The sequence below is a fragment of the Halorubrum sp. Atlit-26R genome (assembly GCF_003666015.1).
Classification (GTDB): domain Archaea; phylum Halobacteriota; class Halobacteria; order Halobacteriales; family Haloferacaceae; genus Halorubrum.
The window spans coordinates 220350-276690 of record NZ_QPLT01000003.1; the positions used below are offsets into that span (position 1 = coordinate 220350).

A 56341-nucleotide genomic window follows, 5' to 3' on the forward strand; every position below is an offset into this window, starting at 1 on the left:
TTGCCGCGCTGGCGCTGCTCGCGGCCGTCGGCGGGGCCTTCGCGATCGGCGGGGCGGCGGCGGTACCGGACGCGCGGATCACCGTCGGCGAGGTCGGGGCGTCGCCGAGCGACCCGACCGTGGGCGAGCGGACGGCCCTGAACGTCACGGTCTCGAACTCCGGAGGTAGCGACGCGGCGGCGAACGTCACCGAGGTCCGCGTCCGGAACGCCGACGGCGACGTGCTCGACAGCGTCTCCGGCGTCGGCGCCCTCTCGGCTGGCGACTCCCTCGACGCGACGCTGTGGACGGCGTTCGAGGAGCCGGGCGCGAAGCGGCTCACCGTCGAGGCGGTGGCGAACCAGTCGACGAGCGGCGAGTTCGTGACCGTCAGCCGCGAGGCGGTGATCGAGGTGCGCCCGACCCAGGTCGCGCTCGACCTCCGGACTCGCGCGCTCGACCCCGAGGACCTCCGGACCGACGACGGGAGCGAGACGTCGGCCGGCGACCTCGGCGTCGGCGGCATCCAGGGCATCTTCGGCGGCGGCGGCGGGCTCGACACCGGCGACGGCGGCGGACAGGGCGAGTCGCCGCCGATCGCCGACTCGCCCGTCGAGGTGACGGTGGTCAACACCGGCACCACGACCGCCGACCGCGTCAGCCTCCGAGCGGTCGGGACCGCGGTCGACGGCGGCGACGGCGCGGACGGGTCCGGCGACGGCGGCGACACCGCCTCCGACGAGACCGTCGACGTCGGCCCGTTCGTCGTCGAGGACGTCGCGCCCGGCGAGGAGCGGCGGGTGATCGTCGACCTCGGGCCGCTCGACCGGCGGTCGGACGTGACGGTCACCGCGGCGTTCCGCGCCGACACGGACCAGCGGAACGAGCGCGGCGCCGACCGCGCCGCGGAGTCGACGGTGACGTACCCGGTCCGCGAGGCGACGCCGACCGTAACGGACGCGACGGTGCGGGAGACCGCGGACGGCGCGGTCGTCGTCGACGCGAACCTCGGCAACGCGGGGAGCGGCGAGATGACGGGCGCGGTGGTCTCGGTCGGCGACGCGCCCGGCGTCGAGCCGACGCCGGCGGGCGGCGAGTACTTCGTCGGGACGCTCGGCGCGAGCGACTTCGTCGGGTTCGACCTGCCGACCGCGGTGAACGCCTCGGTCGCCGACGAGATCCCGATCCGCGTCGCCTACACCGAGCGCGGCGTCCGGTACACGGAGACGCTGACGGTGGCGGCGCCCGAACCCGACGACGACGGGGAGGCTGGGGGCACGCTCGGCCGGATCGGCGTCGGCGGCGTGGGCGCCGCGGGCGCGGTCGCGAGCGGGATCGCGCTCGTCGGCCTCGCCGGCGCGGTCGGCCTCGCGGTCAGGACCGGACGGATCGGCGGGTCGACGGGGCGGCGACGCGACGGGTCGGCGCCGTGAGCGGCGACGCAGTCCCCGACGTCGAGGCCCGCGACGTCGAGGCTCCCGATGTCGAGGCCCGCGACATCGAGGCCGCTCCCGACCGCACGCGCGATACTGCGGCGGGCGGCGACTACGCCGTCGAGCTCCGGGACGTCGTCAAGCGCTACCCGAGCGGCGGCGGCGAGCCGGTCGTCGCGCTCGACGACGTCGACTTCGCGGTCCGGCCCGGCGAGTTCGTCGCCGTGGTGGGTCCCAGCGGCTCGGGGAAGTCGACGCTGCTGAACGTCCTCGGGCTGCTCGACGACCCGACCGCGGGCCAGCGGCTGCTCGACGGCGTCGACGTGACGAACCTCTCCGTCGCGGAGCGGACGCGGGCGCGCAAGGAGTCGATCGGGTTCGTCTTCCAGGACTTCCACCTGCTGCCGACGCTGACCGCGGTCGAGAACGTCGCGATGCCGACCGCGTTCGACGCCGGCGACGCGAGCGGCCAGGCCGCCGACCTGCTCGCCCGGTTCGGGCTCGGCGATCGGCTCGACCACGAGCCGAGCGAGCTCTCCGGCGGGCAGAAACAGCGCGTCGCCATCGCCCGCGCGCTGATCAACGAGCCGGCCGTGCTGCTCGCGGACGAGCCGACGGGGAACCTCGACACGGAGACCGGCGAGTCGATCCTCGCGGAGTTCGAGCGCGTGAAGTCGGAGGGCGTCGCCGTCATCGCGGTCACCCACGACCCGCTGGTCGAGGAGTACGCGGACCGCGTCGTCGACCTCACCGACGGCGTGATGACCGGCGGACTGCCGACCGACGGGCCGCCGGAGGGCGAGACGGGGGACGACCGATGAGCGACGGCGACGGACGAGAGGCGAGCGGGCTCGGCGGGTGGCTCCGGGGCTGGCGCCCCGCGGTGTCGATGGCGTCGCGGAACCTGCGCCGGAACCGGGTACGGACGGTGCTGGCGGTGCTGGGCGTCTGTATCGGCGTGCTCGCGGTCGCGGCGCTCGGCATCTTCGGGAACGTGCTTGCGCTGGGCGCCGACGACGCCATCGGCGACATCGGCACGCAGGTCGTCGTCTCGCCGAACAACGACGCGGGCGTGGAGTCGCTGTCGGACGCGGACGTCGCCTCGATCCGGCGCGCGGTCGGCGAGCCCGCCGTCGTCCCGCTGTACTCCGACAGCGCCACGGTCGCGCGGCAGGGTGACCAGACGTTCGCGACGGTGTACGGGATCGAGGAGCCGGCACTGGCGTACGAGGCCGCCGAGGGCCGGCTCCCCGAGCGCCACCGGCAGGGCGCGATCCTCGGCGCGGGGATCGCGGAGGACCTCGGCGCCGGCGCGGGCGACACCGTCGAGATCGCGGGCTCGCAGGTGCGGGTGATCGCGGTGCTGGTCGAGAGCCAGACGTTCAGCCCGGTGGCGCCCGACGACGCCGTCTTCCTCCCGGAGTCGGCGTTCTCGGCCGACGGCTACGCGCAGGCGCTCGTCGTCTCCGACTCGGGCGCCGAGGCGCGCGCCGCGGCCGACGCGATCCGCGAGGCGGTGAACGCGCGACAGGACCGGGTGGAGCTGTTCGAGTTGGCCGCGCTCGTCGACGAGATCAACGAGTTCTTCGACCTGCTCTCGACGTTCCTGCTCGGGCTCGGCGCCATCTCCCTCGTCGTCGCCGGCGTCTCGATCCTCAACGTGATGCTGATGAGCACCGTCGAGCGCCGGCAGGAGATCGGCGTGATGCGCGCGGTCGGCGTCGCGCGCCGCGACGTCCTCCGCGTCCTGCTCGCGGAGGCCGGGCTGATCGGCGCGGCCGGCGCCGCGGCCGGCACGCTGCTCACCGTCCTGCTCGTCGCCGGCCTCGTCGTCGCGACGCCCGCCGTCGACGCCGCGCTCGTGCTCGACCCGACGAACGGCTACTACCTCCTGCTCGCGCTCGTGTTCGGCGTCGGCGTGGGGATCGTCAGCGGCGCGTACCCCGCGTGGAAGGCGGCCAACGAGCGCCCGGTCGAGGCGCTGCGGAACTGAGGCGGAAGGAATCGGACCGGTAGTACTCTCGTCTCAGTTATAAACAGACCGGCGCGCCAGCGAGCGCCCGGAGGGCGCGAGCCGACCGCGAGGGAGTCGGTGGCCCGGAGCGAAGCGGAGGGCCACCGACGAGGCTGGGGAGGCGTGAGGTGCGGTGCGGAGCGGTGCGGGGTGGGGACTCAAAGGGGCAGTCGCGAGGCGGTCGCAGGCGACGTAAGCACCGCAACGAGGGAGCGAACGAAGTGAGCGACCGAGTGAGGAGCGCAGCGAGCGTGCGCCCGCCTCGCGACTGGGGCTTTGGAGGTGTCCGCCGCCGATCTACAGTCGGTTATTTATAAGCGAGCGACTGGGGCTTTGGTGGTGTCCGCCGCCGATCTACAGTCGATTATTTATAAGCGAGCGACTGGGCTTTGGAGGTGTCCGCCGCCGATCTACAGTCGGTTATTTATAAGTGAGCGACTGGGCTTTGGCAGTGTCCGCCGTCGATTCACTGTCAGCTATTTATAAAAGACGATAGCCCAGCCAAACGCCTATGTATCGCCGCGACGCGGTCCTGTCTATGTCCCCCAAGCGGCGGGCCGTCATCCTCCTCGGCGCGGGCGCGGTCGGGTTCGGCGGCATCTGGTACCGTGAACTGACGGACTGCGAGGAGCTCGCCTGCTTCGCGTTCGAGTACCGGGGCGCGGACGACGTGGCGAGCGGACTGATCATCGAACACACCGGCGGGACGGAGCGGCTCCGCGCGGGAGACGTGTTCGTCACCAACGTCAGCACCGATTACGAGGCGGGCGAGTCCGACACCCTCGCGTGGGCCGAGTTGGACGACGACCTCGGGCCGGACGACGCGATCGACGGGGAAGCGGTACGGATTCCGATCCGGTTCCCGGACGTCGTGACGGTCCGCTGGCGTCGCGACGGTGACGAGGAGGTCGTCGGGGCGTGGGTGTACGACGACGACGAGCGGTGACTCTCTCTCGTCGAGTTCGTCGACCACCCTCGCTGTGGCCCGGCTGACTCCCGAGCCCCGAAACGGATTTTGCGCGCGGCGACGCACCTGCCGGGCATGGTCCTCGAAAGTGTGCGCGCCTCCCCGCACATCGTCGGAGAGTCGACGGCGAGGGAGCTCCTCGCGCTGACGGTGGTCGGCCTCCTCCTGCTCGCCTCCCTCGGGTTCGCGCTCGGTCTGGACGTCGGGCTCTCCCTGTGGTGGATCGCGCTGGCGCTCGGGATCGCCGTCGCGGCGGGATTCGGGAGTGCGGGTCTGGTCCCGGCCGTCGGCTCGCTGTGGCTCGTCGGACTCTGGTGGTTCGCGCTCCCGCCGCTCGTCGGCTCCCTCACCGGTCGCTGGGCGGAGTCAACCCGGTACAACCACCCGCGAATGCTGGGATACGGGTACGAGTCAGCGCGCGCGGAGTTGCTCGGCGGGATCGAGTACGGGTTTAAATATGGGCTGCTGTTCGCGGTCGTGATCGGCTTGGTCGGGTACGCGGTCGGGATGATCAGTAGTCGACTCTCGATGCGAACGAACGAGTCTCGATAAGCGCAGTCGCTCGTTTATACATCGTTGACTGTAGATCGGTGCCGAACACCTCCAAAGCCCCAGCCGCTCGACTGTACGTGATCTCTCGCTCTGCGGTGACCGCCTCCAAAGCCCCAGCCGGGAGGTCGGCGCACGCTCGCTGCGCTCCTCGGTCGCTCACTCCGTTCGCTCCCTGCGGTGCTTACGTCGCCTGCGCCGACCTCCCGGCTGCCCCTTTGAGTCCCACCCACCACCGCACAGCACCGCACCTCACGCCTCCCCAACCTCGCCGCTCGCTCCCTGCGGTCGCTCGCGGCGTCCCTCGCGCGTGCGACTCGCAGCCTGACGGCTGCTCGTCGGCACGCGCCACCGCAGTTCTATTTATAAGAAGTCGCCGCGCTGTCGAAAAGACCTATTTAAACGCCGCGGCCCTGGAGCTTCTCTTCTTCTTCCATGTCCTCGTTGGACTGGCCCTTCATCCCCTTGCCCGTGCCGCTCGCGATCCGGGCGAGCTCGTCGGGGTCGTCCCAGTTGTTGACGGCCTCGACGATGGCGGTGCCCATCGCCTCGGGGTCCTCCGCGCCGAAGATGCCGGAGCCGACGAAGATGCCGTCGCAGCCGTGGTACATCATCAAGGCGGCGTCGGCGGGCGTCGCGATGCCGCCGGCCGCGAAGTTGACGACCGGGAGCCGCTCGGCCTCGGCGGTCTCGTGGACGAGGTCGCGCGGGGCGCCGTGTTCGCGGGCCCACTTCTCGCGCTCCTCGTAGTTGAGACCGGTGAGCGTCCGGATCTGGTTCTTGATGGTGCGCTGGTGTTTGACGGCCTGGTTCACGTCGCCCGTGCCGGCCTCGCCCTTCGTCCGGATCATCGCCGCGCCCTCGCGGATGCGGCGGAGCGCCTCGGGGAGGTTCCGGGCGCCGCAGACGAACGGCGAGGTGAAGTCGCGCTTGTCGGTGTGGTACTCGTCGTCGGCGGGCGTCAGCACCTCCGACTCGTCGATCATGTCGACGCCGAGCGACTCTAAGATCTCCGCCTCCTTCCGGTGGCCGATCCGCGATTTCCCCATCACCGGGATCGACACCTCGTCGATGACCTCGGGGACGCGCTCGGGGTCGGGCATCCGCGCGACGCCGCCGCGCTTGCGGATGTCCGCCGGGACGTGTTCGAGCACCATCACGGCGACCGCGCCGGCGTCCTCCGCGATGCGGGCCTGTTCGCGGTTGACGACGTCCATGATCACGCCGCCCTTCTGCATCTGCGCGAAGCCGCGCTTGACCAGCTCGGTCCCCCGCTTCAGCTCCTCCAGATCGGTGGCCTCAGCCATATCGGATCGATGGGTCGCCGGCCACTTAACGGGTCGCTTTCGGGCGGATGGACCGGGCGAAACCCGCGTTCGCGGCCCGTCCGCTCGCCGCGCGCGGCGCCACCGCAACCGCGAAGTCCCCCGCCGTCCAAGCCGCTGGCGTGACCACCGGAGCCATCCTCGCGGGCGGCCGCTCGACGCGCTTCGGCGACGCCGACAAGGCCGTCGCGCCGATCGCCGGCGTCCCGATGATCCGCCGCGTCGCGGACCGGCTCGCGGGGACCGACGACCCGGTCCCGCCCGGCGCCGACCGCGCGAGCGGCGGTGACCCGGTCGTCGACGAACTCGTCGTCAACTGCCGCCCCGACCAACGGAATGCGATCACGGAGGCCCTGTCGGGTCTCCCGCTCCCCGTCCGCTGGGCGCTCGACGAGGAACCGGACCTCGGACCGCTCGCCGGGATCCGGAACGCCTGTCGGGCGGCGACCGACCCGTACGCCGCCGTCGTCGCCTGCGACATGCCGTTCGTCGATCCGTCGTTCCTCGCCTCCCTGCGCGAGCAGGCGGCGGAGCCGGGGGTCGAGGCCGCGGTCCCGCGGCTCGACGACCGCTGGTACCAGACGACGCAGGCCGTCTACGCGACCGAGCCGGCCGCGGCCGCCTGCGACCGCGCGCTCGACCGCGGCGACCGGAAGGTGCTCGCGATGGTGGACCGACTGGAGGAAGTCGTCCTCGACGACGAAGCGATCCGGTCGCTGACGACCGAGCGCACCTTCACGAACGTCAACACGCAGTCCGAACTCGACGAGGCCGAGCGGGCGGTCGCCGCCGCCGTCGACGCGGAGTGAGAGCCGGCGACAGGCAGCGAACCGTCGATCAGCTCTTTAGAACCTCGTACGCCTCGTTGAGCCGCTTGAACCCCTCCTCGTCGCCGTCCTCGCCGTCCGGGTGGAGCCGCTTCGCGCGCTCGCGGTACCGCCGGCGGACCGCCTCGCTGTCGGCCGTCCGATCGAGCCCGAGCGTCTCGTACGCCTCCCGCTCGCTCATCCGGTCGGCCGCCGGCGCGCGGTCGCGGGGGTCTCTGCCCCCGGTTCCACCGGGACCTCCCGGTCCGCTCGCTCCGCCCCTCCCGCGGCCCCCAGCTCGCCGTCCCTCAGCCGCGCCTCGACCGCCGTCGGTGCCGGCGGCGCGGTACGCGCGCTCCCGGTTGGCCTCGGCGCGAGCGCGCTGTCTGGCCCGTTCGCGCTCCGTCGGCCCCGCCTGCTCGGCCGACCGCCGCGCTTGGTCGTGGAGGCGCCCGCTGGCGTGGTACCAGAGGAAGTAGGAGACGGCGCCGAACGGCACCGCGAGCGCCAGCGCGATCGGGTGGAGGACGACCCCGCCGATCAGGAGCAGCGCCGTCATGCCGACGAACGCTCCGGCGAGCCCCACGACGATCGTTCGGTTCGTCACGGCCGTATTCGGAGGCGGAGGACCGTAAGGCTCTCGCCGCCGGCGAGGGCGCCCCCGCGTCGCCCTACTGCTCTCCGCACCGTTTATGCCCGCGGCCGCCCGGGTACGGGGTATGGAACCGGCGGACCGAGAGACGGCGACCGGGCTGCCGCCCGGGATCGCGGCCGCCCGCGAGGAGCTCACGCCGATGCTCTCGCAGTACGCCGACCTGTGTGCCGCCCACGAGGACGCGCTCGTCTTGTTCCAGGTCGGCGACTTCTACGAGGCGTTCTGCGAGGCGGCCGAGACCGTCGCCCGCGTCTGCGAGGTGACGCTGACGGAGCGGTCCGACTCGACCGGCGACTACCCGATGGCCGGGATCCCCATCGACAACGCCGCGCCCTACCTCGAATCGCTGCTCGACGCGGGCTACCGCGTCGCGCTCGGCGATCAGGTCGAGGACGCCGAGCAGGCGTCCGGCCTCGTCGACCGCGCGGTCACCGAGGTGATCACGCCCGGCACTGTCGTCGAGGACGACCTCCTCGAATCGGGAACGACGAACTACGTCGCGGCGGTCGCGGCCGAGGCCGACGGGGGCGACGAGGGGTCCGACGCCCTTCCCGGGACCGTTGGCCTCGCCGCCGTCGACGTCTCGACCGGCGAGTGCCTCGTCACGTCGGGCGACCGGGACGCGGTCGCGGGCGAGCTGGACCGGATCGCGCCGGCGGAGCTCATCTCGGGCCCCGACGCGCCCGAGTTCGACCCCGCCGACGCCGAGCGCGGCTGGACGACCCACGACTACGACGCGGGCGCCTTCGACCGCCGGACCGCGACCGAGCGGCTGGAGCCGTACCTCCCGGCGCCCGACCGCCGCTTCGAGTCCGACGCGGAGCTGCGGGCGGCCGGCGCCGTGCTCGCGTACGCCGAGTACACGCAGGGCGACGACGGACCGCTCGCGTACGTCACCAGAATCCGACGGTACGACCCCCGCGACCGGCTCCGGCTCGACGCCGCCGCCCAGCGCAGCCTGGAGCTGTTCGAGAACCGCGGGCTGGGCGCGAGCGACACGCTGTTCGACGTCCTCGACGAGACGAACTGCGCGCTCGGCCGCCGCTGCTTGGAGCGCTGGCTCCGGCGCCCGCTCGTCGGCGCCGACGCGATCCGGAGCCGCCACGACGCGGTCGGCGAGCTCGCGGACCGGAGCCTCGCCCGAGAGGGGGTCGCCGACGCGCTCGCGACCGCCTACGACCTCGAACGCCTGGTGAGCCGCGTCTCGCGGGGGCGGGCGGACGCCCGCGACCTGCGCTCGCTCCATCAGACGCTCGCGGTCGTGCCCGAACTGAAGGCGACGCTGGCGGGCACCGAGGGAGCAGATGGGGCGGCCGGCGACGACGACGCGGACGCGTCGCTCCCCCGCACCGACCACCTCAGCGACCTCCGCGACCGGCTCAACGAGCTGACCGCGGTCCGCGAGCTGATCGACGGCGCGATCGCGACCGACCCGCCGCAGGAGATCACCGAGGGCGGGGTGATCCGCGAGGGGTTCGACGACGACCTCGACGACCTGCGCACCACCGAGCGCGAGGGTCGCGAGTGGGTCGCGGAGTTGGAGGCGAGCGAGCGCGAGCGCACCGGGATCGACTCGCTGTCGGTCGGTCACAACCAGGTCCACGGCTACTACATCGAGGTGACCGACGCGAACCTCGACCGAGTCCCCGACGACTACCGGCGCCGACAGACGCTGAAGAACAGCGAGCGCTACGTCACCCCGGAGCTGAAGGAGCGGGAGGAGGAGATCGTCGGCGCCGCCGAGCGCGCGGACGCCATGGAGTACGAGCTGTTCGTCGACGTCCGGGAGCGCGTCGCGAGCGAGACCGAGCGGATTCAGGACCTCGCCGACGCGCTCGCCGAGCTCGACGCGCTGACCTCGCTCGCCGCGGTCGCGGTCGAACGCGACTACGTCAGGCCCGAACTGCGCGAGGACGCCGCGCACGCGGGCGACGGCGAATCCGCCACCGCCGGGGACCCCGCCGCCGGCATCGAGATCGAGGGCGGCAGACACCCGGTCGTCGAGCGGGCCGAGGAGTCGTTCGTCCCGAACGACGCCGACCTCCCGCGCGGCTCGGTCGCCGTGATCACGGGGCCGAACATGAGCGGGAAGTCGACGTACATGCGGTCGGTCGCGCTCGCGGTCGTGCTCGCGCAGACCGGGTCGTTCGTCCCTGCCCAGGCCGCCTCGCTCCCCGTCTTCGACCGGCTGTTCACCCGCGTCGGCGCCTCCGACGACATCGCCGGCGGCCAGTCGACGTTCATGCGCGAGATGAGCGAGCTGACGGAGATACTCCACGACGCGGGCGCCGACTCGCTCGTCCTCCTCGACGAGGTCGGCCGCGGCACCGCCACCACCGACGGGCGGGCCATCGCCCGTGCGGCCGCCGAGTTCCTCCACGACGAGCTCGGCGCGACCGCCCTCTTCGCCACGCACTACCACGGTCTCACGGACCTCGCCGACGAGCGCGAGCGCGTCTTCAACCTCCACTTCACCGCCACTCGCGAGGACGGCGACGTGACCTTCCTCCACCGGGTCGTCCCCGGCGCCTCCTCCTCCTCGTACGGCGTCGAGGTCGCTGAGCTCGCCGGCGTCCCCGGTCCGGTCGTCGACCGCGCCCGCGACCTCGTCGCCGCGGAGGAGGCGGACCGCGAGCGGTCGGCGAGCGGGGCCGAGGCCAGTCAGGAGGAGGTGACGGACGGAGAAGAGCCGGACGACGCGGACCGCGACGGCGACGCGTCCCTGGAGGAGTTCCCCGCGGAAGAGGCGTCGGACGAGCGGGACCGGGACGGGCCGGAGGCGGGCGACGGCTCGAGCGAGACGGCTCCGCCGACGAACGACGCCGAAGGGGAAGCCGCCGGCGCGCCCCCGGGCCTCGCAGCGGCGCTCCGCGACCTCGACCTCGCCCGGATGACGCCGATCGAGGCGCTGAACGCCCTCCACAACCTCCAGTCGAAGGTCGATGATGACGGGTGAGCGAGAGGCCGGTCGCGGTGCGCCCGATGCCGACGATTCAGCCGACGGCGAGAGTCGCGTCCGGCGGCTCGACCGGGAGACGGTCGACCGGATCGCGGCCGGCGAGGTCGTCACGCGGCCCGCGCGGGTCGTCGGCGAACTCGTCGACAACGCGCTCGACGCCGGCGCCTCCCGGATCGAGGTCGCCGTCGACGGCGACGGCACCGACCGGATCCGCGTCGCGGACGACGGCCGCGGGATGGGCCGCGCGGACGCGGCCCGTGCCGTCGAGCGGCACGCGACGAGCAAGTTAGCGCCCGACGGCGACCCGGTCGGGGTCGAGTCGCTCGGCTTCCGCGGCGAGGCGCTCGCGGCGATCGCGGAGGCCGCCCGGCTCGAACTCGTGACGAGCCCCGGCGACGGGGTCGGCACGCGCATCGTCGTCGACGGGACCGCGGGAGACGCAGAACGCGCGGAGCGGCCCCGCGGCGGGCAGCACGTCGACGTCGAGCCCGCGGGCCGCGCCCGGGGGACGACGGTCGTCGTCGAGGACCTCTTCGAGACGCGACCGGCCCGCCGGGAGTCGCTCGCGGGCGCGAGCGCGGAGTTCGCGCGGGTCTCCTCGCTCGTCGCCGACTACGCGCTGGCGAACCCGTCGGTCGCGTTCTCGCTCGACCACGACGGGTCGGCGACGCTGTCGACGCCCGGGACCGACCGCACGGACGCCCTCCTCGGCGTGTACGACCGCGACACCGCGAGCCGGTCGACGACCGTCGACGCGAGCGTCGACGTGGGGTCGAGTTCGGTCGACGTCGCCGGCGCGCTGGCGTACCCGTCCGTGACCCGCTCGACCCGCGACCACGTCCGCGTCTCCGTGAACGGGCGCCCGGTCCGGAACGACCGGCTCGCGGCCGCGGTGCGCGAGGGGTACGGCCGGCTCCTTCCCGACGGGCGGGAGCCGGTCGCCGCGGTCGACGTCTCGCTGCCGCCGGACCGCGTCGACCCGAACGTCCACCCGGCGAAGCGGGAGGTGGGGCTCCGCGACGCCGACGCGGTCGCGGACGCGGTCTCGTCGGTCGTCGAGGACGCGCTCACGGGCGCGGACCTCCGGCGGAGCGCGGACGTCGCGACCGGGCTCGACGCCGCGCTCGAACCGGTCGGCGCGGGTGACGGCTCGCGCCCCGGTACCTTCGACGACGCCGAGCCGATCGGCGTCTTCCGCGACCTCTACGTCCTCGTCGAGGCCGATAACGAACTGCTCGTGATCGACGGGCACGCCGCCCACGAGCGGGTGAACTACGAGCGGCTGGCGAGGGCGTTCGACGGCGACCCCGTGCCGACCGCGGCGCTCGACCCGCCCGCCACCGTCTCGCTGTCGACCGACGAGGCGGCGGCCGCGCGGGCGCACGCCGACGACCTCGCCGCGCTCGGCTTCGAGACCGAGGCGTTCGGCGGCGGCACGCGCCGCCTGCGGACCGTCCCCGGGCCGTTCGGTCGGACCGCGGACGCGGACGCCTTCCGCGACGCGCTCGCGGCGGTCTCGGGCGCGGAGGGGGGTCGCGGCGCCTCGCGGGACGCGCGCGACGACCTGCTCGCCGACCTCGCGTGTCACCCGTCGCTGAAGCGCGGCGACTTCTCGGAACTCGGCGACGAGGACCTCCGGGCCCTGCTCGACCGCCTCGGCGAGTGCGACCGCCCGTACGCCTGCCCGCACGGCCGGCCGACCGTTCTCTCCGTCGACGAGGCGACGTTCGCGGCCGGATTCGGTCGGGATCGGTGAGTCGAGGACCGGGGCCGTAGAGCCGGGAACCGGTGCGCTCGACGGCGAGACCGATAAGGGGCCCCGACCGGTATCTATTAACACGATGAGGACGGGGGTACTCGCATGGGAGAGCGGACCGAAGTGACGCGGGGATCCCTGCCGCGAGAGCGGTCTGCGGGCCGCTTCTCGGGGCCCGACGGCCTCCGCGACGTCGTCGAGCGGATCCTCGCGTGGCTTCGGGAGCGACGCGGGTCCGGCCTGAAGGGCGTCTCGACGGCGACGACCATGCGGAACGTCGTCGACGCGGACGCGCTCGCCGAGGAGACGCCGCCGAAGTGGACGGTCTGCCACGACGTGGTCACCTACGGCGCGGACTCGCTCACTGACGTGCTCGTCTTCAGGCACGACCCCAGCAGACAGGACCTCGTGGTGATGCCGGAGCGCAACACCGATCCGGAGGGAGAGGTCAGCTTCTACCACGCCGACCGCACGAGGGGCGCGCGCCACCTGTTGTCGATCGGCGCGGACTCGCTCACGGTGGCGCTGAGCTACGTGTTAGAGCGCATCGAGCGGTTCGAGCGGCTGTTCACCGGACGCGGGAGGGAACTCCCGAGCGGCTACACCGGCCCGTCGGAGCGATAACGAGCCGCCGCGTCGATCCGAGTCAGACGGACCGGTCTCGCGGCCGCCCGTCGCCGTTCTCGCCGGACCGTTCGACGCGCTCGACCGTCTCGTCCGCTTCGGCCGTCTCGGGCGGGTAGGAGACGGTCCGCTGCGGGTACGGGATCGAGATGCCGGCGTCGGCGAAGCGGTCTTGGATCTCCTCGACCGCGGTCGCCTTCGAGCGCCACCGAGCCTGCGGGGTCGGGGGATCGATCCAGAACCGGAGGTCGAGGAGGATCGCGGAGTCGCCGAACCCGGACGGGATCGCGTACGGCTCGGGGTTGTTCGCGATCGTGTCGATCCCGGCGAGGACGTCCTCGGCGATCCCGGCCGCCTCGTCGGGGTCGTCGTCGTAGCCGATCCCCACCTCCATGTGGATACGGAGGCGGCCCTCGCGGCTCCGGTTCGTGATCGCCTGGTTGGCGACGAGGTCGTTCGGCACCACGACGTACTCCCCGTCGAAGTTGCGCATGTGGGTGTTCATGATCGTGATGTCGGTGACGAACCCCTCCTCGTCGCCGATCTCCACCCAGTCGCCGATCTCGAACGGCCGCGAGAACATCAGCACGAAGCCGGCGAGGAGCGACCCGAGCGTCTGCCGGGCCGCCATCCCGAGGACGATCCCGAGGAAGCCCGCGCCGACGAGGAGGCCGCCGAGGTTCACGCCCCAGACGCCGAGGACGGTGATGCCGGCGAGCACGAGCAGGCCGACCTGCGCGAGCCGGGTGAGGAGCTGTTCCTGGTGGGCGGTGATCCGGTCGCTGTCGGCCGACAGGTCGGCGACGTACGCCTCGATCACGTCGCTGACGACGTAGGCGCCGCCGAGCAACACCGCCGAGACGACGACCTGCGCGCCGACCGTAAGGGCGTTCTCCGCGACCGGCGACACCGCGACCACGACGTCGAACCGCCCCCACAGCGTCAGCACGGCGACGCCGGCGAGCGCGAACAGCCCCAACTGGAGGACGCCGACCGCGAGCCGCAGGAGGAACGACGACGGGACGCCGTCTCGGAGCGTCTCGATCGCTCCCTCGGTCGACTCCGCTAAGCGTTCGTCGACGAGCCGCTCGACCCAGCCCGCGGCGGTCCGCTCGCCGGCGCGGACGGCCTTCGGTAACAGTAGCCACCCGACCGCGAGCGTGCCGAGGGCGATGGCGGCGGTGACCGCCAGTCGCCCCTCCGTGCTCGAGACGTCGCTCAACACCGCCCCGACACGGGCGCCGAGTCCGCTGATCACGGTCGTTGGTTCGCCGCCGACCGGATAACGGATCCGACGCGAGTCTCAGCCGAGAGAATCGGGGCGGCCGCTCCCGGGAATCTGGCCGCGGAGGTGAAGCGGTCCGTCACCGACCCCGGCGGAGTTCCTCTATCAGCTGTTCGATGAGCGCCGACTGCCGGTCGAGGCGCTCGGACTGCGCCTCGACGGTGCGCCGCAGCGCGGCGACCTCGCTCGCGAGGTCGGCGTCCTCGACGCCGGCGCTCTCGAACGGCGATCCGTCGAACGCGTCGTCTCCGGGAACGGGACCGTCGGCGTTGGCGTCGGCGTCGCCGATTGGGCCCCCCGTCGCCGAGTCGGCGCCGGTCGCGTCCGCCGCGAGCGCCTCGGCGTCGACCGCGGACGCGGACTCGTCTCCGGCCGCCCGTTCGATCCCATCGGCGGCCGACGCGGACTCCGTCGCGGTCGCGTCGTCGAGGGGGTCCGCCGTCGCTTCGTCGACGCTCGCGTCCGTTGCGAGGGGGTCCGCACCCAGCGGATCGTCGGCGGCGGCTTCCGACGACCCGGCGATCGACTCGGCAGTTGACTCGGCCGACTGCGACGCCGCGGCGCCCGGGTCGGCGGCGTCGTCGGCCGCGGAGCCGGGACCGGACTCGGCGGTCGGATCGGCGGCGGTCGCGCCGTCCAGTTCCGTTTCGGGCCCGTCGGCGTCGGCCTCCGCGTCGGCGGCGGGGGACGCCGAGAGGGGATCGGGCCCCTCGCCGAAGTCGGTCGTTCCGCTCGCCTCCGCGTCCGGCGCCGACTCCTCGGCCTCGGCGGCGGCGACGCGGAACTCCTCTAAGCTCTCGACGCCGTGGAACGAGCACACCGCGTCGGCGAGCGTCTCCCGGACCGCGCGGGCGGACTCGTTGGGGGCCTTGAACCGCTCCGAGCGGCCGTCGTGGACGAGGACGACCGCGGTGGCGACGGTCCCCTCCTCGAAGTCGAGACCGGTGAGGTCCTCGTAGTGGAACTCCTCGAACTCGGGGTCCCAGACGGCCGAGCCGACGTGTTTGACCAGCCGCTCGCTGGTGACGATGAGGGTGAGCTCGGAGAAGCGGAAGGTGCGCACGACCGTCTCCCCGGTGGCGGTGACGCCGCTCGCCGAGAGGACTCCCGCGAGAATCGGGTGGAGGACGTCGTCGACGCGCTTGGCGGGGACCGAGAGCGTCTCGTCGCCGTCGAGGCCGTACCCGAGGGTGATCTTCGCCTTGCGGCGGCCCGTCGAGACCTCGATCCGCTCGACGTCGTGGCCGTACTCGTCGACGGACTCGTCGGACAGCAGCCCGTCGCCGCGGAAGACGAGGGTCCGGGTGGGCGTGACCGCGAGTCGATCGTCGCCGCCCAGCGGCACCTCGGCGACGACGTCCTCGTCGCCGACGGTCGCCGCGAGCAGTTCGGGGAGGCTCATACGCCCGGGATACGCCGCGCCCGGCATAAATCCGCTGGGTCGGCCGCGAGCGCGCGGCGAAACCGGTCGCGACGCTGCGGCTTCCGCGACACGGAACCGCTTCGGAAGCGGCCGCCCGCGGCGATCTGCGATCGGTTCACAACCTCCCGACGGATGGGAAGGTTAAAGAGTCTCATCGCGGTACGAAAAGGTGAGGCCGGGTGGCTTAGCTGGACATAGCGCCGCACTCATAGGGTTCGGAGATTCGGTGCGGTGACGCCTTGGAAGCGTCCGCGTCCTTCCCGTGGCTCCGCCGAGCCTCGGACCTGGGACATGCGGAGATCGTGGGTTCGGAGCCCACCCCGGCCATACCTCTTTCCGTTGCTCGCGGAGCGTCGGCGCCGACGAAATCCTCGGATGTCTCGGGCCGTCAGTGCGGATGTCTCGCCACATCAGTGACCTGCCTACACCGGAACCGCTTCGCCCGCGACCAGCGCGACCCCGACGACGACGCCACCCAGTCCCAACAGCCCGTAGTTCGCGAGCGGGTTCGCCGCCGTGAACAGGTCGAGCGTGTACTCGTCGTCTCGCACGGGCGCGTACGGCCGGACCCCCATCGGCGTGAGCGCGTCGGCGAGGAGGTGCGAGACGATCGTGACGGCGCCGAACAGGAACCCGGCGCCGCCGAACAGCAGCGCCTCGGCGACGCCGCTTTGGAGGCCGAGCGCTAGTCCTGCGATCCCGAATGCGACGCCGACGAGCAGCGCGAACCAGACGGTGTGGGTGATCCCTCGGTGTTTGACGAAGGGGACGCGCATGTCGAGATCGGGGACCATCGCCAGCGAGGCGACGCCGGCCGCGCCGACGAGCCCGAGCTCTATCGAGGCGAGGGCCGTGACGAGGAACCCGAGCGGAGCGTAGACCACGAGCGACGCCCCGACGTGACCCTTCCGGTGCATGTGAGCGACTGCGTTCCCGGTCCCTAAGTCCGTTGCGTCGGCGAGCAGCGCGTCGCGCGTCCCGCCGCGTCGCCGGGGCGAAACGCCTACGGCCTCCCGCCGTGACGCTCCGGTATGACACTGACCGCCCGCGACCTGATGGAACCGGACGTGAAGACGGTCTCGCCCGACGACGACGTCGCCGAGGCGTTCAAGCGGTTCGCCCGCTACGAGTTCAGCGGCTTCCCCGTCGTCGACGACGACGAGCGCGTGGTCGGCGTGATCACCGAGTCCGACCTCGTGGACCTGTTCGAGCCCGAGGACGAGACGCTGTGGATCCCCATCGGGCTCCCGCCGTTCGTCGACACGCTCTCGTATCAGGTGAAGCGCCCGTGGGCCGACCTCGACCTCGGCGTCGACATGCTCCGCAACGCGGACCGGCCCATCTCCGAGGTGATGAGCGCCGACGTGGCGACGGTGACGCCCGACAGCGACGTCGACGACGTGCTGGACCTGCTCGTCGGCGACGACCCGGATATTAACCGCGTCCCCGTAGTCGACGAGGACGGACGGATCGTCGGGATCATCGCCCGGCAGGACGTGATCCGTGCGTTCCGCGACCGTCGACTAGAATAGGACGGATCGAGTCGTTCTAAGAGCTATTTATAAATAGCCGACCATAGCTCGGCGGTGAACACCGCCAAAGCCCCAGCCGCTCGCTTATAAATGAGTGACTGTCGATCGACGGCGAACACCGCCAAAACCCCGGTCGCTCGCTTATAAATGAGTGACTGTCGATCGACGGCGAACACCTCCAAAGCCCCAGCCGCGAGGCGGGCGCACGCTCGCTGCGCTCCTCACTCGGTCGCTCACTCCGTTCACTCCCTCGTTGCGGTGCTTACGTCACCTGCGCCCGCCTCGCGGCTGCCCCTTTGAGTCCCGCCCCGCACCGCTCCGCACCGCACCTCAGGCCTCCCCAGCCTCGCCGCTCGCTCCCTCCGGTCGCTCGCGGCGTCCCTCGCGCGTGCGACTCGCGGCCTCCGGCCGCTCGTCGGCACGCGCCGACCGCACCGCCGTTTATAAGCGATTCTCACGTCTACTCACTCGTTTTTAAATATCACATCGCTGTCGGCGGGTTGATCCGCCGGCTCGACATCTGTTCGCCCGACAGTCCCGAACCGACGGGACCGCGGTGGCGCCGAGGGACAGCCTCTTACCGGTCGACCGTCAGGAACGGACGGACATGCTGATCGCCGGAACCGTCGTCGCCGACTCCGAGACCGTCATCCCCGACGGCGCCGTCGTCGTCGAGGGGAACACGATCGCCGCGGTCGGCGAGGAGAGCGCCCTCCGCGACCGCTACCCCGACCGCGAGCGCCGCGAGTTCGACCTCGTCGCGCCCGGCCTCGTCGGCGGCCACGTCCACTCGGTCCAGTCGCTGGGCCGGGGGATCGCCGACGACGCCGCCCTCCTCGACTGGCTGTTCGACGCCGTGCTCCCGATGGAGGCCGCGATGGACGCCGAGGCCACTCGGGCCGCGGCCGAGCTGGGCTACCTGGAGTGTCTCGAATCGGGAACGACCACCGTCGTCGACCACCTCTCCGTGAACCACGCCGACGAGGCGTTCGAGGCCGCGATCGACACGGGGATCCGCGCGCGGCTCGGCAAGGTGCTGATGGACAAGGAGTCGCCCGACGGGCTCATCGAAGAGACCGACGCCGCGCTCGCGGAGAGCGAGGCCCTGATCCGAGAGTACCACGGCGCCGCCGACGGCCGCGTCCGGTACGCGGTGACGCCGCGGTTCGCCGTCACCTGCACCGAGGAGTGCTTGCGCGGCTGCCGCGAACTGGCCGACCGGTACGACGGCGTGACGATCCACACCCACGCCAGCGAGAACGAGGACGAGATCGAGACGGTGGAGGCCGACACCGGGAAGCGGAACGTCCTCTGGCTCGACGAGGTCGGGCTGACGGGACCGGACGTGACGCTCGCGCACTGCGTCCACACCGACGAGCGCGAGCGCGAGGTGCTCGCCGAGACCGACACGGTCGTCACCCACTGCCCCTCCTCGAACATGAAGCTCGCCTCGGGGATCGCCCCGGTTCAGGACTACCTCGAACGCGGCGTCACGGTCGCGCTCGGCAACGACGGCCCCCCGTGTAACAACACCCTCGACCCCTTTACCGAGATGCGGCAGGCGAGCCTCCTCGGCAAGGTCGACGCCCGGGACCCGACCCGCCTCCCGGCCCCGACCGTGCTGGAGATGGCGACGACCCACGGCGCCCGGGCCGCCGGCTTCGACCGCCTCGGCGCGCTCCGCGAGGGGTACCGCGCCGACGTGATCGGGATCACGACCGACCTGACCCGGGCGACCCCGATACACGACCCGCTCTCGCACTTAGTGTACGCCGCCCACGGCGACGACGTGGCGTTCACGATGGTCGACGGCGAGGTCCGCTACGCCGACGGCGAACACGTCGGCGTCGACGCCGCCGCCGTCCGCGAACGCGCGACGCGCCACGCGGAGCGGGTGGTGGAGACGGCCGCCATCGACGTCGCCGGACCGTAGCCTCGTCGCCGTCGATCTCGCGCCGCGAGAAACGGGGAGGTCCGCGACCTACGAGGAGGTCTCGACCGACGAGGCGGCCGCGGACGGGCACTTCGCCCACCGCAGCGCGGCGTCGTCGTCGTTGAACGCCTCGGTGTCGACGCCCTCGACGTCGATGGTCCGCTTGAGGTACCGCCGCTTCGAGCGCTGACCGACGACGGCGAACCGGTCGACGCCGCGGGCGACCGCGATCTGCGCGGACTCGCGGAGCGCCCGGCGGCCGGCGTCCGAACACGGACGGCTCGTCCGCACGACGATCACGACGGCGTTGACGGTGTTGGGGTCCGTCGCGATCCGCCACCGATCGAGCAGCGACTCGCCGTCCGCGGGGCTCAGTCCAGTCCCGTGTGGGAACTCGACGACGAGGACGTCGTCCTCGACCCGCAGCAGCCAGCGCTCGCTCGGTTCCATGGCATCCCCTATCACGTACGGGGGTATAAACTACACTCTCTAAATATCTCGTTTGATACCCAACTGCTCCGGTCGCCGACGCGATCCGGTTGACGTGCGATCCGCGCCGAGGAGTACGTGCGGGCGTCGCCGGTGCGGTCGCCCGTCCGTTATCAGCGCAGGAGATTCGGCGGGAGATCGGCGGAGAGTGTCGCGGTCCTCGTCGGGTCCAGCGCGTCAGTCGTGCCGAGCCGCAGTCTCGTCGAGCGCGTCGACGACCGCTGTCGCGAGCGCGTCGAACGACGCCTCGTCGGGGACGACGTCGACGTCGATGCCGCGGTCGGCGGCCGTCTCCGCGGTCGGCGGGCCGATGACGCCGACCACCGCGTCCGCGAGTCCGGCACGAGCCGCGTCCTCGACGCCGCGGTCCGCGGCCGCCGCGAGGAAGTTGTCGACGGTGAGCGAGGAGGTGAACGCGACGGCGTCGAGGTCGCCGGCCGCGGCCAGCTCCGCGGAGTCTCCCGCGCCGGTCGGCCGCGTGAGCCGGTACAGGACGGTCTCGGTCACGTCCGCGCCGGCCTCGCGCAGGCCGTCGAGGAGGACGTCGCTGCCGTGGTCCGAGCGGGCGACGACGACGCGCTCGCCGGCGACGCGCGGTTCGAGCGCCGCGACAAGCCCGGCCGAGGTGTACTCTTCCGGGACGACGTCGACCGTCCAGCCCGCCTCGCGGGCGGCCGCGGCGGTGGCGGGGCCGATCGCCGCGAGGTCGGCGTCGCCGGGCTCCCAGCCGGCCGCGGCGGCCAGTTCGACCCCCGTCTTACTCGTGAGGGCGACGAGCGGCGCGGAGGCGGGGACGGCGCCCGTCGGCTCGACTTCGAGCATCGGGTCGGGGACCGGCTCCGCGCCGAGCGAGCGAAGCAGCTCGACGGCCGCCTCGATCCGCTCGTCGTCCGGCCGGAAGACGGCCACGCGCGGCCTTCGGCTCCCGTCGCCGCTCACGCCCCGTCACCCCCGGCCGACTCGTCTTCTTCCTGCTCCTCGCCCGCCGACCGAACCGGCGCCGAGCCGGCGTTTTCGAGGAAGGTCACGACGCGGTCGCGGGTCGCGGCCACGTCGCCGATCACGGTGATCGCGGGCGGCTCGATCCCCGCCTCGTCGCGGACGTCGACGATCGTGTCGAGCGTGCCGGTCGCGACGCGCATCTCCGGCCACGTCGCGCGCTCGACGAGCGCGACGGGGGTGTCGCCGTCGAGGCCGGCGTCGCGGAGCGCGGCGGCGTACGCCGGCAGCTTCCCGACGCCCATCAGCACGACGACCGTCCCGCCGGTCGCCGCGAGCGCGTCCCAGTCGACCGCGGACTCCTCCTTCGTCGGGTCCTCGTGGCCCGTGACGAACGAGACCGAGGAGGCGTGGTCGCGGTGCGTCACCGGGATCCCGGCGACCGCGGGGCCGGCGATGGCCGAGGTGACGCCGGGGACGACCTCGAAGGGGACTCCCTCCTCCGCGAGGTGTTCGGCCTCCTCGCCGCCGCGGCCGAAGACGAACGGGTCGCCGCCCTTCAGCCGGACGACGCGGTTCCCCTCCCGGGCCAACTCGACCATGCGCCGGTTGGTGTACTCCTGCGGCGTCCACTCGCCGCCGGCGCGCTTCCCGACGTCCTCCCGTTTCGCCTCGGGGATCTCGCCGAGAATTTCGGGGCCCGGCAGCTTGTCGTGGAGGACCACGTCGGCCGACTCGATCAGCCGCTTCGCCTTGACCGTGAGAAGATCCGGGTCGCCCGGCCCGGAGCCGACGAGGAAGACGGTGCCGACCCGCTCGTCGCGGCCGCGCGTCGGGGGCTCGTTCGCGTCGGATCCGGGACCCGCGCCGGGACCGGCAGCGTCCTCACTCATCGTCCTCCCCGGTCTCCGCCTCCTCGCGCGCCTCGGCGATCAGGTCGTCGGCGCCGCGGTCCGCGAGGTCCGCGGCGAACTCGGCGGCGGCCGTGCCGTGCGACCGGACCGGAAGGTCGCGGGTGTCCGCCACCTCCTCGGTGCCGTCGGTCGAGAGGACCCGCGCCCGGACGTGGACGTGTTCGCCCCGAACCATCGCGGAGACGCCGATCGGCGCGACGCAGCCGCCGTTGAGCTCGCCGAGGACCGTCCGCTCGACGGTGACCGCGACGCGGGTCCGCGGGTGGTCGACCGCGTCGCGGACCGCCTCGATCACGTCCGGGTCGCTCGCGGTGACCGCGATGGCGCCCTGTCCGGCCGCGGGGACGAACTCCTCGCGCGGGAGCCGCGTCGTCTCCACCTCGTGGAAGAGGTTCGAGCGGCGCAGGCCCGCCTCGGCGAGGACGACCGCGTCGTACTCCGTCTCGACCTGCCGCTCCATCGCCGCGCGTTCGAGGTCCGACAGCGAGTCGAACCACTCCTCGACGGTGCGGTCGAACTCCTCGTCGACCTCGTCGTCCGCGTCGTCGGCTTCGTCACCCTGATCCTCCGCGTCGCGGTCCTCCTCAGCGGTCAGGGCGCTCTCCTCGCCCGACGCGATCAGCCGCCGCTCGTGTTCCGCCTGAAGGCCGGGCGCGAGCAGCTTCTCTAATCGGGTGTCGACGTTGCCGCGGATCGGCTCGACCGTGAGGTCGGGCCGGGCGGCCCGGATCTGCGCGCCCCGGCGGAGCGAGCCGGTTCCGACGACAGCCCCCGACGGGAGGTCCTCGATGCCGAGCCCCTCGGGGTGGACGACCACGTCGCCGGAGGGCGCGCGCTCGGGGACGCCCGCGACGACGAGGTCGGCCATCTCCTCGGTCGGGAGGTCCTTCAGCGAGTGGACCGCGAGGTCGGCGTCGCCGGTGAGCACCTCCTCGTCTAAGGCGCGCACGAACGCCCCGGTCTTCCCGAGGCGGTGGATCAGTTCGTCTGGGATCTGGTCGCCGCGCGTCTCCACCTGCCGGAGTTCCACGTCGCGGCGCCGGCTCGACAGCGCCTCGCGGACGGTCTCGGCCTGTCGAAGGGCTAAGTCCGACCCGCGGGTCGCGAGCCTGAGCGTTTCGGTCATACGCGGACTGAGGTCCCCCGCGTTCAAAAGCGCACCAGTTCGGCCGCCTCAGCGGCCGCGACCGTCCGGTGCCGCGTTCGCGGGGGTGACGCGTCCGCTCGCTGGGTCCGAGGCAACTCCCGCCACGGTCACGGACCCTTTATCAGTCGGTCCCGAAGCGACGACGAGATGGCACGCGCGAGCGCCGGGGGCCGGCTCCACTTCGGCTTCTGTAACCTCAGCCTCTCGCACGAGCGGCTGTACGGCGCCCTCGGCGTCGGGCTCGACGCCCCCCGCGTCGTCGTCGACGCGGAGCCGGCCTCGGCGGTGAGCGTGACGGTCGACGAGGCGGAGGGGAACCAACCGGAGTCGGCCGATTCCGCTCCGAGCGTGCGCGACGACGTTCGCGAGTATGCGACCGCGGCCCTCGACCTGCTCGACGTCGACGGCGCCCGGGTCGCGGTCCGCGAGTCGCTCCCGCGACACGCCGGGCTCGGCAGCGGGACGCAGCTGGCGGCGGCGACGCTCGCGGCCGTCGCGACCGCCCACGGCGAGCCAGCGCGGGTGCGCGAGCGCGCGCCGGCCCTCGGCCGCGGCGGGCGCTCCGGCGTCGGCGTCGCGACGTTCGAAGGGGGCGGGTTCGTCCTCGACGCCGGCCACCCGACCGCGCGCTTCACGACGGACCGCCCCGCGGACGGCGAGTGGAGCGTCCCGCCGGTAGCCGCCCGCCACTCCGTCCCCGACGACTGGCGGTTCCTGCTCGTCAAGCCCGACGCGGACGCCGGGCGGAACGGCGCGGCCGAGGACGACGCGATGCGCGCGGCGGTCGAGCGCGCGGAGCCGGGACTCGCCGACAGGATCGGCGGGATCGTCACCCGGCGCGTCCTCCCCGCGGTCGCGGCGGGGGACGCGGAGGCGTTCGGCGCGGCAGTCGCGGAGATCGGTCGGCTCAACGGCGCGTGGTACGCCGACGAGCAGGGGGGCGTGTACCGGCCGCCCGTCGGCGAAATCGTCGACGCGCTCTCGGGCGCCGCGTCGGTGTTCGGCGCCGGGCAGTCCTCGTGGGGGCCGACCGTCTACGGCGTCACCGACGCGGCCCGCGCGGACGCGGCGCGCGACGCCGGCGAACGCGCGCTCGACGCGGCCGGGGTCGACGGCGAGGTGTCGGTCGTCCGCGCGTCGAACGAGGGCGCGCGGATCGACGCGGAGCGCGGGGCGGAACCGCCCTCGGCCGACCCGGAGAGGGGTAACACTAAGCCCCGCGGCGACGGGGCGTAACCCATGTCCAGTGTTCCGTTCGGGGTCGCGCGCCTCGACTCGATCCTCGGGGGCGGCGCGCCGGCCGGCAGCGTGGTGTTGCTCGCGGGCGAGGCCGGCGCCGGCGCCCGGGAGTTCGGGTACACCAGCGCGGCGATGAACGCCTTGGCGGGCGCCGACGAGGAGCTGTTCGACCTCTACTACGGCGACGTCGACGCCGACGCGACGCTGCCCGAGTCCGTCCACTACATCTCCTTCACCGCCGACACCGAGGCGATCACCCGGGAGATGGGGTACACGATGGATTCGGAGATCGTCGACGCGGCGGTCGACGAGATCTCCTTCCGGGACCTTTCGCCGGAGTACTTCCAGCTGTCGCCCGTGCCGCGCGACTGGTACGAGACGGAGACCGCCTCGATCACCGAGCTCGGCGACCGCGGCGAGTACGAGGACGTGCTCACGGCGTTCGGCGACTACCTCTCGGAACACGGCGAGCGGAGCCTCGTCTGCATCGACTCCGTCACCGACCTCGTCTCGATGGCCTCCGACGACACCGACTGGAGCGACGTCGCCATGGTGATGAAGGGATTAAAGAAGGCGGCCTACGAGTGGGGCGCCCTCGTCCTCGTGTTGGTGAACACAGACGCGCTCAGCGAGCGAGAGTTCGGCACGCTGATGGACGCCGCGGGCGGGACGCTCCAGTTCTCCTGGGAGAGCGGCGGCTCCCAGCGCGCCCGAACGATGTTCGTCCGCGAGTTCCGCGGCGTGCTCTCGCGGCTGGAGGCCGAGAACATCGTCCGCTTCGAGACCGAGATCCACGAGGGCGGGTTCGACATCAGCGACGTGCGGAAGATCCGGTAGCGGACGCGCCCCGCTCCCTCGATTCCGCCCGCCGCTCTCGACTCCACCTGCCGCTCTCGATTCCGCTCGCCGCTCTCGATTCCGCTCGCCGCTCTCGATTCCGCCCGCCGCTCTCGACTCCGCCGAGTATCGATCCGGAGAACGCCGCGACAGGTTACTTAAGCCTCGCCCCGCAACGGCAGGTAGATGACGGAGGATCCGCGATGAGCGACCTCGACCCCGCGGCGGCCGCCCTCGACGCCGCGGCCGAGGACGCCGGCGTGAGCCGCGAGGAGCTCCTCAAGCGCGCGCTCGTCGCGCTCGCGGAGTCCGAGGGGATCGACGTCCCCGATTCCGAGGAGGTGGCGGCGATCGAGGCCCGCCTCGACGACCTCGACGCGGAGCTGGACGAGAAGGTCGCCGACCTCCGCGAGCGGTTCGTCGACCTCTACCGCGAGGTGGAGTCGCTCAACGCCGGAGGGGAAGACACCGGCGACGCGGAGGGCGCGGCCCCGGCGCGGATCGACGACCTCGCCGACGAACTGGAAGAGGTCGCCGCCCGGCTGGACCGGCTCGACGCGGAGGTCGCCGACGCGCCCTCCTCGGACCGGGTCGACGACCTCCGGGAGCGGCTGGAGGCGCTCGACGACCGCCTCGACGACCTGGACGCGGTCCGCGACCGACTGGACGCGTTCGGCGACCGCCTCGACGAGGCCGACGAACGCGTCGACGCCGTGGACGACCGCCTCGACGGCGTCGAGGCGGACCTCGACGGGATCTCGGGGGAGAAACTGACCGAGATCGACGACAAGCTCTCGCGGGTCGCGAACGCGGTGGTTAGGGTCAAACGCCGGCTCGACGCGGCCGAGCGCGACCGCGCCGACCGCGAGCGCGTCGACGCGCTGACGCGGACGGCGAACCGACACGGGGTGCGGACCGCCGACTGCGACCACTGCGGCGGCGGCGTGGAGTTAGGGCTGCTGTCGGCGCCGGAGTGTCCCCACTGCGGGCGCCGGTTCGAGGAGTTAGAGCCGAACACCGGCTTCCTCGGCACGTCGAAGCTCCTCGTCGCGGACCGGCCCGCGATCGACGGCGACGTCGGGGACGGCGACCGCGACGAGATGAGCCGGACGACCGACCGAACGAGCACCGCCGCGAGCGACGGCGGGCCGGACGGGGACCGCCGATGAGCGACGACCGGTCCGACGACCCGGAGACCGACCCCTTCGGCGACGACGACTCGGACGGGGACCCCTTCGGTGACGATCCGTTCGGCGACGAACCGAGCGACGAGACCGACGACGGCTTCGACGACTCCGACGCGGACGAAGCCGACGACCCCTTCGCGGCGCTCGGGGAGGGAGTCGACGACGGCCCCGACCGCGCCCGAGACGACGCCCGCGGCTCCGACGACGTCGATATCGGGTGGGAAGCGGACGCCGCGGCTACCGACGACGGCGGCGAGACATCGTCCCGGGCGGACCCGGAGCCGAGCGCGTCCGCGGACCCCGAACCGAGCGCCCCGGCGGGCGACCCGTTCGCCGAACTGGACGCCGACGCGCCGACCGACGAGGACCCCTTCGAGTCGATGGGGAGCGGCGACGTCGGCGAGGAGGACGTGTGGGAGGCGCTCGACGAGGGGACGTCGGTCGGCGCCGACGCGGCCGGGAGCGCTGCGGTCGGCGACGCGGAGGCGCCCGGCTCCGAGTTCGCGGGAACGGCGCCGGGCGCCGGGACCCTCGGCGACGAGCGCGTGGTCGACAAGCGGAGCTACTGCCAGCAGTGCCCGCACTTCACGGCGCCGCCGGAGACGTCGTGTACCCACGAGGGGACCGAAATCGTCGAGTCGGTCGACTTCTCCCGGTTCCGAGTCCGCGACTGCCCGATGGTCGACGCGGAGGACCCCGCCTTCGACGAAGAGTAACCGCAAGTAGTTTCTCTCTGACGGTAGCGCATCCGCCAGAAATTTCTGAACACGTTCAAGTCATCTCGGCAGATAATGCCCTCTTCACGTGGTGAGATTCGGTTCGAAGGAATACCGGTCGGTCGAGTTCGGGTCGGGAGCGGTCACCGGTGCGATAGGGGATTCGATTACGGTCATCCCGCTCGTGGTCGCGCTGGCGCTGCTGACGGACGTGTCGCTGCCGCACGCGCTCGCCGTGTTCGGCGCGTTCCAGGTCGTCTGGGGGGTCCGGTACGGCCTTCCGGTGTCCGTCGAGCCGATGAAGGCGCTGGCCGCGCTCGCCATCGCGGGCGCGCTCAGCTACGCCGAGCTCGCGCTCGCGGGGATGATCCTCGGCGTCCTGCTGCTCGCTATCGGACTCACGGGGACGCTCGCGTACGCGGAGCGGTGGATCGGCGAACCCGTCATCCGCGGGGTCCAGTTCGCGGTCGGGCTCGTCCTCCTGGAGACGGGACTCGGCCTCGCGGTCGAGGACCCGCTCGTCGCGCTCGTCGGGGTCGCGGTCGCCGCCGCGTTCGCGCTCGCGGGCCACGGGAAGGCGAGCGCGCTGGCCGTCGCCCTCGTCGGCGTCGCGACCGCGCTCGTCGTCGCCGGCGTGCCGACCCCTCGACTGCCCGGCACTCCCCCGACGCCGGCGCTCGGCGCGGCGCTCACGCGGGCCACCTTCGACGGCGTGGCCGCGCAGTTGGCGATGACCATCGGCAACGCCGCGCTGGCGACCTCCCTCCTCTTCTCGGACCTCCTCGACGCGGAGGTGACGCCCGACGAGCTGTCGACGAGCATGGGGATCACGAACCTGATCGCGGTCCCCCTCGGCGGGATCCCGATGTGTCACGGCTGCGACGGGGTCGCCGGCAAGTACGCCTTCGGCGCGCGGACCGGCGGCGCGAACGTCGTCCTCGGCGTCGGTTACCTCGTCGCCGCGCTCTTCGCCACGCCCGCGCTGATCGCGGCGTTCCCGCTGGCGATGCTCGGCGCGCTGCTCGCCATCGTCGCCGTCTCGCTCGCGCGCAACGTCACTGATTCGGGGAACCGCGCGCTCTCGGTCGGAATCGGCCTCCTCGCTCTCGCGACGAACCTCGGCGTCGCGTTCCTCGCCGGTATCGCCGTCCACCTCGCGATAGAGCGGATCGGCAGGGATCACGAAGATATCGGTTAGATCACGCGCGGCACCGCGGACGGGGGCGGCTTGCGGGCACCGCGCATCCGGACACCTCCCGAGGTACCACTACCATTATAACGACTGTCACTGTTGTGACTCAACGGATATCGATGGACGCGAGACCGGACCTCCGATCGCGGCCCGTGCTGTTGGTAGGGCTGGCGGTACTCGTCGTCCTCGCGGGGTGCGGCGGGTCACCGCCGGCCAGGGGGCAGACGGTGACGGTCGCCGACGAGGTCGACCGCGACTGCGACGGGTATCATCAGTCGATTCAGCTCACGACGGACGTCCGGATCGGCGGGGACTCGCCGGCGGACGGCGACGCGTGGGTCGACCTCGCGTACCGGACCGACGGCGGCGAGTACACGACGGTCCGGACGTACGAGGGCCTCTCGGGATGGGCGTTCGAGGAGGAGATCGCGCTGTCCGCGTCGGATCTCGGCGGCGAGCGGAGCACGGTACAACTCCGGGCGACCGCGAAGCGGTCGACGTTCTTCGGCACGGAGACGGTCAGCGTGGGGACGAGCGAGCCGATCAACGTCGAGCCACCGAGCGCCGACGAGTCGGAACTCGAGCCCTCGTTCACGCAGGACCCCGCGAAGCCGAACCGGAGCGAGCCGCTGACGCTGACGGCGGGAACCGGTGACGTCCAGTGCGCCATCGAGTCCTACGAGTGGGACGTCGACGACGACGGAACGTTCGATGAGACCGGACGGACGGTGACGGTCTCGTACGCGACGGACGGCCGCCGCGACGTGACGCTCAGGGTGACGGACGCGAGCGGCACGACAGAGGAGGTAACCCAAGAGGTGCTGGTCTTCCACGACCCCGACGGCGACAGGATAACCACGGCCCGCGAACGGCGACAGGGAACCGACCCCCGCAACTGGGACACCGACGGCGACCTGTTCGGCGACCGGATCGATCCCGCTCCGACGACACTGTTCGTCCCCACGGGGATCGTCCACGTCGCCTTGGCCGCGGCGCTGTACCTCGGTGCCGTCCCGTACCGCGGGCGGCTCCGGCGGTGGGTCACCGCCCGGATCGATCGGCTGCGCACGCATGGCGGACGGCTTCGAGCGCGACTGACGAACCGGCTCGGACGGCTGCGCCGATGGATCGACCAGTTGTGGTGAACGTTTTTCTACCGCTGACACGACATTCAGGCAAATGCATGTAAGCGAACTCAGCAACCTCGCGGTCGCGGCGGCGACGGGCGTGTTCGCGGGAGGACTCCTAGTCCTACTGTTCCAGGAGCTGCCGACGGTACCGCTCTCCGGGTCGTACATCCAGCTCCAAGTGCTGCTCTTCTTCGCTTTCGTCGGACTGCTCGCCGCGTTAGCCGTCTACAGCGAGACGGCACAGGGGCGCCTCGTCGTCGCGTTCGTGCTCGCGTGGAGCGTTGCGAGCGTCGTCGGCGTCGTCGCTACGCGATTCGCTCTCGGATCTGTGCTCCCGTTCACCGTCGCCGCCGCCGTCGCGGGCGGCGGCGGCGCGTTCGCGGGACGGGTCAACGCGTCCGCCCGGCGCGTGCTCTTTCACCTAGCGGCGCTGATCGCGACCGTGTTGTTCGTCTTCGGCGTCATCTTCGTCGGCGTCTCCGTCTACGCGTCGGGAAATCCCGTTCTCGTGGTCCCGTTTGTCGTGCTGGCTGTGGGGTATTTCGCGTCACTCAGCGGCGTCAGAACGGAACTTGCGGCGTTGTAACGTCCTGACGGGGTGAACTTCCGGGCGGCCGGTCAGTCACTCCCGCGTGATCCCGGACGACTTCTCCTCTGCGCGCTGTTCGGCCGACATGGAGTCCTTTCGGTCCTCGTAGTGGGTGATGGCGTCCCGGTTCTCCAAGACCCCCTCGTTGACCTCGTCTTTGACGAGCGCGGTGGAGGCGAACCCGACCTCGATTGAGGTGGTGGCGGTGTCGCCGTTAACGTCGAGTTCGGCGTGGGCGACCGGGTTCGCCTCCGAGGGGACGTCGATGTCGAAGCTGAACTGCGGCGGGTCGTCGACGCTCAGGTCGGGGACGTCGACCACGAGCTCTCCGCCACGCCGCTCGATGTTCGGGTCCTTGATCTTCGTCGGGAGCTCCTGCATCACGTTGTCGACGGACGCGCCGTTGTCTGGGCGGAGCGTGAGCGTCGGGTTCGTCGCGACGACGCTCCGGGCGTCGCGGATCTGGCCCTCGAAGAAGTCGCCGATACCCCGTCCCGAGCTCTTGTGTTCCATCGTCCCGCCGGCGGCGTCGCTGATCGCCTCGTTGACGGCCGGATCGTAGCCGCTGCCGACGCCCGCGGTGTGGACGGTGATACCCTGATCGCTCAGGTCCGCCGCTGCGGCGCCGTGCTTCTCCGCCGTCGACATTGTGAGTCCGTCGAGCGCGCGCTTGAACGCCGACTCGTTGGTCCGGTTCGGCTGGCCGTCGCTGATGAGCAGGATCCACTCGACTGCGTCGGTCGAACCGCTGGAGAGGAACCCGCCGCCGCCGCGCATCTTGTCGAGAAGCTGGCGCGACTTCTCGAGGCCGTCCATGATGTTGGTGTTGCCGTCGGCCTCGATGCCGTTGACGGACGAACTCACGCGGCCGTACCGATTCCCCGCCACGGGATTCGCGACGATGGAAGCGTCGTCGTCGAACTCGACGACGCCGAACTGGTCGTCCGACGAGAAGTGTTCGACCGCCGACTCGACGCCCTGCTTGGCGGCCTCGATGTCGCCCCCGCGCATGGAGTAGCTCGAATCGACGCAGAAGACGACGTGGAGCGGCAGTTCACCGCGGCCCGTGTCGTCGGGATGGATCTGTAGCTGACAGGCCGTCTCCCCGCCGTCTCTCGGTAACTCCTCGCGAGAAAGGGTGTAGGACAGTCGGTGACTCATATCGAATTCGTCTGTCGTCGATTTCAATAGTTGTTTCCCCGAGGTGACTGTGGATAATTATTAAATATAGTGAATTATCATATATAGTTTATGAGCGGCGATTTCGACGACGACGATCCGTACGACGTACTGGGACTTTCGCGTGAAGCGACCGAGGACGAGGTAGAGACCCGCGTCCGTAGCCTTCTGGACAAGTACTCGGACGACCACGACGCTCGGACGGCGATCAACGAGGCGTTCGAGGAGATCCAGCGGCGCCCGAGTCCCGTCGAAGTCGGCGGCACTACGGTCGTCCCGCTCCTGGTTTCCGTGATCCCGGACACGATTTCGGTCGGCGAGGAAGTGACGGTCCGGGTTACTGATCATACAGACGAGGGAGTTCCAGACGTGATACTCCGGCGAGTCGAAGACGGCTACCGGATTGGGAAGACCGGTGACGACGGCACCGAAACCGTCCGATTCAACGACAGGGGGCTCTTCAGACTGGTTGCGAGCAAGATACAGCACCCCGATCCCGACCGCGAGTACAAAGACGGCGAGGTTGAAGTTTCCGTCAGAGCGCGTTCGTCGTCCGGGGAGGACCAAGACGCGGACGACTCACACGACGCACTGGAGAGTTCAAGCGAAGCGACTGAGGACGAGGTGCGAGAATTTGTCCGCGGCCTGTTGGACGAGTATCCGGACGAATACGCCGCTCGGGCGGCCATCAACGAGGCGTTCGAGGAGATCCAGAAACGACCCAGTCCCGTCGAGGTTGGCGACACCACGGTCGTCCCGCTCCGCATCTCCGTGACACCGGACACGATTTCGGTCGGTGAGCAGGTGACTGTCCGGGTTACCGATCACGCGGATAACGGGATTTCCGATGTGGAACTACAGCAGGTGGAAGACGGGCTGCGGATCGGGAAGACCGACGACGACGGCACCGAGACCGTCCGGTTCAACGACACAGGCATCTACACGATCGTCGCGAGCAAGACACGGCACCGCGATTCCGACCACGAGTACAGAGACGGCGAAGTCAAGGTCCGCGTCGAGGAGAACTGATAACGACTCCGAGGCGGCGTCCCGTCGATCGCCTCAGCTAGTTGATCGGACCGAAAAGGTATTCCACCTCTCGCCGAACAGTCGTATCGATGGCCGGGGAGGACCTGAACGCCAACGACCCGTACGACGTGCTGGGGCTCTCGCGCGGCGCAACAGAGGACGAGGTGGAGAACCGCGCCCGCAGCCTTCTGGACAAGTACTCGGACGACCACGACGCCCGGACGGCGATCAACGAGGCGTTCGAGGAGATCCAGAAGCGTCCCAGTCCCGTCGAGGTCGGCGACACGACGGTCGTGCCGCTCCTCGTCTCGGCGACTCCGGACACGGTTTCGGTCGGCGGTGAGGTCACTTTTCGGGTGACCGACCACACGGACGACGGGGTTGCCGGGGTAGGACTCCAGCGAGCGGGCGACGGCCGGCGGATGGCGAAAACCGACGACGACGGCACCGAGAGTATTCGGTTCAAGGACGTGGGAACCGTCGAAATCGTCGCGAAAAAGAAACAGCATCCCGATCCCGACCACGAGTACAAGAAGGGCGAGGCCGAGGTGGAAGTCGAACGCCAGAGCGAATCGCTCTCGTTCGCCGCGTGTCCAGACGCGGTCGAGGTCGGCGAGGAGTTCGCGGTCCGAGTCGTCGACTCCAACGGCAACCCCCAAGGTGATGTGACGGTCACGACCGACGCCGGGTCCTCGACGTCGACCGACGGGAACGGCGAGGCGACGCTGACGGCCGACCGCGTCGGCGGGCTCACCGTCGAAGCGTCCAAGCCGCCGTCGTCGGCGAAGGAGTTCTCGGACGCCGAGGCGACCGTGTCGGTCAAACAGCGACAGGTCGACCTGCGCTTCGACCAGTCGCCGACACGGCTCTCCGTCGACGCGCGCGGGACGTTCAAGGTGATTGACGAGGATAGGTCGCCGGTTCGCGGAGTGACCGTCTCGGTCGGTTCGGCCGGCGGGACGACCGACGACGACGGCGAGGTAACGCTCTCGTTCGGCGACGTCACGCCCGGGACGCGAACCGTGACGGCCTCGAAGGGAGACACCGGGGGGCTCACCTTCACCGACGCCCGCACCGAGGTCGAGGTGACGAAGCGGACGAGCGATCTGGATATCCGAGTGCTCGACACTCCGGTCGTCGGCGATTCCGTCCGTTTCGAGGTCACCGCGGGCGGGGACGGCGTCCAGCACGCAACCGTCCGGTCGTTCGACGGCGATGTCGCCGAGACGGACGGCGACGGCGTCGCGCGCCTGACGTTCAGCTCCTTCGGGAAGACGACCGTCGTCGCCTCGAAATCTGACACCGAGCAGACTGTGTTCGGGCAGGGATCGTGTTCCGTCGACGTCGAGCGGACCACGGAACAGCTCCGGATCTCGGAGTACGACTCGACCGAGGACGGCCGCGACATCGAGGCGGGCGACGACGTCGTCGCGAAGGTGATTTCAGTCGGCGGCGGTCCGGTCGAGGGCGCGACCGTCGAGGCCGAGGACGGGACGTCGGCCGAGACGGACGACGACGGTCGGGCGACGGTGACGTTCAACGGCCAGGGGCAAAAGCGGCTCAAGACGTCGAAGCCGCCGGACGAACGCGCCAGCTACGAGAGCCACACGGAGTACGTGAACGTCAAACAGCGCACGAAGGAACTGTTCTTAGAGAGCGTCAACGCCCCGAGATCGGTCTCTGCCGGCGACCCAGTCACATTCCGCGTCGTCGACGAACTCGGAAACGAACTGGCAAACACGACCGTCTACGCGAAAGACGAACGCGACCAGCGCAAGGAGACGGACGGGAACGGCGAAGTCACCTTCGAGTTCGACGTCGACAACCCCCAGTTCATCGAGGTGTACGCGCGCCCCGACAACGACCAGTTCGACCGCTACGACAGCGAGACGATTCGGGTGACGCCGTAACGGGAATGCTATCAGTATCAGATCCGGATCTGGTCACCTAAAGATTATTGTGGGTTGGCAAATATATCAGCGTGTCTCATGCAAATCGGCGTAGACCTCGGCACGACGAACAGCGTCGTCGCCAGACTCGACGAGAACGGCGATCCCGAAATCCTCGAGAACGAGCGCGGCGAGCGCAAGACGCCCTCCGTCGTTCAGTTCCCAGACGACGGGGGCGTCATCGTCGGCACGACCGCTAAACGCAACCAGATGGAGGTACCGGACCGGACCGTCCCGCGCGTCAAGCGACACATGGGTGACCAGGACTGGGCCGTCGATATCGACGGCGAGGAGTGGGGTCCCGAGGCGATATCGGCGGAGATTCTCAAGAAACTCGTCGCTGACGCCGAGGAGGCGACGGGCGAGGACGTCGAGGAGATGGTCGTCACCGTTCCAGCCTACTTTGGACCGAAAGAGCGGAACGCAACCCTCAACGCGGCCAAAATAGCGGAATTCGACAAAGAAGATATCGAACTTCTCAACGAGCCGACCAGCGCGTGTCTCCGCTACGGGATCGGCGACACGGGCGCTGGCACTGTCTTCGTCTACGACATGGGCGGTGGGACGTTCGACGCGACGCTGATGAACGTCACGCCGGACGGTGAGTTTGAGGTCGAGGGAGTCAAGGGCGGCCAGCGGCTCGGCGGTGAGGACTTCGACGACGAACTGTACGACCACGTTCGGGGCGAGATGATCGATGCGGGACACCCGGATCCGGAGGACAACAGCGCGATGAAGGCGGACGTCTACGAGAAGGTGACCGATCTGAAACACGATCTCTCGCAGACCGAGTCCGGATCTATCTCCCCCATGGTCGGCCCAGGTGATACGTTCAATATAGATCTCTCACGGGACGAGTTTGACGAAATAACCGAACACCTCGTCGATGAGACGTTTGACTACGTCGACGCGCTGTTCGACCACGAGAAGGTCGACGCCACGAAAGAGGACGTTGACGAACTGCTGCTCGTCGGCGGGTCGACTCGGATCCCCAAGGTCCAGGAGCGCGTGGAGGACTACTTCGGGATGGAGGCGTCGAAGGGAGTCGATCAGGACTACGTCGTCGCAGAGGGGGCCGCCATTCAGACCGAACTTGAACCGCAGGGGGGCGGTGGTGGAAGTATTGTGCTTCCGAGAGATATCGGGCTGAAAACGGTCGATCCCGACAACGACAAGGAGACGTTCGAAATGATCCTGTCGGAGCAGACCCCGGTCAAGGCCTCCGAGTCGAAGCGCGGGTTCCGCAAGGTCGACAAGCAGTCACCGAAGATCACCATCGAGATCCTGGAGGGCGGCAAGGCGCTCGCAGAAGAGAACGACAAGCTCGGGGAGTTCGAACTGAAGAACCTCGACGAGGGGTCCGACCCCGAGTTCGAAGTGACGTTCACCGTCGACGAAGAGGGGAAACTCCACGCCGAGGCGACGAACCTCGACACCGGTCGGAAGGCTGAAACGACGCTGGAGATCGGTCTCACCGAGAAGGAGATTGAAGGCCATATCCAGCGGAGCGAGGAGACGCACGACGATTCGGTCACGAGAGACTGACGGTCTCGATTCACCGTCTGCGCGGGGGTCGTTTCCCGCACGCAACCGGTTTCCATGACAGATACGAACTCCACTCCCATCGGACTCGGGATCGACTTTCGAGCGGCGGGTATCGCCGGCGCGCTCAGCGACGGGCGGGAAGCGGAGCTGCTCGCGGGACCGACCGGCGAGCCGCGCTCGCCCCCGGAGCTACACGCGACCGAGGACGGCGTCCGGGCCCGCCCGCCCGGCCTCGAGCCGGAGCCGAACCGACGAATCCCCGTCCTCCCGCGGTACGGAGACGGCCGACCGGAGTACCTCTCGGGCGACACCGCCCGGTTCGAACTCGAGGTCGAATCGCTGTTCGCCGACCTGGTCGACGGGTGGCGAGAGAGCGCGCCGACCGCGGCGTCGGCGCTCGAAACCGAACTACCGGGCGAAGGATTGCCTCCGAACGCGGTGGTCTCGGTTCCCGGAGTCTACGACCGCGAGGACCGCGACGCCGTCTCCCGGGCGCTCGAAGCGGCCGGGATCGACGTCGGGGCCGTCGTCAGGGCCCCGGTCGCCGTCGCCGCCGCGGAGTTCCCAGCCATCTCGGAGCCGCAGCTACTGGTCGTCGTGGACGTCGGATCCCACTGGTTCGACGCGGCGCTCGTCCGAGTCGACCCCGACGAGGCGACCTATCGCGTCGTCTCGCGGGTCGGCGAGGCAGGGGTCGGCCGCGACGCCATGGACAAGGCGCTCGCGGAGTGGGCCATCGAGCGGACCGCCCGCGAGGAGAACCGACGGGTGACCTACGATGAGCGCTCGATCGAACACCTCCGCGAGGCGGCCGACGACGCGCTTGCGACCGTCACGAACGACGCCGACGGGTCGATCTCGGCGGAGGAGGTGCCCGGGCTGACGAGCGACGACGGGCGGACTCTCGGAGTCGACGTCAACGTGGACATGTCCGACACGTACGAGGCGATCGAACCCGTCGAGAAGGCGGTCATCGGGCGGCTCCGGGACCTCTTCGACGCAACCGACGTCGGTCGGTCGGACGTAGATAAGGTGGTCGTCGCCGGGCCCGGGGTCGACCCGGTGCCAATCGCGAACGCCCTCTCGGGGTTCCTCGACCGACCGCTGAGCGAACCTCGCCTCGGAGGACGCGAGACGGCCTCGGTTCGCGGGGCGGCGATACTCGCGAATCAGTTCCGCGAGGCTGGGCAGTCGCCGGTCCGTCTGGACACCCTCGACAGGGACGTCGGTGTCCTCGTCCCGACCGACGAGGGAGAGACCTTCGAGACGGTCGTGCCCGGGTCCGTCCCGGTCGGCACCTCCCGAGAAGTGACCCTCAAGACGACGCGGGACGATCAGACGCGAGGCAGCGTGACGGTGGCGAGCAGACACCGGGGTTCCGGCGAAGTCACGGCGGAGGGGTCCTACGAGATAGCCGGCATCCCGCCGCGGCAGGCCGGCGAGGGGCGCGTCACGCTGTCCGTGACGGCTCGCTCCGAGGCGGCGGGGGGCGTCGAGGTCTCACCCTCGCTCCCAGCGGACGGCGACGCGACGCTCTCTCTCGATCCGCCGACAGAAACGGCGCCGAGGCTCACGTGCCTCGAAGCGGACCCTTCGGACCTCGACACGTCCGTCGCGGACGACGCGACGCTCGCGACCCGCGCCGAGACCGACGGCGACCCCATCGAGGACCTCTCGCCGCGGTCGATCCTGGGGCGGATTATGAGCGTCCGGTACAACCTCTGGCACACGGCCCAGGCGGACGCTACCCTCGACCCGTCCGACGTCGAGAACCTCCTCAAGGAGTTCACCGCCGGTATGCGCCGCCTCGGCGTCGAACCGATAGCGCCGGAGCCCGGCGACGACAAGGACCTCGAGGAACACACCGTCTGGGACACGCGCCGGTCGGAACAACCCGACGACACGGTGTTGGAGGTCCGGAAACCGGGATTCCGCATCGGTGACTTCGTCGAACAGACGGCCGACGTCACCATCAGCAAAGGCGAACCGGAGACGACGGACGAGCGGTCCGCGGAGGACTCCGAGTCGGCTGCCACCGAGGGAGAGGAGCCGACCGACGAGGACGGCGAGACGAGCGCTGACGACGGCGAGCCGACCGACGAAGACGGCGAGACGAGCGCTGACGACGGCGAGCCGACCGACGAAGACGGCGAGACGAGCGCTGACGACGCTCCCGAGACGGCGACCGAGGACGCAGAAACGACCGGCGACGAACCGAGGGAGTCCGCGGCCGACTCGGCGTCGACCGACGAGCGCCCGCGGGGAGCGACGGCGACCGAACGGCGGTCGGTCGACGACCCCGCGGCCGAAGGGGATCACCCCGACTCCGGAACACGCGACGACCGACGGTGACGGTGCCGCTGCGGCGCGTCGCTGGCTTCCGGGAAATCTAACCGAACGTTCGGAGAGGACTCGGACTCCGGGAGTGACACCTCTTGTCTCCGGGAAGGCACCCGTAACCGCCGTCTTATGTCTTTTCTGATGATATCCGCGGGCTCCCCCTCGGAGGCACCGACCGAGGGACTTGGCAAAGCAATTATGTTCGAAGGTTACGACCGGAACTGTATGAACAAAGACGAGTTGATCAACGTGGGGCTCATCGTCGTTTTCGGTGGCCTCATCGGAGCGAGTACGGCAATATACCGCGGAATGCTTCCTACGATCTTCTCCGCCGACCTCATCGAGTTACACTACTCCATCGCGCACGTACTGATCGGGACGATGCCGATCCTCTTTCTCCAAGCGGACACCCCGCAGGGACGCGCCACCGCGATCTTCTTCTTCCTCGCGGTCTTCATCACCGTGGCCGTCTCGCCCGTTCGGGTCGTGTTGAACGGGATGATCGGCGCGACGGTCCTGTTCGGGAGCGTCGCGTACTTCCGGTTCTTCACCGGAAAGAGCACGCACTTTCTTGCTGCCATCGCGTTCCTCCTCGTCGAGATGTACGGCTACACCATCTGGATAATGGGGCGCGCGTACCTGGAGACTCAGGACCTCCTATTTATCTTGCCCCCCGTGTTCACTACCGTTATGGTCGGACTCCTCCTGAAAACCCTCCGCACGGAGTACCGGAAAGCGATGTCGGGGAGTGCGGGCTCGCAGGGGTGGGGACTGTGAGCGAGAACCCGGATGAGGTGATGTTGATGGCGGGCCAGCGCGGCGGGAAATCGACGTTCCTCGGCGCGATGGCGATCAAGATCAAACAGTCGAAGCGGTCGAGCGCCGTCGGATCGAGCTCCTGGCGTGACCTGATCAGCAACGCCGTCTCGACGGACGACCTCGTCGGAAACTACAGCGTGACCTACGGCGACGAAATGGAGTTCGAAGACGAGATCGTCGAACGTATGCGGGGCTCCTACCGGTATCCCGCACAGACCGACCGCCGCGACACTTATATCGTCGAGTTCAACCTCAACGCCGACCAGTCCATGGCGAAGACGATCACCGTCGCGGCGATGGACATTCCCGGCGAAGCACAGGAAGCCGCGGTACAGCGGATTCGAGACGATGACTACGACGAAGACGAGGTCCGCGAGAAGTACCAGTCGGACGGTATCAGTCCGCAGCGGGGGGCAATCAGAGAGCGGATAAACGACGACACGAAGGCGATAAACACCGAGGAGTGGGAGTGGGCGTACCTTTACCACTACCTCCGGAGCGACCGAGTGATATTCCTGTATAACCTCTACAAGAAGATGTTCCGCGACGACATCGACGGCATCATCGACGCCGAGCTGTTGCGGCTGGCTGCCGCCGACGACAAGACGGGGCTGTTGCTGTTCACCGCGACGGATATGCTCGATTATGACCCTACTGACTACAGTGTCAGTCTCCTCGGACGGGGGAGCGTCAACACGCGGTACTTCGACGACGACCTGGTCAGAGAGATCGACCGACAGGTTCCGGGGAATAAGGGCGACGACGTGCTCGAACTCGTCAGCGAGGCGCGAGACAAGAGCATGGACCTCTTCGGCGTCTCCGTTCCGGAGGGCAACCGAGACGAGATCGAACACTCACAGGGCAAGGTCGTGCTCAAGGGGTTCGAAAACGTCGGTCGCTGGCTCAAGAACACCACGTGACGAACTATGTATCAGGACATCGAGTTCCGCCACGGACTGTACGACTTTCAGGGGCATCACGCCGGGACCAAACTCGGGCGAGACGACGCCGCGGAACAGGCGATCGTCGAACTCGTCGACGGCGCCGATATGGCGCTGTACCGCAAAGAGGGGTACTTCTTCGAGGGTGTCGACGACCGGACGTTCGTCTTCGGCCGGCTCGTCGAGTGGGACTCGGTCAGATCGGGCGAGTGCTTCTTCGACCTGTACGCGACGCCGGTTGAGAACCTCCGCGACGTCTCGGTCAAGGACCTAGCGAGCGAGCTGTTCGAGCGGAGTCAACAGATCACGGAGAAGGACCAGTCCGTCGAATCGACCGTCACCGTATCGGTCCGCGTCGACGGCGACCCCGCGGGGGGTACCGCCGACGGATCGGAAGGAGACCGTCGCGCGAAGCCCGAGACGGGCCGATCGGAGTCGTCCAAGTCGGACCGACCGCCGACCGGGGGTGCGGCACCGGGCGCTGACGAGCCCGGCCGCACCGACGAACACGGCCGCACCGACGAGGGCAGCGACGGCGACGTGCCGAACTGGTCGGCGGAACACGGCAGGGACGACAGTCCACCGGAAGTCTCTCCCGCCGACCCGGCCGAGAACTCCTCCGAGGTGGACGAGACCGACCGCAGCGGGCGTCCGGGCGAAGGCCCGGCGCCTCCGGAGCGAACCGGAACGCTCTCGGACGACGACGTTGCGTTCGTCGCGCAGTTCTGGGAACAGTATCGTCGGGGGACTGACCCGTTCAAAGTATCGATCGACGGGGTCGACAGGATGGCACGACTGGTCGACGGGACCCTCTCGAACGTCCGGTTCGTCTCGCGAGTGGACGACGAGGGCGACCCCTATCACTTCGACGCTGTCGGCGGCAGGTCGGGGGAGCCGTACGACGTCACGGAGCTCGTCGAGACCATCCGGGCGGCCGCGGCGGACGAGACGCTGACCTGGGAGGACCTCCCCACCTACGAGGAGGAGCTGAACGAGTTGATCGAGAGTCACAGCGAGCACCTCCGTCCGACGTTCAAGCAGGCGACGAACAGAGACGAGTTCGGGATGTCGCTCGAGGCGTTCCGCGACCACTTCGACACGAAGCGGGCACCCGGCCTCGACGAGACCAAGGTCGAGTTCTACTGGGACCTGTGGACGGCGTTCGTCGACGACTACTGGACGACCCTCGCCGCGTTCGAAGCCGTCGTTCAGCGGCGCGCCGTAGAGACGCTCACGGACGCCGTCGACCCGAGCGTCGGTCTCGTCGACGAGGGCGACGCGGAGGGCGGCCGGCTCTTCGACCGGGTGAGTGGGCTCGTGAGCGGCGGGGACGAACGCGGTGCCGAGGCCGGGGTGATCCGGAACGTCGACGTGAGTCACGTCGACGACGAAGAGATCGAGACGGTGACGCGTCGGCTGACCGAGGAGGCCTTCGAAGAGGCGTGCGAACGACTCGACGGGCCCGTGAGCGACGAACTCCGGGAGCGGCTCCGGCAGCGAGCGAAGCGGGTTTCGCAGGACACGGTCCAGCGACTGGACGAGATCAGGGCGTCGCGCGCGTATCGCGAGACCTACCGCGACAGAAGGGTTTCCCGGGAGTGACGCCGCGACGTGCCCCGTCCTCCTCGGGTCCTCTCTTGGCGCTGACCCGTCGACTCGCGCTCGCCGACCCGACGTCCGCGGCGGAGTAACTTCTAAATGCGATTGTACGGATGAGCTACACGATGGGACTCATCGACACGGCCGCGGACATCGTCGAGGAGATCAGCGACGAGGGGACCGACCGGACGGACGAGGGCGACGCCTCCTCGAGCGTCGTCCGCGCTTCGGCGCGGTGTATGTACTCGGAAGACCCGTTCGTGGTCCGGTTCGAGAAGCGAGGTAGCGCGTGGGCGGCCACGAGCACCTCGGTCCCGACCGGCGACGGTGACGGTGGCGGGTCGCCCTCCGCCGCACAGGTGTCCGGCCCGTTCGAGTTCCCGCCGGAGTACGAGGGGTGTCCGCACTGTTCGAACACCGGCCTGTTCGTCTGTGCGGACTGTGACAACCTGGCCTGCTGGGACGGGACCACGGACCCGGTCGTCTGTCCGTGGTGTTCCGCCGAAAATCCTCTCGGGGGCGACATCGAGAGCATCGAGGCGACGGAGGCGGTGTCGAACGACCGTTCGACTACCGGAAGGACCGACAGCGGGGGTACCTCCGGAGTGACTGACTCCGGAGGCACCTCCGAAACGACCGACAGCGGATCGACGTCGATCCGGCGCAAGGAGTAGATGTCCGCCACCCGACACGCGACCGAGGCGCCCGACGACGGTACGGCGAGCGTATTCTCAGCCGGTTCCGAAACGCGCAAACATGACTGAGGTGCTCTTCGACGGGAGCAGCGGAGTCCTTCTCCGGTACGGCGTCATCTGTCTGTTCGTCGGCGTCGGGGTCGTGTTCAGCGACCGGCTCTCTCGGTCCGTCGGGCTGAGCGCGCGGGCCAGCACGCTCGTCGTCCTCGCTCTCGGCGCGATGGTCTGGTACGGCTGGTCTGGCACGTACCTCCGCTGGACCCGGCTGTTCGGGACGGCGCTCGCCGTGTTGCTCCCGCTGGCCGTCTGTGTCAACCTCTTCCGCGAGATCGTGTGGGACGCGCCGTGATCGGGATCGTCCTCGACTGGTTCCTGGCGCCCGATCCGGGGGCGCTTCCGGTCCGACTGATGGTGGTCGGGCTCGGCGTCCTCCTGACCGGCGGTGTCGCGAGGGCGCTCCGAGGGATGACGAGCCGACGCGCGCTTCTGGTCGGCGGGACGCTCCTCAGCACGGGATACTGGCTCACGTCGATCGCGGTCCTCAGGGGGTCGTACGACGTCTACGCGGCGTACCTCTACCTCCTCTTTCACGCCACGGAGGGCGCGGCGGCCGCCCACTTCTACCGGAAAGTCGCACACGCGTTCCAGCAGCGATCGCTTCCGGGAGGAGGTCACCTCCGGACGCGCGTCTCCCACCTCGCAGCGGTGTTCTCCGTCCTCCTCTCCGGTGCCGGTCTCTTCGTCTATCGCTCCGGAGTCGCTTCCGCGACGGGCCAGACCGTGACGCTCGGGCTGACGTACACGCTCGTCGCGGTCGGCGTGACGTCGCTCGGAGTCTGGTGGCGCGTCCGACCGCTCAGCAACGACTACCGGGTGCCGACGCTCCTCGGATTCGCCGCGTGCGTCACCGGCGCGGAACTGTACGGCTACGCGACCCCGAGCCTCGAGATCGTCGTCGTCCTCGCCGGCGCCGCGGCCCACGTGTCCGGCTTCTGGGTCGCGGTCGGCGTTTGGGTCCTTCGCGGCCACTGGCACCCCTGAGCCGTCGCCCGCGACTCATCAGAATCGGATCGCACCGGCGTACAACGCGACGGTAGCGAGGAGTTGGACCAACCCGAGCGGGAGCCAGACCAGCGACGGGAACGGGTCGATCCCGTCGGCGAACAGGTCATCGTCCGTGTCGGAGGCTCGCGGACTGCTGCCCTGTTCGAGCTCTTCACCGTCGAGGACGCCGTCGTCGTCCATGTCGGCGTCGAGCGGATCGAGGCCGCGCTGAACCTCCGGTCCGTCGTCGAGCTCGTCGTCGTCCGTGTCCGCCGCCGCCGGATCCGTTCCGAGTTCGATTTCTCGGGCGTCGTCGAGCCCGTCGTCGTCCGTGTCCGCCGCCGCCGGATCCGTTTCGAGTATGACCTCGCGGGCGTCGTCGATCCCGTCGTCGTCCGTGTCGGCGGCCGTCGGATCTGCTCCCAGATCTACCTCGCGCCCGTCCTCGAGGCCGTCGCCGTCCGTATCGGCCGCCGTCGGGTCCGCTCCCAGCTCGACCTCCCGTCTGTCGCCGAGGCCGTCGCCGTCCGTATCGGGCGCCGTCGGGTCCGTTCCAAGTTCGACCTCGCGTGCGTCGTCGAGCCCGTCGCCGTCCGTGTCCGCCGCCGCCGGATCCGTTCCGAGTTCGACCTCGCGTGCGTCGTCGAGCCCGTCGCCGTCCGTGTCCGCCGCCGTCGGGTCGGCTCCCAGCTCGACCTCTCGTCCATCGCTGAGTCCGTCACCGTCCGTATCAGGTGCCGTCGGGTCCGCTCCCAGCTCGACCTCACGACCGTCGTGGAGCCCGTCACCGTCCGTGTCCGCCGCCGTCGGGTCCGTTCCGAGTTCCCGTTCCCGCTCGTCGACGAGCCCGTCACCGTCGGAGTCGTCCCGCACGTCGAACGTCCTCGTGACGGTCGCGTCAGCCCCCATCTCGTCGACGGCGGTGAGCGAGACGGTGAATCGGCCGCTCTCGGTCGGGATCGTCTCGACCGTCCGGCCCCTCGCGTCGACGGTCCGGTTCGCGCCGAAGCGCCACTCGAACGACTCGATCCGTCCGTCCGGGTCGCGCCCCGACGCGACGAACTGAACCGACCGCCCCTGTTGGATGCGGTCGCTCGACGCCGTGAAGTTCGCGACCGGAGGGATGTTGACGTACACGAGTTCGGACACGCTGTCGGAGAGCTCGTACCTGTCTGTCACCCTGAGCGTGACGTTCCGGTGACGGCCACCCTCCGAGAACGAGGTCGTCACGCGCTCTCCGGTCGCGTCGGTCGTGCCGTCCCCGTTGAGGTCCCAAGCGTAGTCGAGGTTCACGCTCTCGCCGGACGAGTTCGACGCGTCGAACCGGACTGTGTCGCCCGGCTCCGGCGCCGCCGGCGTGGTTGTGAACGTCGCGGTCGGCGGTTCGCCAACGTAGAGGCTGTCTAGGGATCTGTCGCGACCGTCGATCGACACCCGAATTTCCATCTCCCCGCTTTCTACACCGCCAATCGAACTGTAGGACACGACGGTGTCCCCGGGCTCGACGGTCGACGTGAGGGTGTACTGGTCTGACGGCGTATCGACGTGCCACCGCACCTCATGGCTCTCGCTGACGTTCCCGAGAACGACGTACGGGTGTAACGTCGAACCGGTCTCGAACGCGTCACCGCGCCCGAGACAGTCGGCGTTCCCGTCCCCGTCCGCGTCCCGAACCTCCTCGCAGTAGGCGATCGTCTCGATATCGTACTCGGGGAGCGGCGCCGGGTCGGCCTGTGGCGACGCACCGACGGCTCCGGTATCGAGCGCCGCTCTGTCCTCGCCGGCCGGCGCCACGCCGCTGGCCGGGGAGATCAGGACCGCGGCCCCGGCGAGGACGATCACGATGGCGACGGCGACCAGACGGATCCGCGAGCGCGACCACACAATACGCTGATCAACTGTGTCACATTACTTGTCAGTTTCGCGATTCGAGACCGATGGATACGCGCGGGATCAACACGAGACGAGCGGAAGCCCACGGGCGATGCGACCGAGACGACCGCGTATCCGGCCGGACCCACCGGACCTATACCGCTCGATCCCCTGTCTCCAACGGATATGCAGTTCTGTGACGACTGCGGCTCGATGATGGTCTCTCGCGACGGGGAGATGGTGTGTCAGAACGACGACTGCGGCGCGACGACCGAGCGCGACGAGGCGCTCGCCGCCGAGTTCGAGTCGACGACCGAACAGACCGGCGAGGAGGTGATCGAGACGGAGGAGGGCGCCAACTTCGAGGGGAAGCCGACCGCGACCGACGTCGTCTGCGACGAGTGCGGCCACGGCGAGGCGTGGTACACGATCAAACAGACCGGCGCCGCCGACGAGCCGCCGACGCGCTTTTTTAAGTGTAAGGAGTGCGGCCACCGCTGGCGCGGATACAACTGAGCAGTTACTCGCCGCTCAGCCCGGCCCCGAGGAACGCTGCCGAATCCTCGCCCCGAGAAACGCCGCGGCCGCCTCGCCCACCTCCCCGCTCCGCCCGACGAAGAAGTGGTCGGACTCGAACGCGACCGTCTCGACTCCCCGTTCCTCTGCGCGCTCGACGACGGGCTTCCAGTCGGCCGTCGAGTCGCGCGTCGCGTACAGGATCCGAACAGGAGTGTTGCGCCCGACGACCTCGTCGAGCGCCGCGACCGCGTCGACGTCGGCGTTCAGTCGCGCGGTCGGGGCGAGCGCGCAGACGCCCGCGAGTTCGGGCCGGGACGCGGCGGCGACGAGCGCGACCGTCCCGCCGAACGAGAAGCCGAACAGGCCGACGCGGTCGTAGCGGTCGAGCGCCCAGCCGACCGCCGCGTCCGCGTCGGTGGTCTCGCCGTACCCCTCGTCCCAGTCGCCGTAGTCGAACCGGAGGCAGTCGACTCCGCGGTCGGTCAGCGCGTCGCTCACCGCGACCAGCCGCCCGTCGCCGCGGTGGCCGCGCTGCTGCGGGTGCGGCGGGCAGGCGACGACGACCGCGTCGGCTCGGGGCGCGTCGCCGGAGTCCTCCCGGGCGCCGTCGCTCGCCGCGGTGTCGAGCGTGGCGCGCACGTCGCGGCCGCCGGGGATTAGAACGGTGTCGCTCACGGAATTCGGGTTCAGTTCGGATTCGGTGGTCGCCGTCGCTCTCGCTCAGGGCACCTGCGTCACGCGGTCGACGTCGTCAAGGTCCGCGAGATCGGCCGCGAGCGCCTCTTGGTCGACGTTCGCCTCGTAGTAGAACACGATGTCGAAGGCGCTGTCGCGGAGGAGCTGCTGACACTCCCAGACGAACTCCTCGCCGTCGAGCGTCAGCCCCTGGAACTGGTTCGACGAGAAGTTCGTGTCGTCGTTGCCCGCCTCGATGTACGTCTCGCCCTTGTCGGCGTGGTCGGCGATGACCTCGTTGGCGGCGACCGTCAGCTCGTGCATCTCTAAGTCCTGCTGCCCGTCGAGGTCCGTGTGGACGATACAGCCCACTAACTCGATGTCGCCGGGCTCTAACAGGGCCTTCGTCCGGGTGTACAGATCCGAGTCGACGGTCTCGCTCATGGGCGATCCTTCCCGCTCCCGTAATAAACGGGTGACGGTTCCCGGGGCGCCGCTCGCCGCCGGCGACGAGGGCTCTCAGGGACGGAGCGACACGACGACCTCGTCGCGCTCGCCGAGGAGACGGACGATCCGCCCGCGGAACTGCCGGCGGTTCCCCTCGAAGCTGGGCTGCTCGGGCACGTCCGGGGCCGTAAAATCCCCGGTCTGGTAGGCGTGACACCACTCGCGCCACGGGCAGGCGGCCTCGTCGCAGCGGGGCTTCTTGCCCCAGGCGCCGCCGCCGAACTCCATGACCGTGTTGTTCCGCACCCGGGACTCGACCGCGGGCATGAGCCTGGACGCGACCCGCTCGAACGCGTTGTCGTCCGGGACGTCGAACGCGCGGTGATTGCGGATATTTATTACACATAATAAATATCTCAAATATCGGCAGCAACTGGGGGTGGCTGTTGCCGAACAATCCCCGTATATCCGTATCAGAGTGGCAACCTATCTCTGAGCGACTGGAACGCGAGTCGCCCGAGCAACTGACTGGGGCCGCGCTTTGGCAGGTCGCGGGCGACGTTCATCGTACTCGGTGGCTCACTCTCACCGATGCCGAGCTCCCAGTCCGTCTCCGACTCAAAACGGTCTACCGCGGCCTCGACGCGGTCGCGCACCGCATCAGTTTCCATGGTCTTCACGTCACCGGCTTTCATCAGTACGTCGCCGTCCACGATTACCGTTTCCACATCAGCCGGCGCTGCGTTGTTAGCCACCTGCGCCGGGATGTTGGTCAGCGGGGTGAATTTCGGCTTCTCGACGTCCAGCAGAATGACGTCGGCGCGCTTGCCGGGTTCGAGGCTCCCGATCTCGTCGCCGACCCCGAGTGCCTCTGCTCCTTCGATGGTGAGCATTCGTACGAGCTCCATCGAGTCGTACTGGCCGGTCGAGCGCTTGAGGTTCGCTGCGAGCCGGGCTTGCCTCGCCTCGCCGAACAGACTGTAGGAGTCGTGCCAGTAGTGGTCGTCGATACCCAGGCCGACATCGACGCCCGCGGCGCGGAGTTCCGGCACCGGCGTCCACTGTACGTCGCCGCCCGTGTTCCAGTAACAGAAAATCGACGGGCAGTGTGCGACCGACGCGTCTGCTTCGGCAGTCCGTTGGATGTCTTCGTCGTCGGCGAGCCGGAAGTGCGCGGCTACAAGTCGGTCGTCCAAGAGGCCAACGTCATCGAGAAGGGCGAGCGAATCCTCGGCACCATTCGACCGCGCCATCGTGTTGCTCGCCTCCAGTTCGAGCAGGTGCGTGTGGACGAGCAGGTCGGGATACTCGTCAGCGAGTTCGGCGGTGTGTTCCCACAGTTCGCGGGTACATGACCAGTCGTCGTGGGGGTTGATCGTCGCCCGGATGCGGCCGTCGTACGCACCGTGGTACTGATCGATGAACTCGCGGGCGCGGTCGAACTGCTCTTCGACGGAAACGTCCCAGAAGAGGTCTGAGAGCGCCATCCCGAAGAATCCACGGAGGCCCGCTTCGCCGAACGTTTCTGCGCCCCCGCTGGGACGGACGTCCATCGAGTTGACGGTCGTGACCCCACCAGTGAGGAAGTTCAGTGCGGCGAGTTCGTACCCCGCCCGTGCGAAGTAGTCGTACTCGCCCTCGGCGATGTGGCCGAATATGGCGGTCATCCCACTCATCATTTCCATGAGGTCGAGGTCGCTGAACGCGCCAAACAGCGGCGTCAGTTCGAGATGGGTGTGCGCGTTGACGAGACCTGGCATCACGAGTTTACCTTCGCCGTCGATGACCAAGTCGGCCGCTAACTCTGCGTCATCGTCCCGAGATGACCGCACGTCGGTGATCCGGCCATCCTCGATGAGCAACGTTCCTCGCTCGTAGAGTCGATTTCGCTCGTCCACCGTGAGAACGAACGCATCGTGAATCACACAGTCAGCCGTCATTTCCTCCCACCCGTCAGCGTCGTGTGTAGCTGTAATTATTAGTACCCATTTTCGCTCAGTTGAGAGCGCGGGTACGCTCCGCGGGTTCTCCCTTCGTAACTGTCGGCGTTGCGACGGCTGCGCTCACGTCCGCACTGACTGCTATCAAGAGTACTATCACTGCCGGGTAGGTCTGTGAGTAGAGTACGAACGGGTGTTATCGGAGCCGGACGGTCGTCTCATCTCCGGAGTCTTCGACCTCGACTAATCCATCATCTGCCAAATCCGAAAGGAGCCCTCGAAGCCACTCGCGTCCATGTTCGCCATCTGGCGAGTAATCGACGCGAATACGGTGTCCGAGGGTATCGAGGCTTATTACGTCGCGCTCGCCGAGGAGACGGACGATCCGCCCGCGGAACTGCCGGCGGCTCCCCTCGAAACTCGGCTGCTCGGGCACGTCGGGCGCGGTGAAATCCCCGGTCTGGTAGGCGTGACACCACTCGCGCCACGGGCAGCCCGCCTCGTCGCAGCGCGGGCTCTTCCCGCAGGCGACGCCGCCAAGCTCCATGATCGCGTTGTTCCACACCTGCGACTCGCCCGCCGGCATGAGCCGGGACGCGACCCGCTCGAACGCGTCGTCGTCGTCCGGCGCGTCGAACGCGCGGTACAGCACCCGCTTCACGTTGGTGTCGACGACGGCGTTCCCGTTGTCGAACGCGAACGACGCCACCGCGTTGGCGGTGTACGGTCCGACGCCCATCAGTTCGCTCAGTCCGTCGGGGTCCTCCGGGAACGCCCCGTCGAACTCCCCTTCGACCTGTCCGGCCGCCTCGTGGAGGTACTTCGCGCGGTTGTTGTACCCCAGCGAGTGGTCGGACCAGAAGGCCACCACGTCGGCGCGGTCGGCGGCGGCGAGGTCGGCGGTCGTCGGCCACTCGTCGAGGAAGTCCTCCCACGCGGGGACGACCCGGTCGAGCTGGGTCTGCTGGCTCATCACCTCGCTGACGAGGACCTCGTAGGGGTCCTCCGTGCGGCGCCACGGGAAGTCCCGGTGGTCCGCCTCGTACCAGTCCACGAGCGCGTCGCGGACCGCGTCGAGGTCGGCCGGGAGCGCCGGCGACTCTCCGGCGTCGTCGCCCGCGGCGGCACCCTCCGAGTCGGTCATACCTCCGGTCCGACCGGCGGCGGTTTATCGGTGCTGGTCGCCGCCGGCGTCGACCGCCGCCATCGTCCGCGGGTCGCGGTCGGGACCCGGATACTCCCCGCCGACCGCGTCCGGGTACAGCTTCGCCGGGTCGAACACCGCCGCGAACGCGCGCGGCTCCCGGACGCTCACGGGCATGCGGTCGCGCAGCCCGGCCGCAGCCCCCGGCCCGGTCAGCGAGGGGTCGAGGCTCACGACCTGCATCGCGCCGCCCCGGTAGGCGGAGGCCAGCGCGGGGTGATCGCCCGGCGGCTGCGCGACCGGCTCGCGCCACGCCTCGACCGCCGCGCGCCAGTCAGCCGCGAGGTCGGCGTCCGAGAGCGACGCGATCACCGCCTCGGCGTCGTCGAGGAGCGGGTCGCTGGCGACCAGCGTCGTCCACGCGTGCGACCGCAGCGCGTCGAGCGCGTCGCGGGCGGCGCCGCCGACGAGCAGGTCGGCCGCGAACGCGTCCGCGTCGGCGACGACGCGGGCCGGGGTGGGGTCGATCGGGTCGGCGACCGCGTCGCCCGCGGCGCCGCCGTCGTCCCGGTCTGACGCTGATCGCACGTCGTCGAGCGCCGAGCGCACGTCCGCCTCGTCGAGGTCGCCGTCGAACGCGGCCGCGCGCTCGAACAGGTCGGCGAAGGTCATACGCGTCGGTCGGCGCCGCGCCCGTATCGTCCTTGCGGCCGAACTCGGCCGGGCGCCGGCGACGCTGACCGCGACGCCAGACCGCGAGACGCTCGCCGCACAGCGGGATCCGGTCGGCGCCGCGGACAATGTTTGAAAATATTCTTTTGGATATTGAAAAAGTAGTTTTCTAAGTAGGAACTATTAAGTAGGTCGCGCGCGTATGTACAGTTGAAATGAGTACCCAGAAGCAGGCCCGTCAGCGATACGGCGACGTTCACGAGAGCGAAGCGCTCCGCGTCCCCGAAGAGAAGGCCGAACAGCTCGTCGACGCGCTCAACAGCGACCTCGCGGCGACGTACGTCCTCTACCACCAGATCAAAAAGCACCACTGGCTGGTCGAGGGCGCCGAGTTCCTCGACATCCACGAGTACCTCGGCGAGGTCGCGGCCGACCTCGAGGAGGGCGCCGACGTGCTGGCCGAACGCGCGCAGGCGCTCGGCGGCGTGCCGCTCTCGGGCGGCGCGAACTACGAGGAGCACGCGCCGGTGACCCCCGAGGACGCCGACGCCTACGACATCCGGACGTCGCTGGAGCACGACCTCGAGATGTTCGGCGACATCACCGAGCAGCTCCGCGAGCACATCCAGCTCGCCAACAACCTCGGCGACTACAACACCGAAGAGCAGCTCCGCGAGATCCTCGAAGACGTCGAGGAACACGGCCACCACATCGAGCACTACCTCGAAGACGACACGCTCGTCACGAGCGAGACGCTCGAGTAAGCCGACCGCGGCGGACTGCTTTCGGGCCGTTCCGACGTCCGATTTTTGTGTTTTTCACGCCCCGCAGAGTGGCGACGCCGGCGACGCTCCCGCTCGCTCAGTCCATGTCCGGCGCCCGCTCGCCCGCCGGGATCACGATCTCCAGCCAGTTCTCCTCGGGCGGGAGCGGACAGGAGAACGTCTCGCTGTACGCGCAGAACGGGCTGTACGCGAGGTTGAAATCGATCGTGACGCCGTCGCCGTCGTCGAGGTCGCGCTCGGGCGCCAGCTCCATGTAGCGTCCCTGATGGTACGTCTGCTGGCCGGTCGTCTTGTCGCGGAAGGGAACGAAGATGGCGCCGTCGTCGCCCTCCTGTCGGTAGCCCGCTAGCGTGTGCTCCTCGTCGTCGACCTCGAACGCGAACGTGACGATTCGGAGGTACCGAACCGGGTTGCTCGCGGTCGTCTCCATCTCGACCGGCTCGGGGTCGTCGTGGACCGTGACGGTCGCCTCGACGCGGTAGTCCGGGTCCGGCGGGAAGTAGTCGAGCCCGTCGAACTCGTCGCGCTGCTCGGGCGGAATCGGCGACTGGGGGTGGTCGTCGAAGAAGTCGTCCTTCTCCCGGCGGTTCGCGCGGAGCCGCTCGGCGTAGTTCTCGCTCATGCCCCGACCGACGGGCGCCGGCGGTTTCAGGCCCGCGGTTCGGCCGCCTTCTCTGTCCCCGGCGTCAGCTCACAGCGCCTGGAGGTCCGCGAGGCAGTCGTCGAGGTCGCGGTTCGACGTGGCCAGCGACACGCCGTCGACGCGGGCGAGGTCGGCGGCGTGGTCCCAGAGGTCGCCGTCCTCGATCCCGTGGAGCACGACCGCGTTCGGCGTCGGGCTCACGACCCGCAGCGCCACGAGCGGCGACTCGCCGCGCGTCACCCGCGTGAACACGAGCGCGCGGTTCGTCGACTGGCCGTACAGACGGTAGAACTCCTCGCTGGAGAGCCGCGTGATCGCCTGGATCGAGTCGATGACGGTGTGGCCGTTCACGTGGTCGTGGTCGCCGCGCACGATCTCCGTCGCGCCCATCGCCTCGTAGAACTCGTCGAGGGGGACCGCCGTCGAGTACTCGCGGAGGTCGTGGACGATGTCGCTCTCGAACCCGGCCGAGAGCACCCGGGCGTGCTGGCGGAGGCGCCCGCCGCCGCGGCGCTCGTCGATGTCGAGGAGCCCTTCGACGGTGCGGCGGACGACGCCGATCCCGGGGCTCTCTCGGCGGCCGCTCTCGTAGTCGGAGACGACCGACGAGGAGACGCCGAGCTGCTCGGCCAGCTCCGTCTGCGAGACGTCGAAGTCGGTCCGCCACTTCCGGAGGGTCGCCCCCGGGTCGTCGCTCAGCGTTATCTCGCCGGCGATCCGGCGGGAGAGCTCCTCGCGTGCGTCGCTCATGCCGTGAACGGACGGCCGAGCGCCGCAAAAGGGTACCGTTCGTCGCGCGTCGAAAGCCGCTCGGCTTCGTCTATTCCAAGTACAGCGAGTAGACGATGACCGCGAACCCGACCGCCGTGAGCAGCCCGTCGATGGCGATACCGACCGCCAGATCGGCGCCGATGATCTGGTGGGAGACGCCGCCCAACAGCGCCCCGACGGTGACGATGCCGAAGCCGACGCCGAGCTCCCGCAGCGAGCGGTCGCCCGTCCGGTCGTACGCGCGGAGCGCGTAGTAGGTGATGCTGCCACCGAGGGCGAGGATGGCGGTCTTTGCGACGATGATAGTCAGGTCGATGTAGGGGTTCATGTTTCCTCTCGTAGCTCCGACCACAGGTCGGCCAGTCGCTCGTCTCGGGTCCGCTCCGGCCGAGAGAACTCCACGTCGAACTCGCGGCGGTCCGCGTCTCCCTCGTCGCCGTCGCCGTCGACCGAGACGGTGACGGCGTCGAACGACACCGAGTACCGCGTCGTGTGCTGCCCGTCCCGCCGGATGTCCGTCGACTCCGAGAGCAGCGAGGCGTCGGTGAGCTTCTCCAGCTTCCGGTAGGTCGTCGACAGGGGGATGTCGCACTCCTCGGAGAGTTCGCTCGCGGTCTTCGGCTCGGTGAGCGCCGCGACGATCCGACGGGCCGCGTCGTCGGCCAGCGCGTCGAGCACCTCGTCGACCGACGGCGGCTCCGGGTCTCGCGACGGGTCCCGCACCATGCGTGACGGTTCGGCCCCCGGAACTTAAACCATCGAACTTCGGTCCAGTGCCGGGACGGTTCGACGGTCCGCCCCCGCGGTCCGACCCGCGGAGGGACTGCGCACGGGCGCGGGAGTCGACCCGAACGAGTCCCCCCGTTTTTGTACGGCCGCGGCGTATCGCGGCTCGATGGACACGTGGAAGCGACGAGTCGTGTTGTACACGATATTTCTCGGCGTCGTGCTCACCTTCACCGCCGTCGCTTACCGGTGGGGGATGCGCGTGTACGAGAACGATCCCCGGACCCTGATCGAGTCGGTCCAGTTCGCGATCGAAATGTTCACCACGACGGGGTTCGGCGGCGACTCGTCCTCGTGGCAGAGCCAGCAGATGCACGCGTTCGTCGCCGTGATGGACCTCGTCGGGATGATGCTCCTCATCGGCGCGCTCCCCGTCGTCGCGACCCCGCTCCTCGAGTCCGCGTTCTCGACGACCGTCCCACGGTCGCTGGACGCGGCGATGGAGGGACACGTCGTGGTCGCCTCCGACACCACGCGTTCCGACGCGCTCTTAGACGAGTTCGAGTCGGAATCGGTCCCGTACGTCGTCGTCGAGCCAGATCCGGACCGGGCGCTGGCGCTGTACGAGGCGGGCCACGTGGTGGTCCGGGCCGACCCGGAGACGACCGAGGGGCTCGAGGGCGCGAGCCTCGGGTCGGCGCGCGCCCTGGTCACCGACGTCTCCGACCGCGTCGACGCGAGCATCGTCCTCGCGGCGAAGGAGCTCTCGGCGGACGTCCGCGCGATAAGCGTCGTCGAGGACCCGAGCCGCGAGCGATACCACCGGCTCGCCGGCGCGGACGAGGTGCTCTCCCCGCGGTCGCTGCTCGGCGAGAGCCTCGCCTCGAAGGTGACGACCGCGGTGCGGACCGACCTCGACGAGGCGGTCGCGGTCGGCGACCTGCGGATCGCGGAGGTGTCGATCCACCACGGGAGCGGCCTCGCCGGTTCGACGCTCGCCGGCAGCCGGATCGGCGAACGCACGGGGGTCGACGTGATCGGCGCGTGGTTCAACGGGTCGTTCGAGGCGGCGCCGCCGCCGGACGCGACGCTGTCTGCGGGGACGGTCCTCCTCGTCTCGGGGACCGAGGGGCAGGTGGAGCGGCTCGTCGACCTGACCAACTCGGCGGCCCGCAGGTTCGGCGCGGGCGAGACCGTCGTCGTCGGGTACGGCCAGGTCGGGAAGACCGTCGCGGACGCCCTCGAAGCGGCCGACCTCCCGGTGACCGTCGTCGACCGCGACGGCGGCGAGGCGATCGACGTGGTCGGCGACGCGACCGAGCCGGAGACGCTGCGGGAGGCCGGCGTCGGCGGCGCGCGCACCGTCGTCCTCGCCCTTCCCGACGACACGACGGCCGAGTTCGCGACGCTCGTGGTCCGCGATCTGGCGCCGAACGTGGAGCTGCTCGCGCGGGTCGAGGACCCGGAGAGCGTCCCGAAGATGCACCGCGCCGGCGCCGACTACGTCCTCTCCCTCTCGACGGTGACCGGGCGGATGTCGGCGTCGGCCGTCCTCGCGGACCGCGACGTGCTCTCGCTGGACACCCACGTCGAGGTCGTCAAGAGCGAGGCGCCCGCGTTGGCCGGCCGTACGGTCGGGCAAGCGGCCGTCCGCGAGACCACCGGCTGTACCGTCATCGCCGTCGAGCGCGGCGACGCGCTCGTCACCGACGTGGGCCCGGAGACGCGGATCGATCGCGGCGACGAGCTCGTCGTCGCCGGCACGGACGAGGGGGTCCGGGCGTTCGAGCGCGCGTTCGCCTGAGCCGGGTCCCCTCCCGAATTCGGCCCGCGCCACCGGTCGGGGTCGCGGCGCTGCCCCCGCTCGCGCCGTCGATCCCGCCGGGACGAGTCGAACGCTTCAAGTATTCGCTGGCTGTTCGTACCCGTATGAAAGACCAGGGACGCTCCGCGCGCAAGCGGACCGGCGGCCGACTCAAGCACGCCTCGAACAAGAAGCGCCACCAGCTCGGCCGCGAGCCCGCCGAGACCACGGTCGGCGAGACGCGACTCCAGTACATCGACTCCCGCGGGACGGACCAGAAGGTTCGCGCGCTCTCGACGAACGTCGCGCAGGTCGCCGACGACGGCGAGGTCAGCGAGGCCGAGATCGAGAACGTCGCCGACAACCCCGCGAACGTCAACTACGCCCGCCGGAACATCGTCACCAAGGGCGCCATCATCGAGACGTCTGCCGGCCGCGCGCGCGTTACCTCCCGCCCCGGCCAGACCGGCCAGGTCAGCGCGGTCCTGCTCGACTGAGCGCGTCCTTTCTGAAGCTATTTCCGCCCGCGCGCCCACGAGCCACGCGTGTACCTCGGCGTCGACGAAGCCGGCAAGGGGCCCGCGCTCGGACCGATGGTCGCGGCCGCGGTGATCGCCGACCCGACGAGCCTGCCCGCCGACGTCGACGACTCGAAGCGGGTCGCGCCGGCTCGGCGCGAGGAGATGGCCGCGGCCCTCCGGAGCGGCCCCGACGTCGCCGTCGGCGTCGCCCGCGTCGAGCCCGCCGAGATCGACCGCCCGGACACCGACATGAACACGCTCACCGTCCGGGGGCAGGCGCGGGCGGTCCGCGACGCGCTCGCGGACCGCCCCGCGGGCGTCGCCGAAGCGGTCCGCGTCGTGGCCGACGCTGGCGACACCAGCGAGGAGCGGTTCGCGCGGCGCCTCAGCGAGTTCGTCGAGGGCGGCGAGAACGACACCCCAGCTGACGGCGAACCCCTCCCGTCGGTCGACGTGACGGCCGCCCACCGCGCCGACGAGGACGACCCCGTCGTCGGCGCGGCGAGCGTCGTCGCCAAGACGGTCCGCGACGCCGCAATGGCTAAAATCGACGCCGCGTATCCGGGATACGACGACCTCGGGAGCGGCTACCCGAGCGACCCGGCGACCCGGGCGTTCCTCCGCGAGTACGTCGCCGAGACGGGCGAGCTCCCCGACTGCGCCCGCCGGTCGTGGGCGACCTGCGACGACGTTCTCGCGGCCGCCGAGCAGTCCGCGCTCGACGAGTTCTGAGCCGATTCGAAGGGCCCGCGGAGGGCCGCCCTCAGAACAGCCCGGCGACGAGGCCGCCGACCGCCCCGACGAACGCCTCCCATACCGAGAAACCGGTCGCGATCGCCAACACGGTGTCCGCGCCGAAGAATGCGAACAGCAGCGCGGAGCCGAGGTGCGCGAGCCGCATGTCGACCCGCCCGGCGAACCTGTGGAAGAAGTACGCGTTCGCGAGGCTCACCGGGATGATCGCGAGCATCTCGCCGAACCAGATGGCGGAGGTCGCCCCGTACTGGACCGCTAAGCCGATCGTGACCAGCTGGGTCTTGTCGCCGAACTCGCCGGTCGCGGT

54 protein-coding genes, 1 tRNA gene and 1 pseudogene (2 of these 56 only partly in view) are annotated in these 56341 nt (G+C 69.9%); 34 read left to right on the forward strand and 22 right to left on the reverse strand.

Features of this window, described 5'->3' with window-relative positions; all coding sequences use genetic code 11:
- The 5 genes from DVK07_RS05485 to DVK07_RS05505 all read left to right on the forward strand — a co-directional run.
- On the forward strand, positions 1–1412 hold the 3' portion of the coding sequence (locus tag DVK07_RS05485) for a hypothetical protein (RefSeq protein ID WP_199719425.1). It extends 37 nt beyond the left edge of the window; the window shows 1412 of its 1449 coding nt (coding positions 38–1449); its start codon lies off the left edge, out of view; it ends in the stop codon at positions 1410–1412.
- Positions 1409–2233, forward strand: a complete 825-nt coding sequence (locus tag DVK07_RS05490; RefSeq protein WP_394338877.1) for an ABC transporter ATP-binding protein — start codon at positions 1409–1411, stop codon at positions 2231–2233. Before DVK07_RS05485 ends, DVK07_RS05490 begins: the two co-directional genes overlap by 4 nt.
- Positions 2230–3405 (forward strand): ABC transporter permease, encoded by a 1176-nt coding sequence (locus tag DVK07_RS05495; protein ID WP_121596113.1) that lies wholly within the window; start codon positions 2230–2232, stop codon positions 3403–3405. The genes DVK07_RS05490 and DVK07_RS05495 overlap by 4 nt, the downstream gene beginning before the upstream one ends.
- A 559-nt stretch (positions 3406–3964) precedes the next feature.
- Positions 3965–4372 carry a hypothetical protein gene (locus DVK07_RS05500; RefSeq protein ID WP_121596181.1) on the forward strand — a complete coding sequence of 136 codons (408 nt, stop codon included), beginning with the start codon at positions 3965–3967 and terminating at the stop codon, positions 4370–4372.
- 96 nt (positions 4373–4468) lie between these two features.
- Positions 4469–4945, forward strand: coding sequence for a hypothetical protein (locus DVK07_RS05505; protein ID WP_121596114.1), 477 nt, complete (start codon positions 4469–4471; stop codon positions 4943–4945).
- A gap of 395 nt (positions 4946–5340) precedes the next feature.
- On the opposite strand, the gene pdxS is transcribed toward DVK07_RS05505, so the two are convergent.
- Entirely contained in the window at positions 5341–6249 is a 909-nt protein-coding gene (pdxS, locus tag DVK07_RS05510; protein ID WP_121596115.1) for a pyridoxal 5'-phosphate synthase lyase subunit PdxS, read from the reverse strand.
- 140 nt (positions 6250–6389) lie between these two features.
- On the opposite strand from pdxS, the gene DVK07_RS05515 reads away from it, so the two are divergent.
- Positions 6390–7076 carry a molybdenum cofactor guanylyltransferase gene (locus tag DVK07_RS05515; protein ID WP_121596182.1) on the forward strand — a complete coding sequence of 229 codons (687 nt, stop codon included), beginning with the start codon at positions 6390–6392 and terminating at the stop codon, positions 7074–7076.
- A gap of 28 nt (positions 7077–7104) precedes the next feature.
- Here DVK07_RS05515 and DVK07_RS05520 read toward each other — a convergent pair whose 3' ends face one another.
- The gene (locus tag DVK07_RS05520) at positions 7105–7680 is read right to left on the reverse strand and encodes a DnaJ domain-containing protein (RefSeq protein WP_121596116.1); all 576 of its coding nucleotides are present in this window, start codon (positions 7678–7680) and stop codon (positions 7105–7107) included.
- A 112-nt stretch (positions 7681–7792) separates the two neighbouring features.
- On the opposite strand from DVK07_RS05520, the gene mutS reads away from it, so the two are divergent.
- From mutS to DVK07_RS05535, 3 genes are all read left to right on the forward strand, one after another.
- Complete coding sequence (gene mutS / locus DVK07_RS05525) at positions 7793–10684, forward strand: DNA mismatch repair protein MutS (RefSeq protein ID WP_121596117.1); 2892 nt, start codon at positions 7793–7795, stop codon at positions 10682–10684.
- The gene (gene mutL, locus DVK07_RS05530) at positions 10674–12443 is read left to right on the forward strand and encodes a DNA mismatch repair endonuclease MutL (protein ID WP_121596183.1); all 1770 of its coding nucleotides are present in this window, start codon (positions 10674–10676) and stop codon (positions 12441–12443) included. The genes mutS and mutL overlap by 11 nt, the downstream gene beginning before the upstream one ends.
- 105 nt (positions 12444–12548) lie before the next feature.
- Positions 12549–13067 carry a hypothetical protein gene (locus tag DVK07_RS05535; protein ID WP_121596118.1) on the forward strand — a complete coding sequence of 173 codons (519 nt, stop codon included), beginning with the start codon at positions 12549–12551 and terminating at the stop codon, positions 13065–13067.
- A gap of 22 nt (positions 13068–13089) precedes the next feature.
- Here DVK07_RS05535 and DVK07_RS05540 read toward each other — a convergent pair whose 3' ends face one another.
- Both DVK07_RS05540 and DVK07_RS05545 read right to left on the reverse strand, forming a co-directional pair.
- The gene (locus DVK07_RS05540) at positions 13090–14325 is read right to left on the reverse strand and encodes a mechanosensitive ion channel family protein (protein WP_121596119.1); all 1236 of its coding nucleotides are present in this window, start codon (positions 14323–14325) and stop codon (positions 13090–13092) included.
- A gap of 106 nt (positions 14326–14431) precedes the next feature.
- A complete protein-coding gene (locus tag DVK07_RS05545) occupies positions 14432–15754 on the reverse strand; it encodes a hypothetical protein (protein ID WP_121596120.1) in 1323 nt (440 codons plus the stop codon).
- Between the two features lie 194 nt (positions 15755–15948).
- Between DVK07_RS05545 and DVK07_RS05550 the strand changes: the two genes are divergently transcribed.
- Positions 15949–16102: transfer RNA gene (locus tag DVK07_RS05550), tRNA-Met, on the forward strand.
- 95 nt (positions 16103–16197) lie between these two features.
- On the opposite strand, the gene DVK07_RS05555 is transcribed toward DVK07_RS05550, so the two are convergent.
- Positions 16198–16692, reverse strand: coding sequence for a metal-dependent hydrolase (locus DVK07_RS05555; RefSeq protein WP_121596121.1), 495 nt, complete (start codon positions 16690–16692; stop codon positions 16198–16200).
- A gap of 114 nt (positions 16693–16806) precedes the next feature.
- On the opposite strand from DVK07_RS05555, the gene DVK07_RS05560 reads away from it, so the two are divergent.
- Together DVK07_RS05560 and DVK07_RS05565 are read left to right on the forward strand one after the other, a co-directional pair.
- Positions 16807–17307 (forward strand): HPP family protein, encoded by a 501-nt coding sequence (locus DVK07_RS05560; RefSeq protein WP_121596122.1) that lies wholly within the window; start codon positions 16807–16809, stop codon positions 17305–17307.
- Between the two features lie 607 nt (positions 17308–17914).
- A complete protein-coding gene (locus tag DVK07_RS05565) occupies positions 17915–19240 on the forward strand; it encodes a 5'-deoxyadenosine deaminase (RefSeq protein ID WP_121596123.1) in 1326 nt (441 codons plus the stop codon).
- Between the two features lie 48 nt (positions 19241–19288).
- On the opposite strand, the gene DVK07_RS05570 is transcribed toward DVK07_RS05565, so the two are convergent.
- The 4 genes from DVK07_RS05570 to hemC all read right to left on the reverse strand — a co-directional run bounded on the left by DVK07_RS05570 (position 19289) and on the right by hemC (position 22708).
- Entirely contained in the window at positions 19289–19690 is a 402-nt protein-coding gene (locus DVK07_RS05570) for a hypothetical protein (protein ID WP_121596124.1), read from the reverse strand.
- A 216-nt stretch (positions 19691–19906) separates the two neighbouring features.
- Positions 19907–20668, reverse strand: a complete 762-nt coding sequence (locus DVK07_RS05575; protein ID WP_121596125.1) for a uroporphyrinogen-III synthase — start codon at positions 20666–20668, stop codon at positions 19907–19909.
- Positions 20665–21561: a uroporphyrinogen-III C-methyltransferase gene (cobA, locus tag DVK07_RS05580; RefSeq protein ID WP_121596126.1), complete on the reverse strand. Its 897-nt coding sequence runs from the start codon at positions 21559–21561 to the stop codon at positions 20665–20667. Before cobA ends, DVK07_RS05575 begins: the two co-directional genes overlap by 4 nt.
- Positions 21554–22708 (reverse strand): hydroxymethylbilane synthase, encoded by a 1155-nt coding sequence (hemC, locus tag DVK07_RS05585; RefSeq protein ID WP_121596127.1) that lies wholly within the window; start codon positions 22706–22708, stop codon positions 21554–21556. The genes cobA and hemC overlap by 8 nt, the downstream gene beginning before the upstream one ends.
- Before the next feature lie 168 nt (positions 22709–22876).
- Between hemC and DVK07_RS05590 the strand changes: the two genes are divergently transcribed.
- The 7 genes from DVK07_RS05590 (at position 22877) to DVK07_RS05620 (ending at position 29616) form a co-directional block, all read left to right on the forward strand.
- Entirely contained in the window at positions 22877–23965 is a 1089-nt protein-coding gene (locus DVK07_RS05590; protein WP_121596128.1) for a beta-ribofuranosylaminobenzene 5'-phosphate synthase family protein, read from the forward strand.
- 3 nt (positions 23966–23968) lie between these two features.
- Positions 23969–24805, forward strand: a complete 837-nt coding sequence (locus DVK07_RS05595; protein WP_121596129.1) for an HTR-like protein — start codon at positions 23969–23971, stop codon at positions 24803–24805.
- A gap of 203 nt (positions 24806–25008) precedes the next feature.
- On the forward strand, positions 25009–25974 hold the full coding sequence (locus DVK07_RS05600; protein WP_121596130.1) for a hypothetical protein: 966 nt from the start codon (positions 25009–25011) through the stop codon (positions 25972–25974).
- Entirely contained in the window at positions 25971–26708 is a 738-nt protein-coding gene (locus tag DVK07_RS05605; RefSeq protein ID WP_121596131.1) for a hypothetical protein, read from the forward strand. The genes DVK07_RS05600 and DVK07_RS05605 overlap by 4 nt, the downstream gene beginning before the upstream one ends.
- 88 nt (positions 26709–26796) lie before the next feature.
- Positions 26797–27906 carry a putative sulfate/molybdate transporter gene (locus DVK07_RS05610; RefSeq protein ID WP_121596132.1) on the forward strand — a complete coding sequence of 370 codons (1110 nt, stop codon included), beginning with the start codon at positions 26797–26799 and terminating at the stop codon, positions 27904–27906.
- Between the two features lie 113 nt (positions 27907–28019).
- Positions 28020–29045, forward strand: coding sequence for a PKD domain-containing protein (locus tag DVK07_RS05615; RefSeq protein ID WP_121596133.1), 1026 nt, complete (start codon positions 28020–28022; stop codon positions 29043–29045).
- Between the two features lie 34 nt (positions 29046–29079).
- The gene (locus DVK07_RS05620; RefSeq protein ID WP_121596134.1) at positions 29080–29616 is read left to right on the forward strand and encodes a hypothetical protein; all 537 of its coding nucleotides are present in this window, start codon (positions 29080–29082) and stop codon (positions 29614–29616) included.
- A 36-nt stretch (positions 29617–29652) separates the two neighbouring features.
- Here the strand turns inward: DVK07_RS05620 and DVK07_RS05625 are convergent, their stop codons facing one another.
- Entirely contained in the window at positions 29653–30780 is a 1128-nt protein-coding gene (locus DVK07_RS05625) for a VWA domain-containing protein (RefSeq protein ID WP_121596135.1), read from the reverse strand.
- A 90-nt stretch (positions 30781–30870) separates the two neighbouring features.
- Between DVK07_RS05625 and DVK07_RS05630 the strand changes: the two genes are divergently transcribed.
- The 10 genes from DVK07_RS05630 (at position 30871) to DVK07_RS05675 (ending at position 42756) form a co-directional block, all read left to right on the forward strand.
- Entirely contained in the window at positions 30871–31827 is a 957-nt protein-coding gene (locus DVK07_RS05630; protein ID WP_121596136.1) for a hypothetical protein, read from the forward strand.
- Between the two features lie 89 nt (positions 31828–31916).
- The gene (locus tag DVK07_RS05635) at positions 31917–33737 is read left to right on the forward strand and encodes a hypothetical protein (protein ID WP_121596137.1); all 1821 of its coding nucleotides are present in this window, start codon (positions 31917–31919) and stop codon (positions 33735–33737) included.
- Between the two features lie 78 nt (positions 33738–33815).
- Positions 33816–35321 (forward strand): Hsp70 family protein, encoded by a 1506-nt coding sequence (locus DVK07_RS05640; RefSeq protein ID WP_121596138.1) that lies wholly within the window; start codon positions 33816–33818, stop codon positions 35319–35321.
- Between the two features lie 54 nt (positions 35322–35375).
- Complete coding sequence (gene grpE / locus DVK07_RS05645; RefSeq protein WP_121596139.1) at positions 35376–37673, forward strand: nucleotide exchange factor GrpE; 2298 nt, start codon at positions 35376–35378, stop codon at positions 37671–37673.
- A 213-nt stretch (positions 37674–37886) separates the two neighbouring features.
- The gene (locus DVK07_RS05650) at positions 37887–38438 is read left to right on the forward strand and encodes a hypothetical protein (RefSeq protein ID WP_147441078.1); all 552 of its coding nucleotides are present in this window, start codon (positions 37887–37889) and stop codon (positions 38436–38438) included.
- The gene (locus DVK07_RS05655; RefSeq protein ID WP_121596141.1) at positions 38435–39400 is read left to right on the forward strand and encodes a hypothetical protein; all 966 of its coding nucleotides are present in this window, start codon (positions 38435–38437) and stop codon (positions 39398–39400) included. Before DVK07_RS05650 ends, DVK07_RS05655 begins: the two co-directional genes overlap by 4 nt.
- Before the next feature lie 6 nt (positions 39401–39406).
- Positions 39407–41023, forward strand: a complete 1617-nt coding sequence (locus DVK07_RS05660) for a hypothetical protein (protein WP_121596142.1) — start codon at positions 39407–39409, stop codon at positions 41021–41023.
- Between the two features lie 122 nt (positions 41024–41145).
- Positions 41146–41694, forward strand: a complete 549-nt coding sequence (locus DVK07_RS05665) for a TerY-C metal binding domain-containing protein (protein WP_121596143.1) — start codon at positions 41146–41148, stop codon at positions 41692–41694.
- Between the two features lie 82 nt (positions 41695–41776).
- Positions 41777–42064 carry a hypothetical protein gene (locus DVK07_RS05670; RefSeq protein ID WP_121596144.1) on the forward strand — a complete coding sequence of 96 codons (288 nt, stop codon included), beginning with the start codon at positions 41777–41779 and terminating at the stop codon, positions 42062–42064.
- The gene (locus DVK07_RS05675; protein WP_147441079.1) at positions 42049–42756 is read left to right on the forward strand and encodes a hypothetical protein; all 708 of its coding nucleotides are present in this window, start codon (positions 42049–42051) and stop codon (positions 42754–42756) included. The genes DVK07_RS05670 and DVK07_RS05675 overlap by 16 nt, the downstream gene beginning before the upstream one ends.
- A gap of 18 nt (positions 42757–42774) precedes the next feature.
- Here DVK07_RS05675 and DVK07_RS05680 read toward each other — a convergent pair whose 3' ends face one another.
- Positions 42775–44643, reverse strand: a complete 1869-nt coding sequence (locus DVK07_RS05680) for a PKD domain-containing protein (protein WP_121596146.1) — start codon at positions 44641–44643, stop codon at positions 42775–42777.
- A 174-nt stretch (positions 44644–44817) separates the two neighbouring features.
- Here DVK07_RS05680 and DVK07_RS05685 point away from each other — a divergent pair, with 174 nt between their 5' ends.
- Positions 44818–45147 carry a transcription factor S gene (locus DVK07_RS05685; RefSeq protein ID WP_121596147.1) on the forward strand — a complete coding sequence of 110 codons (330 nt, stop codon included), beginning with the start codon at positions 44818–44820 and terminating at the stop codon, positions 45145–45147.
- Between the two features lie 15 nt (positions 45148–45162).
- Here DVK07_RS05685 and DVK07_RS05690 read toward each other — a convergent pair whose 3' ends face one another.
- From DVK07_RS05690 to DVK07_RS05715, 6 genes and pseudogenes are all read right to left on the reverse strand, one after another.
- Complete coding sequence (locus tag DVK07_RS05690; RefSeq protein ID WP_121596148.1) at positions 45163–45825, reverse strand: alpha/beta hydrolase; 663 nt, start codon at positions 45823–45825, stop codon at positions 45163–45165.
- Between the two features lie 45 nt (positions 45826–45870).
- Positions 45871–46269 (reverse strand): DUF5778 family protein, encoded by a 399-nt coding sequence (locus DVK07_RS05695; RefSeq protein ID WP_121596149.1) that lies wholly within the window; start codon positions 46267–46269, stop codon positions 45871–45873.
- A gap of 96 nt (positions 46270–46365) precedes the next feature.
- Positions 46366–46656: pseudogene (locus tag DVK07_RS23225) on the reverse strand (hypothetical protein); the annotation flags it as partial.
- An 89-nt stretch (positions 46657–46745) separates the two neighbouring features.
- Positions 46746–48212, reverse strand: a complete 1467-nt coding sequence (locus DVK07_RS05705; protein ID WP_121596150.1) for an amidohydrolase family protein — start codon at positions 48210–48212, stop codon at positions 46746–46748.
- Positions 48213–48408: 196 nt separating this feature from the next.
- Positions 48409–49356, reverse strand: coding sequence for an A/G-specific adenine glycosylase (locus DVK07_RS05710; RefSeq protein ID WP_121596151.1), 948 nt, complete (start codon positions 49354–49356; stop codon positions 48409–48411).
- 24 nt (positions 49357–49380) lie between these two features.
- Positions 49381–50028 (reverse strand): hypothetical protein, encoded by a 648-nt coding sequence (locus tag DVK07_RS05715; RefSeq protein ID WP_121596152.1) that lies wholly within the window; start codon positions 50026–50028, stop codon positions 49381–49383.
- A 215-nt stretch (positions 50029–50243) separates the two neighbouring features.
- Between DVK07_RS05715 and dpsA the strand changes: the two genes are divergently transcribed.
- Positions 50244–50792: a DNA starvation/stationary phase protection protein DpsA gene (dpsA, locus tag DVK07_RS05720; RefSeq protein WP_121596153.1), complete on the forward strand. Its 549-nt coding sequence runs from the start codon at positions 50244–50246 to the stop codon at positions 50790–50792.
- A gap of 97 nt (positions 50793–50889) precedes the next feature.
- Here dpsA and DVK07_RS05725 read toward each other — a convergent pair whose 3' ends face one another.
- From DVK07_RS05725 to DVK07_RS05740, 4 genes are all read right to left on the reverse strand, one after another.
- Positions 50890–51435, reverse strand: coding sequence for a DUF1684 domain-containing protein (locus tag DVK07_RS05725; protein WP_121596154.1), 546 nt, complete (start codon positions 51433–51435; stop codon positions 50890–50892).
- Between the two features lie 69 nt (positions 51436–51504).
- Positions 51505–52206: a helix-turn-helix domain-containing protein gene (locus tag DVK07_RS05730; RefSeq protein WP_121596155.1), complete on the reverse strand. Its 702-nt coding sequence runs from the start codon at positions 52204–52206 to the stop codon at positions 51505–51507.
- A 70-nt stretch (positions 52207–52276) separates the two neighbouring features.
- Positions 52277–52555, reverse strand: a complete 279-nt coding sequence (locus DVK07_RS05735; protein ID WP_121596156.1) for a hypothetical protein — start codon at positions 52553–52555, stop codon at positions 52277–52279.
- Positions 52552–52953 carry a helix-turn-helix domain-containing protein gene (locus DVK07_RS05740; RefSeq protein WP_121596157.1) on the reverse strand — a complete coding sequence of 134 codons (402 nt, stop codon included), beginning with the start codon at positions 52951–52953 and terminating at the stop codon, positions 52552–52554. The genes DVK07_RS05735 and DVK07_RS05740 overlap by 4 nt, the downstream gene beginning before the upstream one ends.
- A gap of 169 nt (positions 52954–53122) precedes the next feature.
- Here DVK07_RS05740 and DVK07_RS05745 point away from each other — a divergent pair, with 169 nt between their 5' ends.
- From DVK07_RS05745 to rnhB, 3 genes are all read left to right on the forward strand, one after another.
- Positions 53123–54757 (forward strand): TrkA family potassium uptake protein, encoded by a 1635-nt coding sequence (locus tag DVK07_RS05745; RefSeq protein WP_121596158.1) that lies wholly within the window; start codon positions 53123–53125, stop codon positions 54755–54757.
- 125 nt (positions 54758–54882) lie between these two features.
- A complete protein-coding gene (locus DVK07_RS05750) occupies positions 54883–55254 on the forward strand; it encodes a 30S ribosomal protein S8e (RefSeq protein WP_121596159.1) in 372 nt (123 codons plus the stop codon).
- A 48-nt stretch (positions 55255–55302) separates the two neighbouring features.
- Positions 55303–56010 carry a ribonuclease HII gene (gene rnhB / locus DVK07_RS05755; RefSeq protein WP_121596160.1) on the forward strand — a complete coding sequence of 236 codons (708 nt, stop codon included), beginning with the start codon at positions 55303–55305 and terminating at the stop codon, positions 56008–56010.
- Between the two features lie 31 nt (positions 56011–56041).
- Here rnhB and DVK07_RS05760 read toward each other — a convergent pair whose 3' ends face one another.
- On the reverse strand, positions 56042–56341 hold the final stretch of the coding sequence (locus DVK07_RS05760) for a TMEM165/GDT1 family protein (protein ID WP_121596161.1). It continues 402 nt past the right edge of the window; the window shows 300 of its 702 coding nt (coding positions 403–702); its start codon lies off the right edge, out of view; its stop codon occupies positions 56042–56044.

Bases quoted from the DNA above. Each gene is read 5' to 3' on its own strand.
- DVK07_RS05715 (WP_121596152.1), bottom strand. From the start codon at position 50,028: ATGACCTTCGCCGACCTGTTCGAGCGCGCGGCCGCGTTCGACGGCGAC.
- DVK07_RS05630 (WP_121596136.1), top strand. From the start codon at position 30,871: ATGAGCGGCGATTTCGACGACGACGATCCGTACGACGTACTGGGACTT.
- DVK07_RS05745 (WP_121596158.1), top strand. From the start codon at position 53,123: ATGGACACGTGGAAGCGACGAGTCGTGTTGTACACGATATTTCTCGGC.
- DVK07_RS05695 (WP_121596149.1), bottom strand. From the start codon at position 46,269: ATGAGCGAGACCGTCGACTCGGATCTGTACACCCGGACGAAGGCCCTG.
- DVK07_RS05665 (WP_121596143.1), top strand. From the start codon at position 41,146: ATGGGACTCATCGACACGGCCGCGGACATCGTCGAGGAGATCAGCGAC.
- hemC (WP_121596127.1), bottom strand. From the start codon at position 22,708: ATGACCGAAACGCTCAGGCTCGCGACCCGCGGGTCGGACTTAGCCCTT.
- DVK07_RS05605 (WP_121596131.1), top strand. From the start codon at position 25,971: ATGAGCGACGACCGGTCCGACGACCCGGAGACCGACCCCTTCGGCGAC.
- DVK07_RS05650 (WP_147441078.1), top strand. From the start codon at position 37,887: ATGAACAAAGACGAGTTGATCAACGTGGGGCTCATCGTCGTTTTCGGT.
- grpE (WP_121596139.1), top strand. From the start codon at position 35,376: ATGACAGATACGAACTCCACTCCCATCGGACTCGGGATCGACTTTCGA.
- DVK07_RS05725 (WP_121596154.1), bottom strand. From the start codon at position 51,435: ATGAGCGAGAACTACGCCGAGCGGCTCCGCGCGAACCGCCGGGAGAAG.
- DVK07_RS05590 (WP_121596128.1), top strand. From the start codon at position 22,877: ATGGCACGCGCGAGCGCCGGGGGCCGGCTCCACTTCGGCTTCTGTAAC.
- DVK07_RS05750 (WP_121596159.1), top strand. From the start codon at position 54,883: ATGAAAGACCAGGGACGCTCCGCGCGCAAGCGGACCGGCGGCCGACTC.
- DVK07_RS05565 (WP_121596123.1), top strand. From the start codon at position 17,915: ATGCTGATCGCCGGAACCGTCGTCGCCGACTCCGAGACCGTCATCCCC.
- DVK07_RS05600 (WP_121596130.1), top strand. From the start codon at position 25,009: ATGAGCGACCTCGACCCCGCGGCGGCCGCCCTCGACGCCGCGGCCGAG.
- mutS (WP_121596117.1), top strand. From the start codon at position 7,793: ATGGAACCGGCGGACCGAGAGACGGCGACCGGGCTGCCGCCCGGGATC.
- DVK07_RS05730 (WP_121596155.1), bottom strand. From the start codon at position 52,206: ATGAGCGACGCACGCGAGGAGCTCTCCCGCCGGATCGCCGGCGAGATA.
- mutL (WP_121596183.1), top strand. From the start codon at position 10,674: ATGACGGGTGAGCGAGAGGCCGGTCGCGGTGCGCCCGATGCCGACGAT.
- DVK07_RS05495 (WP_121596113.1), top strand. From the start codon at position 2,230: ATGAGCGACGGCGACGGACGAGAGGCGAGCGGGCTCGGCGGGTGGCTC.
- DVK07_RS05500 (WP_121596181.1), top strand. From the start codon at position 3,965: ATGTCCCCCAAGCGGCGGGCCGTCATCCTCCTCGGCGCGGGCGCGGTC.
- DVK07_RS05545 (WP_121596120.1), bottom strand. From the start codon at position 15,754: ATGAGCCTCCCCGAACTGCTCGCGGCGACCGTCGGCGACGAGGACGTC.
- DVK07_RS05670 (WP_121596144.1), top strand. From the start codon at position 41,777: ATGACTGAGGTGCTCTTCGACGGGAGCAGCGGAGTCCTTCTCCGGTAC.
- DVK07_RS05620 (WP_121596134.1), top strand. From the start codon at position 29,080: ATGCATGTAAGCGAACTCAGCAACCTCGCGGTCGCGGCGGCGACGGGC.
- DVK07_RS05505 (WP_121596114.1), top strand. From the start codon at position 4,469: ATGGTCCTCGAAAGTGTGCGCGCCTCCCCGCACATCGTCGGAGAGTCG.
- DVK07_RS05570 (WP_121596124.1), bottom strand. From the start codon at position 19,690: ATGGAACCGAGCGAGCGCTGGCTGCTGCGGGTCGAGGACGACGTCCTC.
- DVK07_RS05710 (WP_121596151.1), bottom strand. From the start codon at position 49,356: ATGACCGACTCGGAGGGTGCCGCCGCGGGCGACGACGCCGGAGAGTCG.
- dpsA (WP_121596153.1), top strand. From the start codon at position 50,244: ATGAGTACCCAGAAGCAGGCCCGTCAGCGATACGGCGACGTTCACGAG.
- DVK07_RS05625 (WP_121596135.1), bottom strand. From the start codon at position 30,780: ATGAGTCACCGACTGTCCTACACCCTTTCTCGCGAGGAGTTACCGAGA.
- pdxS (WP_121596115.1), bottom strand. From the start codon at position 6,249: ATGGCTGAGGCCACCGATCTGGAGGAGCTGAAGCGGGGGACCGAGCTG.
- DVK07_RS05660 (WP_121596142.1), top strand. From the start codon at position 39,407: ATGTATCAGGACATCGAGTTCCGCCACGGACTGTACGACTTTCAGGGG.
- DVK07_RS05685 (WP_121596147.1), top strand. From the start codon at position 44,818: ATGCAGTTCTGTGACGACTGCGGCTCGATGATGGTCTCTCGCGACGGG.
- DVK07_RS05740 (WP_121596157.1), bottom strand. From the start codon at position 52,953: ATGGTGCGGGACCCGTCGCGAGACCCGGAGCCGCCGTCGGTCGACGAG.
- DVK07_RS05705 (WP_121596150.1), bottom strand. From the start codon at position 48,212: ATGACGGCTGACTGTGTGATTCACGATGCGTTCGTTCTCACGGTGGAC.
- DVK07_RS05615 (WP_121596133.1), top strand. From the start codon at position 28,020: ATGGACGCGAGACCGGACCTCCGATCGCGGCCCGTGCTGTTGGTAGGG.
- DVK07_RS05535 (WP_121596118.1), top strand. From the start codon at position 12,549: ATGGGAGAGCGGACCGAAGTGACGCGGGGATCCCTGCCGCGAGAGCGG.
- cobA (WP_121596126.1), bottom strand. From the start codon at position 21,561: ATGAGTGAGGACGCTGCCGGTCCCGGCGCGGGTCCCGGATCCGACGCG.
- DVK07_RS05555 (WP_121596121.1), bottom strand. From the start codon at position 16,692: ATGCACCGGAAGGGTCACGTCGGGGCGTCGCTCGTGGTCTACGCTCCG.
- DVK07_RS05595 (WP_121596129.1), top strand. From the start codon at position 23,969: ATGTCCAGTGTTCCGTTCGGGGTCGCGCGCCTCGACTCGATCCTCGGG.
- DVK07_RS05635 (WP_121596137.1), top strand. From the start codon at position 31,917: ATGGCCGGGGAGGACCTGAACGCCAACGACCCGTACGACGTGCTGGGG.
- DVK07_RS05735 (WP_121596156.1), bottom strand. From the start codon at position 52,555: ATGAACCCCTACATCGACCTGACTATCATCGTCGCAAAGACCGCCATC.
- DVK07_RS05640 (WP_121596138.1), top strand. From the start codon at position 33,816: ATGCAAATCGGCGTAGACCTCGGCACGACGAACAGCGTCGTCGCCAGA.
- DVK07_RS05560 (WP_121596122.1), top strand. From the start codon at position 16,807: ATGACACTGACCGCCCGCGACCTGATGGAACCGGACGTGAAGACGGTC.